This is a genomic window from Parapedobacter brassicae, from assembly GCF_051400755.1.
In the GTDB taxonomy this organism is placed as follows: Bacteria; Bacteroidota; Bacteroidia; order Sphingobacteriales; family Sphingobacteriaceae; genus Parapedobacter.
In genome coordinates, this window is record NZ_JBLFFL010000006.1 from 1 (window position 1) to 57,671 (window position 57,671).

Genomic DNA, 57,671 nt, shown 5'->3' on the forward strand with positions numbered 1-57,671 from the left:
TTAACATGTCACTTGGATATTCGAATTTATTATTTTTTATCCGGTTATCCAGTGACACAGTTTAAGTTACACTCTCAAATCTCCTTAAAGTAATAGTCTTTTTACCCAGTCTTTTGATTTCTCAACCTGCTAAAGCTAAATTTTGCGTTCAATGTATCGGTCATATATTGGTTGAACGTCTTTGCGTGCACAGTGACCGTACCATTAAGAAAGCCATGTACATTTTCAGATATGTTTGTAGGAAAACCGGCACGCATCTGATCGGAAGCTGCAAAGATTTTAAGCATAACCATCAGGTCAAATTCATTCTTCTTAAACGAGGGATCAATTATTTCGATTTGTATATTACTGTTTTCTTGCAAGGCTGTCCTGATACTGGAGTTGATATGTTCGTCGCCAAAAGAGTAACCGACGATGATCAGTTTATCACAGAATATACAATCCCTGTCAAATGCAGCTTGCATTTGCTTAAAAGGAGAGAATATAGCTCTTTGAGTTTTCTGGTAACCGGTGATGAAATTCGTTAAGAAAACCGTCTTGCCTTTTTCGCTTTGAAAAGTTGGAAATTCGTCGGTGTTTTGTTCTAAATAGGCACCACAGGCTAAATAAAACTCTGGCAATTCCAATTGATATTGGTTTAATGCTCTGACACGCCAAAACACGCTGCCATGAAGATTATAATGTGTATGCGAATCTTGATCTTCAAGTATCCGCCTGGCCTGCGGTCTTAACTGATCGGTATAACCAACAACATCCCCACAATCGAATCCTTCAAAAATTTCATACTTGTAGGGCGACTGTGCCAACAATATTTTAAAGTTTCTATCATAGTTAAGCGTGTACATCCGCAACACATCGTTACCGTTGATAAGATTTACCCAATCCTGAAAAAGCTTGTTAATCTCAGCATTCTGTTCGGTAAGCACATTGGTTTTGCTGGCTGTATGGTAAGCATAGTGCTCAATTTCTATGGTAATATCTGTAAGTAAATGGGCAAGAAGTTGTTGCAGAAAGAACTGTTCAGGCGTTTCCTGTCCGTGGTTCATGATTGCCCATTCATCATCTTTTCCAGGTATATGCAGTTTGTATAATTGTTTGGCCTCACCGCCGATAATAGAAAAATTCAAGATCTCGTTTTCGAAGTTAATATTGAAAAATGGTTTCATCAATGCCGGTACTTTCTTACGCAGACCGTGGTTGGCATAGTAGACAATCAACTCTTCAATAACATTTATAATGGTTTCAAAATTTATATCTGCCTCATCATAACCCGGCACTTCGAGAAGCTTTTTATAAATAAAATCTGTAATACGGGTTTTGCTATCCTTGGTATAAAATCCTCGTTCCCTGATAAGTTTAGTCAGGTCTGGTGTTTTTGGACCGCCCCAATCAATCACTGCCCCGGCACCAAATAGGATAACATTTCTCTTTTTATTCATAGGGAAAGTTAACCATTTTTAAATCCATATACAGTTAATCCTGATCTCAGCTTACGATTTATCAGGACTGGCAATATTTCGCAGGCAACTACCACCTCCAACTCTTTGTCCAGCGTGGATCATCCGCCATTTAATTACTTCCGTCATTCCGCGGTCTATTACGTTGCCATCATATCCTACTAATTTCAGTATTAGCATGGAGCTCAGCATGACCAGGCGGTTTGCCAGTATACTAAGTAATTCCTGGTCATTTAAAATCGTATTTTTATTACGGGGTAGGTTGCCATGGAGAAAAAGGTTGCGGCTGTTGATGCATTCCTTTTCTTCCACGTCCAGTATGATGCCCATTTGATCAAATGCCGAAGTTAGTTTACTGGAATTTGGCTTATTATTAATGATGTTAATTTTATTGGTCAACATGGTCAGCTGATCTTTTTTCAGACGATCTGCGTATTTCTTGATCACTTTGTTCAAATCGTAAAGCAGCCCCCTTGAAACCGTTTTATCATCAATAATTTTTTCTGCTGAGTTTTTTTCCTGAATCTTTCTAGTGATTGTCTCAAGAGCTACCGCACCCAATGATGCTTGAGAACAACCTTTTAAGGTACTGGCTTCAATCAGTAGATAGGCCGAACGTAAGTATTCTTTATCATGATACAATAGGTTTACCAATTTATTAAATTGTATACTGGTCAATTGCCTTTGTTCTCTAGGGACATCTGCATAATGGCCAGAGTCCATTATAGGTTTGTCGGAAAGTATGGCGGAATCAAAATTCTCATAATAAAAGGAAATCCTATCTTTATTTTCCACCTTTTTCACGGTAAAATAGTAAATCATGCTACGCATGTAAAAACCATTGAGAAAGCCATAGGCGGTTATCACTGCATCTACAATGGTTTCAAATTGATCGAAATCAATTTGACCATTAGGATTAATAATGAAATAACCATTATCCGCATCAATAGCCTCATGATAAAATAAAAAATCAACCTTCCCAACTTTAAGCGCTACAGCATTAAAAAAGCCATTGTCTTCTTTATGTGTTTTCAAATCAAAAATTAATCCTGACGAGTAAGGATTGAATTTAGCTTTACTATACTTTATATAAGCTTTTTGTCTTGATTGCTTCCAGATACTGTCATCTACGTCACCTCTAAATGACTTAATTTCAATATCAAAATTACATGGAGTGTCCTCTTGAAGACCTCTTGACCCTTTTAGTACGTCAACGTTTTTTATATGGATAATCATCCCGTCTGTAACCAAAGCAAATGGTCTTTGAAAAAAATAATTTAAATCAATACCTTTCTTTTGTTCATCAGGTTGCAGGGTGAAATTGAGTTTGAAATTATTACTATCCTCGATTTGAAACTTTGAATCTATTGCCAACCCCTTTTCAGTGGTGATTAATTTATAGGGTGTTTTGCCGTTTTCGATAATATCGATCATGTTTAGTACGGCTCTGTCTGGTTCCAACATTTTAACTTATCTAGTAGTCATAAAAGTAAATGAAAAATCCCTAGTAGAGTTAATTCATCTTCTCTACTAGGGATAAAATTAATTCAATTAAATGCATGCGGAAAAAACATGCTAGAAGCCAATCTTGTAGCTGGAAGTTGCGGATCAAGCTCCATCATTTTCGCCCTCATATTAGCCAGACGCATCAAATCGTTGATAAATTCCGTCGACATCAGTATGTCCTTCCACCCGAATACTCGAAAGCACTTGCGGTTTTTCCGTAGGTGCTTTATTTGTTGAAACGATTGCCAACTGCTGCCGATTTTACCTAATGGTTAGCCATTTTAGTTATATTCGTCGCTGATGGAAAGTTACCACAAGTATCTGCCAACCAGTAATGCCGATGAAAAATGGGGGTTGACCCTGCTCAATGTAGGATATGGAGCCATACCGGGTGCTTGCGCTTATCCGAATGAGCAGCACCCCACGCCCTACCAATTTAAATGGGAGCAAGGCAGGATCCTACAAGAATACCAGCTGATATACATCTCGGCCGGCAGCGGCATCTTCGAATCGACCAAAGGCGGCGTGATCACCATTGACGAGGGTTCGATCATCTTGCTCTTCCCGGATGAATGGCACCGCTACAAACCACACGGCACCACCGGGTGGATTGAATATTGGGTCGGTTTCAGCGGTAATATTGCGGATAACCTGATCAAACATTCCTTTTTCACGAAAAAGAACCCTGTACTTTTTACGGGCGTGAAGCCGGATATCATCCGGTTATACCAAGACATCATCAGCTATACCCGATGCGAGCTGCCCGGCTACCAACCGCTGGTAAGCGGCTGTGTATTGTATCTGCTGGGGATGATTTATTCGGTATCCAAGCAACAGGCGCTTGCTAAAAACAACGGAGATCACCAACGCCTCGTCCAAAAGGCGACGGCAATGCTGCGTGAAAGCGCCGAAACCGACGTCACCATGGAGGGAATAGCGGATCAGCTAAAAATGAGTTATTCTTTGTTTCGCAAAGTTTTTAAAAAACACACGGGCATCGCCCCGGGTCAATATTTATTGCAGCTGAAAGTAGACCGGGCAAAACACCTCTTGCTGTATACGGATAAACTGGTCAAGGAGATCGCATACGACCTGAACTTCGAATCGGAAGGCTATTTCTCGAAATTTTTTAAGGAGAAAACAGGTGTCTCGCCATTGGCTTACAAAAAGTCCTACTCCTCAGGGGCTTAGCGACATGGTGTGGAAAACACTGTCGAAGCACGTATCAAAATTTGCATGCTAAATGCCAAAAGCTCCATTCCAAACCGGTATGGCCCTGCTTACTTTTGAAAATAGGCTACGTAAAACTAACCAATAGTATAACACTTGCCGACAAGTCCATGTGGGTAATGTACCGCAATGCAGACGTAAAAATCCAAACTATATTATGAAACAGATTAATCCCATCCGAAAACTGCATCGACTCACCTTACTCCTCGCATTGGGGCTAGCTTTTCCATGGATCCCAGCTGGGGCGCAGGTGTCCTTGACAGGCACGGTCATTGACTCGGTGACCGCTACGCCGATCTCGGGTGTATCCGTGTCATTGGGTGATTCGGCAGGGGCCACGTCAACAGACGCGCAGGGCCGGTTCACACTGGATGCCCAACCGGGCGCCACGGTGGTATTTAGACACGTAGGCTATGAAGAGCATACGATCAACGTGAATGAAAATCGAACACTCACGATCCGTCTCCGGCCGCTCGAACAGGCACTGGAGGAGGTGGTCGTGGTGGGCTACGGTTCGCAAAGGCGTGCAGATATCACGTCCGCCATTTCTGTTGTCAACATGGAGCAGGTAGGAGACGTGCCGACCACTAATACTTCCCGACTGCTGCAGGGCCAGGCGGCGGGCGTTCAGGTCAGGCAACGTTCCGGTAGGCCGGGAGAGGAGATGGAGATCACGATCAGGGGGTTAGGCTCCCTAGGGGCCGGAAGTCAACCCTTATTTGTGGTAGATGGCTTCCCGATTGGAACGTCGTTGGGGCAGAACCTTAATCCTGCAGATATCGAAAGCATCACGATACTCAAAGACGCGGCGTCGACGGCCATATATGGTGCCAGGGGATCAAACGGCGTAATTCTCGTTACCACGAAATCCGCCCAATCCGGAAAGGTGGGCATCGATTTCGTCATCAACCAAGGGGTGGCCAATATCCCCGGTTCCAGAAGGACGAAGATGATGAACGGCGTAGAATTCGCCCGGTTCAAAAAAGAAAGTTTCGAAGACAGGATCCGTTATTTTGAGCAGCGCGAACCCACCCTGGAGGAAATCCCCGAGGAGTTCAGGTATCCGGAGCAAACGCAATACAGTACCGATTGGTTTGGCGAGATCATGAACCAGAATGCGATGTTCCAAAACTACAATGCTACGCTTACCGCCGGGAAAGGAGATATCCGATCGCTGGTATCCGTAGGCTACATTAATCAAGAGGGCGCGGTAATCAAGACGGATTTCGACCGATTTAATGCGCGGGCGAATACCGAAGGGAAAGTCACCGATTGGCTTTCGATGGGTTGGAATATCGCGGGCTCCCGTTCCCGCGAAAACTATGCGCCTACGGACGGCAGGGACGCATTGGTGGGCAGGGCATTGTGGGCGGATCCCCGCTATCCCGTTTACAATGAAGACGGCTCGTTTAATGCGTACATCGGGGGAACAAACGGTGTCTTCGGCACGGCTAACGTCGTGCAGGAGATGCATGAGATGGAGCGTATACTTAACACCAATAATATACTTACGAATGGGTATCTGGAATTTTCTTTCCTGAAGGATTTCAAATTCAAAACTTCTGTGAATGCGACATTGATTGAGGTAGAGCAAAAAGAATACAGACCCTCTACCTTGGCAGGGGCGGGTTCCAATCAACCTCCACCAAGGGAGGCAAGCCTGATGCAGCGCGCGGACAAAGTGCTGAATGTAGCAGCAGACCAATTGCTTTCCTATAATAAAACGGTGGCTCAGCACCGCTTCGAGGCGTTGCTCGGCTATACTGCACAGGAAGAAACATTCAAGCGGCTCCAGGGCAATGGCAATGATTTCCCGAATGATGTAAACCGGTACCTGAACTCCGCGGTGCTACAAACCTCCAGCTCGGGGGAGTACTCGTGGAGCCTGCTCGCCTATTTTGTCAGGGCTAACTATTCATTTGATGATAAGTATCTCTTTTCGGCCTCTTTCCGAAGGGAGGGCAGTTCCCGATTCGGATCAAATAGCAAGTGGGGAAATTTCCCGGCGGTATCGGCCGCATGGCGGGTGTCGGAGGAGTCTTTTATGCCTCAGACCGATTGGATCACCGATCTTAAATTGCGTGCCAGTTACGGAATCACGGGCAATAATGCCATCGGCAATTATTCCAGCCTCGCCAATATGGCGATATCGAATTATGTTTTCGGAGGTAATATCGCAGATGGTCAACGGTTATTCAATTTCGCCAATGCCAACTTGGGCTGGGAGCAATCCGAGCAAACAGATATCGGTTTAGATCTGGCGTTGTTCGGCAGTCGATTGATATTCACGGCAGAATATTATAATCGATTGACCAGGGATATGTTGCTTTCGGTAGAGATGCCGATCGTATCCGGATTTGGTTCTTCATTGGACAACGTCGGTAAGGTAAGGAACCGTGGGGTGGAATTGGCCGTGGACTATCGAACCGAGCTCGGTCAACTGAACTTACGGGGCAATTTAAACTTTACATTAAACAGAAATAAAGTGCTGGAAATCAGAGGGGAGAATGACGAGATATGGAACGGTGGTTTGTATAGCACCTACAATGTCTCCAAGATCGGAAGGCCCATGGCCATGCTGTACGGCTTCCGCATGATGGGAATATTCAACACGGAGGACGAAATAGGTGCCTGGCCGGAGCAGGATGGCGCGATACCGGGGACATATAAGTTTTACGATGCGAATGGAGACGGTGTCATCTCGTATGACCAGCAGGATATGATAGAAATCGGGAACCCTCATCCGGACTACGTCATCAATTTGACATTAGGGGGTGACTACAAAAGGGTTGATTTCAATGTTCTGTTTACCGGAGCGTTCAACTACGATGTGTTTCGAAACATCGAAGCCACCACGATGAACATGGATGGCGTATTTAACGTGCTGCAATCTGCTGCAAATCGATGGCGATCTGCTGAGAATCCGGGCGACGGCACCGGCGCTACCACGAATACCTGGAAGTGGCAACGGGAATCCAACTCCAGGTATGTGTATGATGCCAGCCATGTGTGGCTAAGGAACATCAGTTTTGGCTACACGATCCCACAGAATCCGGTCATTCCCAATGCGCGGGTCTTTTTCAGTGCCGAAAACTTGTTTTTGTTTACCGCTTTCCCCGGTTCGAATCCGGAGGTGAATCAACGCGAGGGAATCAATATCGGCGTGGACGATGAGAAGTACCCTGTGCCGCGTACATTTACATTGGGAGCAAGCATCAAATTTTAACGGCTAACCGTAACAATCATGAAAAATACGAGATTATATTCCATTATTGCGGTCATCGGAGTAGCAATGACTTCCTGTGGAGAAGACTTCCTGAATAAGACAGACCCCACGGTGCTGGTGGCGGAGGAATTTTATAAGAATGAAGCGGAAATCCAGCAGGCCCTTACGGGCGTTTACGGCATGCTCAGGGACCATTTTAACCAAGAATGGCAGTTTAATGAATACATATCGGATAACACCACGCTGCATTTTAATGTGGGCAATCGGGGGAATGGACCGTCGTTGGAGGCAATCGAGTTTTGGCAATACAATGCGGCGACACCCAATGTGGCCAACTTGTACAATACCATATACAGCATCATGGTGAACATCAATACGACCATCACCCGGCTGCCCGAGGCCAATGCCTCGGAAGAATTGAAGCGACGCGCAGAAGGCGAAATGCGGATGATACGGGCCTATCTGTATTTTCAGTTGGTGCAGCATTTCGGAGACGTCATCATCGTGACGGAGCCGGTGAAGACGCCGGCGGAGGCTTTTGCGTTGGAGCGTCAACCGGTCGAGACCGTCTATGAATTGATTTTATCGGATTTGGATGTTGCGATAAACGCTTTGCCGGAATCCTATCCCAGCAGTGACGTGGGGCGGGTGACTAAAGGTGCGGCGCTTTCCCTCTTGGGTAAAGTGAGGCTGACGCGGAAGGAATATCCGGAGGCCATTGAAGCGTTAAACCAGGTGTTGGGGATGGGATATCTGTTATTGCCGGATTATGCCGATGTTTTTGAGCCTGCGGATAAAAATCATGCGGAATCCATATGGGATATTCAGTATCAAGGCGAAAATCTCTTTGGCGTACACAGCAGCTTCATTTATACATTTGCCCCCCGGGAATCGAACGGAGCGGTAATCAATTTTCCCGGACAAGAGGGAGCGGGATGGAATACGCCCACCTTGGATATCATCGCGGCGTATGAACCCGGCGACCTGCGGAAAGAACCCTCCCTTCAAGAAGGGTATACCGACTTGCAGGGGCAATGGGTACCCGTCCCGTTTATCAACAAGTATAATCATCCGCACTCCATCAGAAATGTCACGGACGATAACTGGCCCGTGATCCGTTATGCTGATGTACTGTTGATGTTGGCCGAAGCGATCAATGAGGCAAATGGCCCCACCTCCGAGGCCTTCGGCCACTTAAACGCGATCCGGGAAAGAGCGGGTCTGGCCCCATTGAGCGGCTTGGGACAAGCGGCGTTTAGGGAGGCGGTGTTAAAGGAACGCAGGATTGAGCTGGCCTTCGAAAATCATCGGTGGCTGGATTTGAAGCGTACAAAACCGGAAGCTGAGTTGGTACAATTTCTAAATGACTATGGATTGAGGGAAAGGGCAGACCCGACCACTTCTCGAGGGGGAATCCCATTCTCTAACAATGATTTTGTGTTTGAACCCCATGAGATTTTGTTTCCGATACCGGAGGCGCAGATGCGGATCAACCCGTCCATGCGTCAGAACCCCGGTTATTGACGTTCTTTCCGTCGGTTAAAATAATCGGCGAGCTGTGCGACAGAAAAGGTGTTCAGGCAGGTTTCAGCGGTGACGCCGCCCTTGCGGGCAACATATACCCCGTATTGCATGTCGTGGAAGCCGCTGTTGCGGTGGGCATCGGGATTGATGGATAGCATAACGCCATTTTCTATCGCATAGCGGTGCCAGCGCCAGTCGAGATCAAGCCGCAGGGGATTGGCGTTGATTTCGATGACCACGCCGTTGGCGGCGCAGGCATCGATGACACGCTGGTAATCGATGGGATAGCCCGACCGGCTCAGGAGCAAGCGACCCGTAGGGTGGCCCAGGATGGTGGTATAGGGGTTTTCAATGGCACGAACCAGCCGGTTGGTGGCTTTTTCGATGTCCATCTTGAGGTTGGAATGGATGGAGGCCACCACAAAATCAAAGCCGGCAAGGACCTCGTCCGGATAGTCCAGTGATCCATCGCCTAGAATATCAGATTCGATACCCTTGAAAATGCGGAAGGGGGCAAGCCGGGCATTCAGCGCATCGATCTCGGCCCATTGTTCCTGCACGCGTTCCACGGTCAGCCCTTTGGCGTATACGGCAGTCTTGGAGTGATCGCATATCCCCAGGTATTCCAGTCGCAGGTCATCGCGGCAATAAAGGGCCATTTCTTCGAGGGTGTTTACCCCGTCGCTGTAGGTGCTGTGGTTATGCAATGTGCCGCGAAGGTCGGCATAGCGGATCAGGGCAGGCAGGGCGTGGGCCTTAGCCAACGCGATTTCGTTGGTGCCTTCACGCAATTCGGGCTCGATATAGGACAAACCGAGTGCCTGATAGATGGCTTCTTCTGAATCAAACTCGGGCAATTGTTCTTCGGCCAGCAGGTCATCCAATTGCCGCAGGTGTCCATCAGAGCCGGTAGCGATGAGCAGCTGGCGGTAAAAAGAAGCGGAATCGGCTGGCAACAAACGAAACCGGACGCCTAGCTCGTTCTGGGCTTCCAACCGTGTCCGGTCTTCCGTAGCCTGAATGACAATGGTATCGATGCTGGCCGCGGCGGCGGTCAGCTCGCTCCAGGTAGCCTCTACGAGGATGTCTACGGTCTGGAGCACTTCGCATTTGCGGCGGAAATCGCCTGCATAAGTGATCTTACGGCCGCCGGGCAACAGATCCTGCAAGGCCGTCGCCACCTCTTCGGCAAGTTTCTCGACGTTGGCGTACAGCAACCATCCTTGATTGGCGATGGAAAACTCGATGATCCGCTTGATTTCTTCCTGTGTTTTCAATCCGAACCCCTTGGCTTCTACCAAGCGGTTTTCATTGCAGGCGTAATACAGCTCACCTAGGGTTTCGATACCCAATGTCTTCCAGATGATCTGTATCTTTTTGGGACCGAGGCCCTTGATGGACATCATCTCGAGGATGCCTTCTGGAGTGGCGGCTAGGAGCGAGTCCAACTCGGGGAAGGTACCGCTGTGGAGCAAGGTCTCGATTTTACGGGCGGTACTGTTGCCGATACCCGGTACTTCACTGAGTGCGTCGATGGACTGCGGGGTGATGGCAAAGGGCAGCTTATCCAGTTTGAAAGCGGCCGCAGCGATGGCTTTGGTGCGAAAAGGGTTTTCGCCGTGCAGCTCCATGAGCTGGGCGTATCGTTTGACGGTCTTGGCGATGCTTTTATTGTCCATGGCGAAAATTAACGATTTATCGCGAAGACCGCAATATACATTCACCAATCACAATTCTGCGTCATTGAACTCCGCTACGCGCTTGGGGCGCTGGTATTTGTGGATGATCAGCCGTATGCCGGCATTGAAGGTAATGTAGTTGATAGTCCAGTTGATGAAAGTGACCACCCGGTTGCGGAAGCCGACGAGCGACATCAGGTGCACGAACATCCATACCCACCAGGCGAAGAAGCCCTGAAAGCGGATTTTTCCGATATCGACTACGGCCTTGTTGCGACCGATGGTGGCCATGGAACCCTTGTCGAAATAGCGGAATGGTTCAGTGGGCTGTCCGTTGATCATCCGCATGATGTTTTTGGCCAGGAGTTGTCCCTGTTGTTGGGCGACGGGCGCTACGCCCGGATGCCCGCGGGGCAGGTCGTCGGTGACCATCGCGGCCGCATCGCCGATGGCGAATACATCGTTCATGCCGATGACACGGCAGACGTCGTCAATGCGAATCCGGTTTCCGCGCACGACGATATCCGGACTGATGCCTGATGGAAATTGCCCCATGACGCCGGCCGACCAGAGGACTGTTTTGGTTTCAATGCTTTTGCCATCGGCAAAGGTGATCACTTCTCCGTCGTATCCCGTCACCTGCACGTTCAGCATCACCTTTACGCCCAGTTCGTTGAGGTATAGCTCGGCTTTTTCGGATGCTTGCGGCGACAAGTTGGCTAATATTTTGGGGAGTCCTTCGACCAGGTAGACATTCATGTCTTCCTTTTTGAGTTCGGGGTAATCTTTGGCCAGGATGTGGTTTCGGATCTCGGCGATCGCTCCGGAGAGCTCCACGCCGGTAGGACCGCCGCCCACGACCACCACGTTGAGGTAGGGGGCACGTTCCACTGTGGTAGTTTTCAGCAGGGATTCTTCGATGTTTTGGAGCAGGAAACTTCGGATGTTCACGGCCTCCCGAACATTTTTCATCGGCATGGCATAGTATGCCAAGTCTTTATTGCCGAAGAAATTCGTGGTCGCTCCGGTAGCGATGACGAGGTAATCGTAGCTGATGGATCCGATGTCCGTGTCGAGTACTTTGTTTTCGGCGTCGATGTGCTTGACGTCTGCTACGCGGAAGGTGAAGTTTTCTTGCTTCCGGAACATTTTGCGCAGCGGAAAAGCGATGGACGGGGCATCCAACGTACCGGTGGCCACCTGATAGAGTAACGGCTGGAAAGTGTGGTGATTATTGCGGTCGAGCAGGAGCACATCGACCTCCTTGTTTTTGAGTTTCTTGGCCACTTCTATGCCGCCAAACCCGCCACCGATAATGACTACCCTGGGAAATCTCTTGCTGTGTTGCATATTCATGGTCAATGCGTTTTTTTATGATGTTTTTTGATTTTTGATGATCCTTCTCTTTCATAATGAACGGATGGTATGCTCAATTGTTTCCAAACACCCGTATTTTCAGTCCGTCCAATGAAGGTGTCAGCCGGATCTGACAAGCCAACCGGCTTTGGTCGTCGGCGTCCGGCAGGGTGTCGAGCATGTCCAGTTCCGCATCGCTGACCGGATCGAGCTTTTCATGGCCCTCGATCACCTGGATGCGGCAAGTGGCGCACAGGGCCATGCCACCACAGGTGGCCAGGATATCGTATTCGGAAGCCTTGAGCACCTCCATCAGACTCAGGTTGATACCATCGGGGATGGCCAACTGCCGGACATCACCGCTTCCGGTTTCGATCGTGATGTGAATATCTTCGTTCATAGCTGATCAACTTAAAAAGCGTTTATCCCATTCACCGTGGTGTACTTGAAGCTCAACCGTTCTGCCGGATGCACGTACTTAAACGCGCTCTGGGCCATCAATGCCGCCTCGTGGAAGCCGCAAAGGATCAGCTTCAACTTGCCGGGATAGGTGTTGATGTCGCCAATGGCATACACCCGCTCCACTCCGGTGGAATAGTCGACAGTGTCTACGGCGATGGCCGACTTATCAATATTAAGCCCCCAATGGGCGATGGGCCCCAGCTTCGGACTCAACCCGAATAGTGGAATGAGGTGGTCCGTTTCTAGTAACGTTTCCTTTTTCTCCTTGTCCAAGATCCCTACTTGACGCAGCGCGCCATTGCCGTGTACACTGTGCAGGTTGCTTTGCAGCAACAGCCTGATCTTTCCGCTTTCGGCGAGGCTGAAAACCTTTTCGGCAGAATCGGGTGCCCCCCGGAAACTATCGCTCCGATGCACCAGCGTCACTTCTTTGGCAATATCACTCAAAAACACCGTCCAGTCCAGCGCCGAGTCGCCACCTCCGGCGATCACCACCCGTTTGTCGCGGTAAAGCTCGGGATTTTTGACCATATAATTGACCCCTTTGCCCTCAAAATCGGCTAATCGTGGAATCTCCGGCCTACGGGGTTCGAAGGATCCCAGTCCGCCGGCGATGACGACGACCTGGGCGTGGATAGCCGTATCGGCATTGCTGATGACCAAAAAAGATCCATCGGGCTGCCGCTCCAGCGTTTCCACCCGTTCGCCCAGCGTAAACGTGGGGTCGAAAGGCTTGATCTGCTCCAGGAGGTTATCAATCAGCTCCTGCCCATTGACCGCGGGATAGCCGGGTATATCGTATATCGGCTTATGCGGGTAGATTTCGGAGAGTTGCCCGCCTACCTGGGGCAGCGCATCAATGAGGTGGCACCGCATTTTGAGCAATCCTGCCTCAAACACGGCAAACAACCCTACCGGACCGGCACCGATGATGCAGATATCGGTTGTTATTTTGCCGTCAGCCGTGAGCTTTCGGGTGTTCGCGTCACTATTTTTTGAGTCCATCATCTGATTTCCAAATTGTTATATATCGTATCCAATATGCGTTTTAGGTGTCCGAAGTCTGTTTCATCAAGGTTTTTCCATGCCTGCATGCGGATTTCGTTAATATTGGCTGACAGCGCTTCTATTTTGCGATCGCCCTCCGGCGTCAGGTGCACCACGAAACTCCTCCTGTCTGACGGGTGGATCCTGCGCTCCACCAGTTTCTTGCTGACCAACAGGTCGACGATACGGGAGAGGGTCGGCTGGTCTTTGTCACAATAATCGGCCAGCTCCTTTTGAGATAGATCGGCGTGCTGTTTCAGGTTTTTCAAAATGGCCCATTGATCTACGGTAATGCCAAATTCCCGGCAGGTAAACTGGTATTGCGCGTATTGTTTCACTCGCCGGGCAGTGCGCTCCAAGAGGAGGGAGTAGGCGTTGTATTGTTCCATTAGTACAATAATAATTAGTATGACAAATATAAGTATAATAAGTAAAAAAAGCAAGTCAGTAGACTTGCTTTGTAAAACGGGGTGTATTAAAAGGAGATTATGTCGACAATCGGTATGAACCGGCTATTTTTCGGAATGGAGCCTACCTGCTTTTTGCTCCACATGCTGAATATAGGCAGCGGCCGTGATGTCGCCATTGACATTGAGGGTGGTGCGCGACATGTCCAATATCCGGTCGACACCGTAAATAAGGGCGATGGCTTCGCCCGGTACGCCGATGGACACGAGGATCGTAACGATGACGGGTAATGAGCCGCCGGGGACGCCCGCGGTGCCAACGCCGGCCAATATGCAAAGCAGTACCACGGTGATCTGCGATCCCAAGGATAGGTCCACGTTGAAAACCTGGGCCAGGAAAAGCACGGTGACCCCTTCGAATAATGCCGTGCCGTTTTGGTTGCCCGTGCTGCCAATGGTCAGCACGAAGTGGGCGATGGGTTTCGGTATCTTCAGCTTCTCGACGCTGACCCGGATGGCCGTGGGTAGGGTAGCGTTGCTGGAGCTGGTAGAAAACGCAGTAAGGGTCACTTCACCCATGTCTTTCATAAACTGTATCGGATTGCGGTTGGCGAAGTATTTCAGGATAACGGAGTAGACAACAAACTGATGTATTGCCAAAGCACCTAATACAATGAGCACGTACCACAGCAAAGACACCAGGAAGTCCGCACCGACGTTCAATACCATGTTGAAAAGCAGCGCAGCGACACCGTAAGGCGCCAGGGCCATGGCATAGCCGATGACCTTGATCACCACTTCGTACAACCCTTCGAGGAAACGTTTCAACGTGGCGGTCTTTTCCTCGTCTACCGAAGCCATGGCTACGCCGAAAACCAGTGCAAAAACCATGACCGAGAGCAGTCCGCCTCCGGTGTGACCTGAATTAAACGCATTGACCATCTCTTCAAACGGATTTCGGGGAATGATCTGCGCAATAATGTCGCCGACCGTCCGTTCGTCCGCTTCGATGGCCTGGGCCTGCACCTTCGCTTTGGCTGCTTCGGCACCGAATTGATTGATCAGGTATTCGCGGGTATCCGTGGAAATGGTTTTGCCGGGATTGAAGACATTGACCATGGTCACCCCGATCAGCACTGCGACAAAACTGACCACGATGGTATAGAGCAGCAGTCGCCCCCCCATGCGTCCCAATTTCTTCACGTCGCCGATTTCGGCGATACCCAAGATCAACGCCGAAAGGATGAGCGGAATGACCATCATGAAGATGAGGTTCATGAATATTTTTCCGATGGGTTCTACCCATTTTACGATCGTGGAAAGTGTTTCTGATGATAGTCCGAGGTTTTTAACAATCAATCCGGCAACGATGCCGAATAGCATACCAATGAAAATCTTTGTGTGTAACTTCATCTATTATTCGTTGAAAACATGAGTAACTTAAGTATATACAGCGATAAAGGGCTTAGTGTAACGATTCTTCACCAAATAATCTGCCATATACGGTAAATTATCCTACGAGGGCAATTATTAGTGCTTAGTGCAAATGACGTTACATTTACTTCGGTTAGCTATTGCCGGTCCAAAGTTAAAAAAATGTATCAAAAGGCCTTGTTATTTAGTCAATAATTCGCCCCAAAGCCCGTATTTCATCGGAAGCGTTACATTTGGCCAGATTTTCTATCGTTGCAGCGCCTCAATGAGATTAAACGTTTGCGGGATGGCGGTCTTCATCCGCTCAACGGTCGCTGCCGGAATGTTGGACGGATCGAAGGGGACGACTTTGACATATTCTTGTATATCACCCGCGTGGCGGCCGTATTTGTAGTCGTAAGTGAAATGCCCGCCTTGTTCCGTCTTCACACCACTGTTGTCCGTATTGGGGACACTGATGTAAAATTCGCTGTGCGCGATATCGCCCGATGGGTTGAACAGTTTTCGGTCGTTGAGGTAAGCATAAAGCTCATGGGCTACATTCTCCGCCGGATCGATAATAGCAATGTCCGCAGCCATCAGGTGCCGGTAGCGGTGTTGGCCATCTTGCCGGTAATGATACAATTCATGCAGCACTTGTTCGATCTTATCGGTGAGATAAGGATAATGCGTACATCCGAGGAGCAGTGCTTTCAGTGGTTTCGCATCCGGTCGCTGACGCATTTGCTCCAGCAGTGATACCAGGTAATAGCGTACGTAATTTTCCGTATCGTTCAGCTGCATGATGGTGCAATCCAACGCCGATTCGCGATCGCAAAGCATCTTGTTGCCTGAGAAGTCAAACCCATAGGCGCCCAATAAACTTTTATCAATGGCGTAGGAAGCATGGTCCAGTGCAGGACCGCGATAGCTGCTGCGGGGTGTCTGGGCTTTCCGATCAATGAAGTCAGGTTCCTCGTCGACCGCTTCAGCAACGCCATGTCCGCCTTGGCTATACACCTGGATATCACCGGTATGCCCTGATTCGGCCTTTATCCGCATCAGTGTCTTCTCGTATCCCTTGGAGGCAATCGTCCCCACGGTAGCGAACACGCCGATGGAACCGCTTTCATCCTGCCCAAAAACGGCCAATGCGCCGCGTGCGCCCGCATCGATGACACCGATCACGGGAATGGTCATGCCCGAGCGTTCCATGAACCGATCCACCGCTTCCTTGCCATAAGCCGTGGCCGTGTTACAGGCGATAACAATGGCTTTGACCGGCCGTTTGCGTCCCGTCGGTTGTGGCGACTTCGCATGGGGATAGTAACGGTCAGAAAGGAGAAAGTGTACATCTTTGAGCGTATGCTCAACCAACAGATCAGACTTTTGTTCGCTGTGATAATTGCCGTAAGGCATGTTGGCCTGATCCGCCAAGTAGATAAAACCCTCTCCGGAGAAATCAGGCACCTGATCCCCCCCGGGGGTCTGAGTGGCATTGTTGTTTCCGTCATACCTCACCAAGGCATCCAACACGGTCAATCCCCCGGTACCAGAGTCGAATACGCCGATCGGAAGCGCTCCATCATCAGCTGGATAAGCAGCTACGTCAATATGATAGAAGCTTGCCGTGTCATGCAGTATGGCCTCTTCAATGGGTGCGAGGTCAGCAAGGGCATGCGTAGCCTTCTGCTCCGGTTGGCGGCACGATGCGCATGTGCCAAGCCATGCGATTGATATCAGTAGGGTAACCCGTTGATCCATTCCTTTTTCTGTTGGTGCCCATAAAGGTAATTCAATACCTTCAAAAATCCAGCATCAGCGGTACGTTACATCCAAAAAAAGCTGACGTCGATATGGAACGTCAGCCCTTGCATACGGAAGACCGCTTTCGGGCCTACAACTGATAAATGGCTTTTAAGCCGTCTTTTAGCGAAGTCGGTTGTCGTCCGAGTAGGTTCGCTAAGTCGTCGCTTACGATTTCAAACTGATTATTCTTCGTGTCAGTAGCAAAACCTGTTACCAGGAACACCACAAATTCGGGCACCCCGGCTTGTTTCAACTGTGCTGATAATGCGGCAGCATCGACATCCGTATAGGTGACGGTTTTGCCCGACAATTCAGTAAGCACCTTAGCCACATCCGCATATGAATACAAATCGTTACCCGTAATTTCGTAGGTTTTGTTTTCGTGTCCGTTTTGCAACAACACATTGGCAGCTGCTTCACCCATTTCGCTGCGAAGGGCGTACGGCACCTTTCCATTTCCAGCAGGAAGCGCAATTCCTGTTTCAAAGACGTTTTCGCCTACAAACATCGGTATTCCATCGGTATAAAGCGTATTGCGCAAAAACGTATAAGCCAGTCCACTTTCCTTAATGTAGTCTTCTGTTTGAAAATGCGTTTCCATTAACACCTTGATGGCTGATGTATTGACATCCTTGACCGAAACACTGGTATAGGCAAGGTGGCTGACACCTGCTTTTTTAGCTGCATCCACCACATTGCGGTGCTGTTGCAAGCGCTGCGGGTCGGTGCCGGAGATCAACAACACCTTATCGATACCCTGCATGGCTTGATCAAGCGAAGCGGTGTCGTCAAAGCTACCGATGCGAACGTCAATCCCTTTTTGTTTCAGGTCTGTTGCTTTGTTTCCATCGCGCGCGAACGCCGCTAGTTGGTTAGGGTTTGTATTTTTCAGCAAATGCGCGATCGTTGCTGAACCTAGATGTCCGGTTGCTCCTGTTACTAAAATCATAACTTTTTGAATTTTTGAAATGAATGAATTACATTTGTTTCACAAATAAACTAATAATAGTTTTAATATGTAACTTGTTACCTTTGGGTAACGGGCAAAAAGTAGTAACGAAGGGGTAACTAACATGGCTGATTTGCAGGAAAATTTCGAATGTCCGGTCACCGCAATGCTTGAACTCATTGGCGGGAAGTGGAAACCGATCATCTTGTATAATCTCACCTTCGGGACAAGGCGTTTTGGCGAAATCGCCGTGCGGATTCCAAGCATTTCAAGAAAGGTGCTGACCGAGCAACTGAAAGAATTGGAAAAAGATGGATTGATTGTGCGGAAGCAATACAAGGAAATTCCTCCCCGTGTAGAGTATTCGCTGACGGACTTAGGCAAAAGTCTCTCGTCGGTGTTTGACGAAATGGCGGTATGGGGCAAGGAACATGTGTTGGCAAAACGCTAGGTGCCGACCCCGTTAAGCAAAAAGCCTGCAATCACACGATTGCAGGCTTTTGTATGTATCGGTTTCAGGCAACGCCTGGTTCGTCACTACACTTTAGCAGGTTTTGGTACCGTAGGCGTTGGTGAGTCCGTTTGCTTGCTGTCGGATTTGCGTGATTTCGGTTGTAGATCAACCATCAGCGGAGCGGCCAAGAAGATGGAAGAGTACGTCGCGACGATGATACCGATCAAAATGGCGAATGAAAAACCACGGATGACCTCCCCGCCGAAGATGAATAGGATGGCCATGACGAACATGACCGTCAATGAAGTCACGACGGTACGGCTGAGCGTATCGTTGATGGCCATGTTTACCGTTTCGCCGATGTCTTCGTTTTTCCGCTTCGACATGCCGAGGTATTCCCGCAGGCGGTCGAACACGACCACCGTATCGTTTACCGAGTAGCCGACCACCGTCAGGATGGCGGCCACGAAGTGCTGGTCGATATCGAGCGAGAAGGGTACGATACCATCCAGCAGGGAAAACAGGATGATAATGATCGTCGCATCGTGAATGGTCGGGATGGCCGCAGCCAAACTGTATTGCCATTTGCGGAAGCGGATGAAGATGTAGAGGGCGATGACAATGACCGAGAATATACCCGCATAAACCGCCCTGGTCTTGATGTCATTGGCGATGGTTGGTCCCACTTTCTGGGAGCTCAGGATCTCATAGCCATTTCCCTGGATCTTCGAAAGCCCCTCATTCAGTTTAGCCAGCACGTCCTGATCGGCTTCATCGTTGACGTCATCGATCAGGTATGTGGTGGTGACCCGTACTTGGCTCTCGGCACCGTAGATCTTTACCTCGGTAGTGAGGTTGAACGTTTCGTTCAGGTTTTCCCGTATTTGTTCCAGATCGATGGGTTTTTCATACCGCACGGTGTAGGTGCGTCCACCCTGAAAGTCGACGCCGAGGCTGAATCCTTTTGTGAAAATGGAAACGATACCGATGAGGATGAATATCGCGGAGGCTAAATAGACCTTCTTCCGGTTTTTGACAAATGCGTACCGGGCGTTCTTGAGGGTGTTCGCGCTCCAGGGATTCGACACCTTGATCTCCCAACCCTTTTTAAGCATCCACTCGAAAACCAACCGGCTGATGAAGATAGAGGTAAATAACGATGTAACGATACCGATCATCAATGTCGTGGCGAACCCGAGGATCGGACCGCTTCCGAAAAAGAAGAGGATCACCCCCATGAGGAAGGTCGTTATCTGAGAATCGAGGATGGATGGCATGGCATGCTTATATCCATCGGCGATGATCTGCCGGATGGATTTGCCCGTGCCGATCTCTTCCCGTATCCGTTCATAGATCAAGACGTTGGCATCTACAGCGGTACCCAGCGTAAGGGCGATACCGGCGATACCGGGCAGGGTAAGCACAGCGTTGAGCGAAGCCATGACCCCCATCAGGAAGAACACGTTGAAAATCACGGCAATGTTTGCCACCATGCCTGCACGGTTGTAGTAGAAAATCATGAACAGCAGCACGATCAACAACCCGATGACAGAAGAATTAATGCCGGCATCGATGGCCGCTTGGCCGAGGGTAGGGCCTACCACGGCTTCTTCCACGATCTTCGCGGTCGTCGGAAGACGGCCCGCTTTCAGCACATTGGCCAAGTCCTTTGTGTCTTCGATGGTGAAATTGCCGGTGATCTGCGATATCCCGTTGGGGATTTCGCCTTGTACAGTGGGGGCGGAGTACACCACGCCGTCCAGTACGATCGCAATGGATTGTTTGTTATTCGGATCAGCGGCCGCAGCGGCCGTAATCCGGCGCCATTCCCGAGCACCCTCACTGTTCATATACATGGTCACCATCGGATTGTTCGATTGCTGATCGAAATCGTCCTTGGCATCAGTGATCACATTGCCGCTTAATACCGGACCAGCATCTGCACCGGTCGGCCTGACGGCATAAAGTTCCAATTGCTCCGGTGCTTGGGGATTGGGTTTTACGCCCCACAGCAGCTTCACGTTGCCGGGGATAACCTGTTTAACGACCGGGTTTTCGAGGTAACGGTTTACCTTAGCGGTATCCCGGAGCTGCGCATACCCGACAATGGGTCCCGGCGCTAATACCGGTTGGTTATTTGGCCCCATCGCGGTAGCGGGCCGCAATACGTTGAAAAGCGGGTTTTGCGCCAACAATTGGCTGTCAGCAGAATCAGCAGCCACGGAGTCCTGATTTGCGCCAAGGGTAGCCAGCAGGCCAGCACCGGTACTATCCGCGCTGGCGGTATCCGCATCGATTACCTGCTCTTTTTCGGCACTTTTCAGCGTAGACGCCAACGTGGCATTCACGTTTTCCAACATCGGATAGATCTCCATGTTGTCATACGTTTCCCAGAACTCCAATTTTGCTGAGCCCTGCAATAGTTTACGCACGCGTTGCTGATCATTCACACCGGGCAGCTCAATCAGAATGCGGTTGGTTCCTTGCTGTAATTGGATATTGGGCGACGTCACGCCGAATTTATCGATACGGGTGCGCAACACCTTAAACGAATTGTCGATGGCGTTAGTGGCCTCGCGTTGAAGGAAGCTTTGTACCTGCGCGTCGGTGCTATTGGGACTGATGAGTGCGGTGTTGTCTTTGGTAGCAAAGAAACTCGCTAATGAGGTGTTTGGACTAAGCTTTTTGAACTCCTCCGCAAATAGGTTTACATAGCCGCTTTGGCTATTTCTGCTCCGCATCTCGGCATTGTCCAACGCCTTGTTAAACGATTCGTCTTTGGGGTTATTAGCCAGGTTGCGGACCAATTCCTTCAACGATACTTCCATCGTCACATTCATACCGCCCTTCAGGTCCAGCCCCAACGCGATTTCATTTCCCTTGGCCTCCCGGTAGGTATACTTGGCAATCCCCAAGTTATACACGACCTCGCCGGCCATCGAATCCAGATATGCTTTCTCTTTCGCCATATCCCCCTTCGCATATGCCGCAGCTTCCCGTTCCACCTTGCGGGTTATAAACGTGAACGACAGGGAATAGAGACACGCGATCGTGATCGTTATCACCAAAAATTGAATCAGCCCTTTACCTTGCATTTTCCTTCTGTTAGCTTGATATAAATCTTCTCTTTCTATAAATTTACCTCAATAAAATAAGCGCTTAACGGTAGCAAGTCGACTTAATTTCATTAAGAACGGCAAAGGTATAAAATTTTTGTATAAAGGAAGCGTATTTTTACAGTTTATTGACGGTCGATTATGACGGTTATTAACTGGCTGACTGTTTGATTTTTGTGGTCAAAACAATGATCAAAATGCCCATGGAGGCAATCACCGTATAAGCCGCACGGAGGCCTGTGAATTCGGCGATGAAACCGATAAGGGGCGGTCCCACCAAAAAGCCACAAAAACCGATAGTAGAGACCGCAGCAAGTGCGGTGCCGGGCGATAGCCGACCCGATCGTCCGGCTAGGCTATACACCAGCGGGATAATGGCGGAAGAGCCGATACCCACCAGCAGAAACGCGAAGATGACCACCCCGAAGTGCGGATAGGCAACCGCCAGCAGCAGTCCGGCTGAGCTCAATGCCCCGCTCAAGATAAGCGTTGTCTTGGTACCGAAACGCTTCACCGTCCAATCCGACAGAAACCTGCCAGCGGCCATGCTGAAGAGAAATGCGCTCAACCCATATCCGATCAAGTGCTTTTCTGTACGGACGACCTGTTCCATATAAACGCCACTCCAGTCGTAAAGTGTCCCTTCGCCGATCATGGCGCAAAAGGCGATGGCGCCCAACACGGCCAACGGCTTGTCCGGTAGGGCAAACAGGGGCTCCTTTTTACGCTGCGTTGCCGGGTCATCACCGATCAGGTAGGCAGCAAGACCGATGATGGTCAGTGTCGCCGCAGCGGAGATGATCATGAAGTGGTGCAGGGGTATGATTTGGTGGTTGATCATCAGCGCCCCGATGCCCGCCCCCGCGAAGCCGGCGATGCTCCACATGCCGTGAAAAGCACCCATAATGGGTTTTTCGTAGTGCTTGCTCAAGGCTACCGCCTGTGTGTTGACCGAGATGTTGAGCAGGTTGCCTGCGGCTCCGAAACACACAAGGTTGATCATCAGGCTATACATTTGATTCCAATACCCGATGCCAGCGAGTGATAATGCATACAGGACCGCCGAGGCGAGCACGACGCGTTTGCTGCCCTGCCGGCCGATAATCCAGCCGGAAATAGGCAGCGAGCAAAGTGTGCCGATGGGTAAGGCAAATAACACAATGCCCAATTGCCCCTCTGAAAGTTCAAGCATGTTTTTGATATCGGGAATGCGGGATGCCCAGGAAGCGAAACATAGGCCGTAAATAAAAAAAGCCAACCCGATAGCCAGGCGGTGGAGGCGTGTAGCGTGATTCAGCGCGGGGCGATCCATAGGGCAAGTGTTTGAAATCTGGGCAAAGATACGATCGAGCAACAGGAAAATGAAGTGATTTCTGGTTTGCAGTTTGGCAAACTATTTGCTTCATCAACCGATAAAGCGGTTTTCCGAAAAAACCGTTCATACATTTACAGGTCACAAATACCATAACAAGATGAAAAAAGTATTTTTACCCCTATTAGTTGCTTCAATCGTAGTGTTGGGCATACAAGACACCTATGCGCAGAGCCGTTACAGAACCGCCCTGGGTTTGGGAGTCGATTTGGGAGATGGTCCGACATTGGTTGGGCCACAGATCAAGCATTTTTTTGACGGCACCAACGCGGGGAACGCACAAGTGCTATTTGGCGACGACGTCACCGTATTGGGTGTTGATTATTCGTACAACAAACCCATCGGTGGAACGAACGGTCTGAGTTGGTACGTGGGTGTTGGCCCACAGCTGGCCTTTATCGATGGCGGCGGTCCCTGGTTCGGTGACGACGACTGGGATGGCAACGAAACATTTTTCGCGCTCCGTCCTGCGGCGGGTTTGGAATTCAAGATCCCATCGGCGCCCTTTGCTTTTCACTTCGATTGGAAACCCTGGTGGAACCTGAGCAATAACAGCTTTTTCGAACCCGCACGTTTCACCTTAGGGTTTAAGTTCACCTTTAACTAAGCTAATCGTCGGTTAGCAGATCAACATGGTCCTTTCACTTGGTGTCGCTAAGCGAAGGGACCATTTTGATTTTCTTTTTACTTGTAAAAGACACAAAAAATCAGTACCTTTGCCCGGCAAATAGTAATCCCAACACATATTTGCCATGCATTTAGATCCTGAAAAATTCGTAGCTGAGGGCCTCACCTACGACGATGTGCTTTTAATTCCTGCTTACTCCGAAGTGCTGCCCCGAGATGTGGATACAACAACGCATTTGACCAAAGATATTCGTTTGAACATTCCCTTGGTATCGGCTGCGATGGATACGGTCACCGGTGCTGATTTGGCCATTGCACTGGCGCAGGCCGGTGGGTTGGGTATGTTGCATAAGAACATGAGCATCGCCGATCAGGCGGCCGAGGTGCGTAAAGTGAAACGCTCGGAAAGCGGTATGATACAAGACCCGGTGACGCTGCGCGAAGATGCTACGGTCAGCGATGCCTTCCAGATCATGCGAGAGCATAAGATCGGCGGCATCCCGATCATTGACAGTACCAATAGGTTGCTGGGTATCGTGACCAACCGCGACCTCCGCTTCCAAAAGGACATGAAGCGCCCCATTACCGAAATGATGACCAAGGAGGGGCTGGTCGTCGCACCGGTCGGTACCGACCTGCTCAAGGCGGAAGCCATCCTCCAGAACCATAAGATTGAAAAACTGCCTGTTGTAGACGATAACCATGTACTCGTGGGACTCATTACGTTCAAGGACATACAGAAGTACCGGCACTTTCCCAATGCGGCCAAGGACAGCCATGGCCGGTTGCTCGTCGGGGCAGCCGTTGGGGTGACCGCCGACACGATGGAACGGGTGGAAGCCCTGGTAAAAGCCGGGGTTGATGTCGTGACGATTGATACCGCGCATGGCCATTCCAAAGGTGTTATTGACAAACTGAAGGAGGTCAAAGCCGCATACCCTCGTCTCCAGGTCATTGTAGGCAACGTGGCTACGGCGGCAGCGGCCATTGACCTGGCCGATGCCGGCGCCGATGCGGTAAAAGTAGGGATCGGACCGGGTTCTATCTGTACTACCCGTATCATTGCAGGGGTGGGGGTACCGCAACTATATGCGGTATACGAGGTGGCCAAGGCGCTACGCGAACGGGGTGTTCCGGTGATTGCGGATGGCGGGATCAAACAGACGGGCGACATTGCCAAGGCCATTGCGGCAGGGGCGGATACGGTTATGGCCGGTTCCCTGTTTGCTGGTGTGGAGGAAGCTCCCGGTGAGACGATCATCTACGAGGGCCGCAAATTCAAATCATACCGCGGCATGGGCTCGGTAGAAGCGATGGAACAAGGCTCGAAAGACCGTTATTTTCAGGATGTGGAAGACGATATCAAGAAGCTGGTACCCGAGGGTATTGTCGGGCGTGTCCCCTATAAAGGTACCCTGACCGAAGTCGTATACCAGTATGTGGGCGGCCTGCGTGCCAGTATGGGTTATTGCGGAGCACCGAATATCAAAGCACTGCAAAATGCGCGTTTTGTGAAAATTACCGGCGCAGGTTTACGCGAAAGCCACCCGCATAACATCACCATCACGAAAGAAGCGCCCAACTATAGCCGGTCTTAATGAGCGTCATGCCAAGGCCGACAATACACGGTCGGCAACGGTTATCCCGCGGTCAATGGCTTCCTGCGGCATGATCAGTGCGGGCCTGAACCGGATAGCGCGGTCGCCGCATCCGAGAAACAGCACGCCCTGCTGCATGGATGCTTTCAAAAACGCGTCCCGGAGGGTTTTGTTCGGTAGGTCAAACGCGCAGAAAAGCCCTTTCCCCCTCACGTTGGATACCTGGGGGTGCCGGACAGCCAGGTCGAGCAGTTGCCGTTGCAGGTGACCGCCGTTGCGCTCGACCTGCTGCAAGAGTTGGTCTTCCTCGATGATTTCCAGTATCTTGGTGGCGCGCACCATATCCACTAAACTGCCACCCCATGTGGAGTTGATCCGTGACGGCACACGGAAAACATTCGTTTCGATCTCATCCAGCCGAGGGCCTGCGAGTATGCCACATACCTGCATTTTCTTGCCGAAAGCGAGGATATCCGGACGGGCATTCGCCCCGAAATGCTCATGGCCCCAGAACTTACCCGTCAACCCCACGCCGGTCTGTACCTCGTCGTAGATCAATAGGGCTTCGTTTTCATCAGCAAGTACCCGTAGCTGCTCCATAAACTCCATGCGGAAGTGGTTGTCGCCACCCTCGGCTTGTATGGGTTCGATGATGATAGCACAGATATCGTCCTGATGGTCCAAGAACGCCTGCTTGATCTGGTCGATGGACCGTGTTTCCCGCTGCTGCACATCGTCGAGGTTTTGCGCCGTCAGGGGAAAGGTCAGTGTTGGGTTGCTCACCCGCGGCCAATCAAATTTAGCAAACCACTTGGTTTTATCAGGGTGGGTGTTGGTAAGGCTCAGGGTATAACCCGACCGACCGTGGAATGCCTGCTCGAAGTGAAGGACCTTCGTGCCTTTTTCACGCGGATAGCCTTTCCTGAAATTCTGCTGCACCTTCCAGTCCATCGCGGCTTTCAACGCATTTTCGATGGCGAGCGCCCCACCCGAAACAAAAAATGCGTGGGGGAGGTAAGCGGGGACAGCCACCCGTCCGAATGTCTCTACAAAGTGTGCATATTCAACGGTGTATACATCAGAATTTGAGGGGTTTGTCAACGCAGCGCGAAGCAGGCTTTGGACAAACGCATCGTCACCGGTCATCTTCGGGTGGTTGTACCCCAACGGTACAGAGGCAAAGCAGGTGAAAAAATCCAGCAGTTCTCGCTGATGCTTCGCATCGTAGATGGTGACCCCCTGGCTGCGTTCCATATCGAAGGTCATATCATAGCCATCGGCCAAAATGTGTTTCGCTAATGTCTGATGTACTTCGTCAGGTTTTACGGCTATTTTATACATGGTGTACCATGGATTGGTTATCCCCAAATGTACACCTTTAGTGGGTGAGTGGCAAATATATCAGCGGATATTTGTCCTCATCCAAACCGCTCGTACATGCCCAGGATGCCTGTTAGTCCGCCGGTGTGGAGGACAAGTATCCGATCTCCGGCATTGAAATAATCGCGTTGCGCCAGATCAAAGAGGCCATAGAACACCTTGCCGGTATACACCGGCTCAAGGAGGATACCGGTATTTGCACTGAATTGCTTGATGAATGCCAGCAATTCGGGTGTCGTCTTGGCATATCCACCAAAATGATAGTCCGTGTGCAATATCACGTCTGGCGGGGCATCATCCGGATACAATCCGGCAATGGCGGCTGAAAGGAATTCCCCACCGGCCAATATAGGAACGCCATGGATCTTCGTGCTTCCGCCCCGTTGCCGGCTGCCTGCCGCCAATCCCGCCAGTGTCGTGCCCGTACCGCAGGCACAGAAGAGGTGGTCGTAAGGTTGGTCCAGATCTTCGAAGATTTCTGCGCAACCGTTGGCGCCCTCCACGCTGTATCCGCCCTCATCGACGAAATAGGCGTCCTGTGCTCCTCCGAAGGATTGCTCGAATAGCGCCGGTTTATCCCGATAAGCCCTCCGGTCCGCATACCGCAGCTCCATGCCGAAGACCTTGCATAAGGTGAGCAGTGGATTGGAAACGGCTTCTCCCCGTACGAAAGCGGTGGTCTTGAACCCGAATCTGGCTCCAGCGCAGGCGGTAGCCAATAGGTGATTGGACCACGGTCCGCCGAAGGTAATCAAATGCTTCTTGCCATCGTCGTAGGCCTTTTGAAGGATATACTTCAGCTTGCGCCACTTGTTGCCCGAAATGAATGGATGGATCATGTCGTCCCGTTTGATGTGCACGGTGATCGACTTTTCCCTGAATAATGGGAAATCGAGGGGTTCTATAGGGCTATGGAAATCGAATGGAAGCATGCTGTTTCCGCAAACTTAAGTAAAATGCATGGCATAGCTTAAACGTCAGCTGGACTTATCCCAAATTTAGTGTGTCCTTGGATCCTGTCAAAGCGACTCCGGCTGGACTGCTTCCTTGCAACTCATTGCCGCAGGCTTCCGCCTCAAGCCGGCGGAGGGCTCCCACTTGGACGCACCCAAGTGGGCAAGGCGCTTCGGCTGCCTGCTCTGTTGCATCCGTTGTCGCATGCCCGGCAACGAACCGAAGCCACCCCACCGGATTGCCTTACGTTCGTCAGTTCGCTGTCTTTCGTAAGCTTCGCGGTGATAGCATATCCAGGGCATGCCGGGCTGCCGGTTGCTGTCTACGCAGGCTATGCCGGTCCGGTGCCACCCGATACCGTCACTGCCTTGGCATGCCGACAGGGGTACCCCTCCCAACTCCCGCAGGAGCCAAAAGCGGGAAGGCATTGAAGCCGGAGGAAGCGCTGAGCAGCAAAGCCATGGCAGCCCCAACCATGCTGGCAGCAGACCAAGTGTATGGAGGAAGTGCAGCGAAGCGGAACGGCTTCAATGCACGCCATATATAGGCTTTGCAAACAAGCGCAATAGCGGCTTCCGGCCTGACCGCTTGGCTCCAAGCATCCCCGCTTGACTCCAAGCATCCCCGCTTGGCTCCAAGTGTTTTTACAGCGCGAATATCGAATTTACCGCGTATTTAGCTAAGTTTGCGCCATGGCAGACGAGTTGGAATTGCAGGAGTCAGACGAGCAGGATTTGTTTGAACACCTGCGTATCACGGTAGATAAGGGACAGGCCTTATTACGCATCGATAAGTTCTTGATGAACAGGATCGAGAATGCTTCGCGCAACCGTATCCAGAACGCCATCGCAGCCGAAACCGTACTAGTCAACGGTCAGCCGATCAAGGCCAGCTACAAGGTGAAACCCCTGGATGTGATCTCGGTGGTGCTGCCCCATCCGCCGCGCGATACCGAAGTCTATCCGGAAAACATACCGTTGGACATCCCATATGAAGACGATGACCTCTTGATCGTCAATAAGCCTGCCGGGATGGTGGTGCACCCGGGATACAACAACTATACGGGTACCCTGGTCAATGCGTTAGTATATCATTTTTCAACCATGCCCCAGCTGCCCGGAAACGAGGGCCGGCCCGGACTGGTACACCGCATCGACAAGGACACCAGCGGACTGTTGGTCATTGGTAAAAATGAATGGGCGTTAACGTATTTGGCCAAACAGTTTTTCGATCATAGTATATCGCGCAAGTATATCGCCCTCGTATGGGGCGATCTGGAAGAAGGCGGCACGGTCAGCGGGTATATCGGCCGCAGCGTGCGGGACCGGAAGGTGATGGCGGTGTATGACGATCCGGATAAGGGGAAATGGTCGGTCACCCATTATCGCGTGTTGGAGCGCTTGGGCTATGTGACCTTGATCGAATGTCAACTGGAGACCGGCCGTACGCACCAGATCCGCGCGCACATGCAATCCATCGGCCGGCCGCTATTCAACGACGCAGTGTATGGAGGCGATCGCATCGTGAAGGGCACGGTATTCAGCAAATACAAGCAATTCGTCGAAAATTGCTTCGCCCTGTTGCCCAGGCAGGCGCTTCATGCGGAGCGTCTTGGATTCGTACACCCCACGACCAAAATACAAATGGAATTCAGCACACCATTGCCCGAGGATTTTCGTTTATGTTTAGAAAAATGGAGAGGGTACGTCGCTCAGCAGGAGAAGGGGTAGGGGCAAGGTGGCACGAGCAAAGGTGAAAAGAATAAGGATTAGGGAATTCAAATTAACGATTCATGCCAGTACATTATATCGATTTTAATCATACACTAGTGCCTGAGAAAGAGGCCATTTTTACCGGGGATAACCGGGGTTTCCGGTATGGCGACGGCGTTTTTGAGACGATGCGATGGATGGATGGGGATATCCGTTTTCTGCGTCTTCACGTGGAGCGGCTTCATCGGGGGATGAATATGTTGCAGTTGGAGCGGGCTGCCGACTTTGATGAGCAATTTATCCGTTCGCGTGCAGCCATGCTGATCCGCAAAAATGGGTTAGAAGGTCAGCATGTGCGGGTACGGCTTCAGGTTTACCGGAATGGCAATGGACTGTATAGTCCCCTGCAGAATGATGCAGCTTACGTGATGAATGTATCGAGGCTCGACTCGGATGACGTGAAGCATCAAAAGCTCGGCCTGATCGTCGACGTGTATACGGAATATCGCAAGCCTTACAGCGAACTGTCGAAATTGAAATCTGCCAATGCCCTGGTGTATGTAATGGCCGGACTATACCGTAAAAAGAAAGGGCTGGACGACGTGCTGATCCTGAACCAAGAGGGGTTTCTCTGCGAATCGCTTAGTTCGAACGTATTCGTATGGTATGACAAGAAGCTGTACACGCCGGCCATCAGCGAGGGCTGTATCGACGGCGTGATGCGCAAGGTGATCATCGAAATCGCCCTGGAAAACGGACTGGAGGTCATCGAAGCCCAGATCAGTCCCGACATCCTGAATGAAGCCGATGAAATATTCCACACGAATGCCATCCATGGCGTACAATGGGTGATGGGGTATAAGCAGAAGCGCTACTTCAATCGGATTTCGCGCATGTTGCAGGAAAAGCTGTTGGCGGTTGGCGACCGGCAGGTGACCGGTGATCAGTGATCGGTGGCTATTACGGTATATCCGACCAATTCATCCCAGGTCGTTCCCTGGCGGCGGTTGTAGATCAGGATCTGATAGGTATTGTCTGTTTCGAAGTGGCTGCCACTGGAAAAGGATAGATCGGCTGCTCCCGAGGCGTCGACATGGACGTATTCATAGTCGTACAACCCCTGTTTGAGCAGGAGGGTGCATACCCATCTCTTCTGCTGCGCATCGTACACCATCTTGTTCGATTCGTCTCGGGTGTAGCCGTTAAATCCACCTACGACATACACCGATCCCGTCGTGACGGCATCGTCATCGAGGGTAAAGGTGACCCAGACGTAATCAGATTCCGTATCGGCATCAGTTCGGTCCTGATTGCGGATGAAGAAAGCGCCGTTTTCATCAAATGTGGAGGCGTAGGCCGTTCCGGCATCCTGTTGATCGGGTACGAGCGTGGCCCGCACCGCGCTGTCTATCTCGAGGTTGGCCACCCGTTCGGATGCCAGGCGGGTACTGCGGAGGTCAATGTATCGAAACTCGTTGCCTCCCGCAAAATCCAGCGTCCTGTTGTCGTTGTAGGTGAGCTCCTTGTTGTTGACAAATAGGGGAGTGGTGAGCCATTGCTGGATATCGGGCCGCTGGTTTTGCATGACCAAGATCTTGACATCCTGGTAGGGATTATTGATGGTCAGTCCCCCGGTGTTGACCTTAAGGTTCAGTTTTTGGTTATTCCTCCGTTTGGCCACATCCATCGAAGGGACCAACTCCGGGGATACCGTCATCAACGGCGCCAATACGTAGAAGCGTCTGCTGATGATCAACCGGGTTTTATCGGCATCTTCATATACTTTGAGCAGGTAGTTGCCCGCCAACTTCGGTTTGACATTGTTGGTCGGGAACTCAACGCGATAGTGCGTATACGGCTGAAGCGTATTGACGGACGGTTGATATGTCAGGATACGCTCCTCGTTAAAGCCTTCGGCATATTCCAGCGGGGATAATCTACTGGCCTTCCAATCGGCATCGCAATGCTCGATGCTGAAGTAATAATTGCGGACATCCCCCCGCAGATCATCAAAAGACAGGGTCAATTGATCGTCGCTGTGCAGCTCCATGACCGGCAACGTATACTCTTCATCCAGCGGGTGGAATTGGACCGTCTTGATCGCCGGGAGGTAATTGATGTTGTCATAGACCAACTCTTGTTGCGGACTGCGCTCGCGTGATGCACGCTTTTTCGCTTTCTGCGCCATCGCACACAGCGCCACCTGTGCAAGTATTACCAGTATAACAAATTTCTTCACCATCATATACCAAACTCCCAATCACCAACCGCTAACCCTCCAGTGTCATGATTTCTTCCGCCAGCCTTTCCCATTGCCCCTGGAGTGCCGTCAACTCTTTTTTGAGTGCATGGTATCGATCCGATACGGCACTTAATGTTTCACTATCTGCATAGGTGCTTTCCTGGGCCATCACCGATTCGGCGTCTTTAATGTCCTTTTCAACATCCGTAATGCGTTGTTCAAGTTCTTCCAGTGTTTTATGCAACTTTTTCGTTTGCCGGTCCTTGTCTTCGCTTTTCTGCGGTTTATCCTTTTTGGGCTCCGGTTTCTCGGTTTTGGATTCCTTCTTGGCTTCGACAGCAACTGGCCCTCGCCTGGCCATCCAATCTTCGTATTCCTGATACGTGCCCGGATATTCCTTGATTTTGCGGTCTTCGATGTACCAAATTTTGTTCGCGACGTTATCCAACAGATATCGATCGTGAGAAACGACGATAAAGGTACCTTCAAATTGTTTAAGGGCCTGGATGAGAATATTGACAGACTGGATATCCAAGTGGTTGGTCGGCTCATCCAGCACCAGGAAATTGGCATCGGCGGTGAGCGCTTTGGCCAGGGCTACCCGCGATTTTTCACCCCCTGAAAGCACGCGAACTTTTTTGAACACGTCGTCTCCGGTAAAAAGGAAACAGCCTAAGATCGAGCGCAGTTCGGTCTCGGTATGTTTAGGGGCAAACGTCTGCAGTTCACGCAGGATCTCATTGTCGAGATGCAAGGCTTCCAGCTGGTGCTGTGCGAAGAACGTCTGCGTGACGTTATGCCCGGTCTCGCACGTTCCATTGAAATCCTTGTCGGCATTGGCTACGATGCGCAATAGGGTCGATTTACCCTTGCCATTGGCGCCGATGAGCGCGATTTTATCGCCCTTCTCGATGATCGCGTCTGCGTGTTCGAGGATGGGGATACCGGGATACGATTTGCTGATGTTTTCCAGGCGTACGACGTGCCGTCCGGATTGTTTGCTGAACTTGAAACGGAAGTTGACGGAGGGATTGTAGTCATCCACATCTTCTACCTTTTCCATGCGTTCCAATGCCTTGATACGGGATTGCACCATCTTCGCTTTGCTGGCCTTAGCGCGGAACCGTTCGATCAGCCGCTCTTCCTGTTTGATTTTAGCCTGCTGGTTTTTATACTGGTTGCCCTGTATTTCTTCGCGCAGCGTCCTTTCCTCCAGGTAGAAGCTGTAGTTGCCGGCGTATTGGACGAGCTTGCCCCGTTTTGACTCAACAATGATGTCGACCACGCGGTCAAGGAAATAGCGGTCATGCGACACGATGACGATTGCGCCCTCGAAGGCCTGCAAGTAATTTTCCAGCCATTTGATAGAAGGCAGGTCGAGGTGGTTGGTCGGCTCGTCGAGCAACAGGATGTCGGGCGTTTGGAGCAATATCCTCGCCAGCATTACCCGCATCCGCCAGCCCCCTGAAAATTCGGCTAGCCGCCGCTTTTGGTCGTTGTCACTGAAGCCCAAGCCCGCCAGGATTTCATGGGCGCGGTACTCGATGTTATAGCCATCCAACGCTTCAAATTCGGTCTGTTTGTCACTGAGTTTCTGGATGATATCATCCGAATAGTCGGTTTCCAGTTTCTCAAGCAACCGTTCGATTTCCGTATGCAGCTGGTTTTGGCGTTCGAAGGCCTCCATGGCGACATGCAAAATACTTTTGTCAGATTGGTAGGACAGCAGATCCTGGTTGAGGTAACCGATCTTGATGTCCTTCGCCATCGATATCGTGCCTTCCGTAGGCTTGTATTCGCCGACGATCAGTTTCAGCAGGGTCGTTTTGCCCGTTCCGTTTGCGCCGATCAGGCCCGTTTTATCTCCCGGTTTAATATGCCAGTTGGCCTCGTCGTACAGTGCCCGGGCACCTATTTCAAATGTGAGATTATTTATCGATATCATTGCGGATGCAAAGGTAGTAAAAAGTCGTAAGTCGCGAGCGATCGGTTGTCAGCCATAAACCCTAAATCTAAAATCCTAAATCTAAAATCGTAAATCAATCCCTACCTTTGCGGCATGTATAAACTGATCAAGCCTTTGCTTTTTTCGCTCGACCCCGAGTCTGCACATCATACCGTTTCCAGCGGCCTGCGCACATTTTGCAAGCTGTGGGGAAGTAAGCGCCTGCTTGAGGCGATCTATGGCTATGACCATCCTAAACTGGCACGTGAAGTATTCGGGTTGAAATTCAAGAATCCCATCGGCCTCGCCGCTGGCTTTGATAAAAACGCCGAGTGTGTGGCGGAGATGGCGGCACTGGGGTTCGGGTTTATCGAGATCGGTACGGTAACACCCCGCCCGCAGCCGGGTAATGATAAACCCCGTTTATTCCGGTTGGTATCTGATGAGGCCCTCATCAACCGGATGGGATTCAACAACCAAGGAGTAGATGTAGCCGCGGCCCGGCTCCGCCAGCTGAAACACCGCCAGCACCTGATCATTGGCGGAAACATCGGCAAGAATAAAACGACGCCCAATGAAGATGCGGTAAGCGATTACATCAGTTGCTTCGATGCCTTATTCGACGTGGTCGATTATTTCGTGGTCAACGTCAGTTCACCAAACACCCCGGGCTTGCGCGCACTCCAGGAAAAGGAACCCCTGACGCATATCCTGAACACCCTGCAACAACGAAACCGAAAGAACGACCTATCGAAGCCGATTTTGCTTAAAATAGCGCCAGACCTGACCGATAGCCAATTGGATGATATCGTGGATATTGTTCGGGAAACGGGAATCGCTGGTGTCATTGCCACCAATACGACCATCGGGCGTGAAGGCTTGAACAGCGGGCAGCGCCAGACCTCGGAAGCGGGTGGACTGAGCGGTAGGCCCTTGGCTCGCCGTTCGACGGAAGTCATCCGATACCTGACCGCCAAATCCAATGGCGCATTTCCGATCATCGGCGTGGGGGGGATACACCAGCCGGAAGATGCCCTGGAAAAGCTGGAAGCCGGCGCTGCATTGATACAGCTGTACACCGGATTCATCTATGAAGGACCCGGTCTGATCAAGCGGATATGCAAAAAAATAGCCCATGGAAACTAATCCATGGGCTGCTTTATCCTGTTGACCCGAAGCTATTGCAACGCATCTATGCGCGCCTGCAACTCATCGATTTTGGGTTTATCTTCCTTGATCTCGTAATACTTCTTCAGGTTGGCCAATGCCAAATAGGATTTGCCATCCACTTCGACGGCCTTTTCCAGATAGGGGAGTGCCGAATCAAACATGGCGTAAGCCTTTTTGATCTCTACATCGTATTCCGCTTGGGGGAGACTGGCGTTGTTCGTTTTGTTAAACAGGTCAATACCATTATTTAAGATCAAGCCTCCAAGGTTGATGTTCGCCTCGAGGTAATTCGGGTCGATCTCCAACGCTTTTTTATAAGCCGCCTCTGCCTTTGTCATGTCACCTGTTTCGCTGTATGCAATGCCCAGGTAATAGTGCAGGTTTTTATTGTCCGGTGCCTGGCTTATTTGTTCGTTGATTGTATTGATGATCTTCTCTTCATTACCCGCCATCAGGTTCAACTCGATGTTTTGCGTAGCTATTTCGTTGTCTTGCGGATATTTGGTGGCTCCCAATTCGGCATACTTGATGGCATTGGTGGTATCACCCTGCATCAAATACAAACGCGATACATCCAGGATGATCTGTTTGTTATTGGAAAAGCTATCGATTGGCACAAGCGCCACATATTTTTCCAACGCATTATCGTAATTCTTCGTATTCACCGCTGCCAGTCCCGAATAATACAACAGCGTCGTATCACCGGGAAGGTACTTCAATCCGCCGTCAAATGCTTTGTATGCGTTTTCAAAATCCTGGCTATCCCAGGCTTTCACCCCTTGGTTCAATTGATACTGTGCCAAGATCGAGTTGAGTATATTCAAGTTGGCCTCGTTTTCCTTTTCCGTGTCGAGGCTTACGGCCTTTTCGCGGGCAGCCATGGCCTTCTGGATCGTACTGTCGGCTCCTCCGGTAGAGTCCAGCAGGGCCAAGTCTGCATTTACCAATGCATAATACGTCCACGTTTCGGCCAATCCGCTTGTTTTTTCGTGTGCTATCGCCTTTTCCAATGCTTCTTTGGCGGTATTCAAGTCAGCCACTCCCAACGTGGGATTTCCGATGGCCTTCACTTCATTGTACTTATCATAGCTCGCTTTTGCCTTTCTGACGTTGCTGGTTTGCGAAAAGGCAGCGGACGTTGCAAGTACCAACGCGCCTAATAAAATGGATTTCACTTTCATGATCTTAGTTTATTGTGAGTTGATTTAATATATTATTTACTCGTTCCAATTGGATGATATCTCCCGACTGATCGTAAAGGACTGCCAGGGATTTCAATGTATTCACCTCGGAAGGCCTGATTTGATTTGCTTTCAACAAATATTCCTGTGCTTTGTTTTGCTTATCTTGATTTTCAGGACTGGCAATGTACTCCCTTAAGTACAATAGACCAAGTTCCAGATTGCCGTCAAAGTTGTTTGCATCGAGGCTGATGACTTTTTCATAAAATTTCTTGGCAGCGTCTGTATTGCCTTCCATTTCATTGGCATAGCCTGCGATGTAATTCAGGTTTACATTCTCCGGCTCATGCCCGATCGCTTCGTTTGCTAAGGGTACGATTGCGCCATACGATTCGTTAGCGAGGTGCGTGTTGATCAGGGAAAACAAAATCTCCTTGCTTTCCGGAAATTGCTCCCTGCCGGTGAGCAGCGTGTTGAGCACAGCACCGCCATCGCCCTTTTTCCGGTACAGCTCCGCCAACTCCAGAATGTAAACAGGGGAAGAGGTTTCCCGCTGGCCGATAAATCCTTGATAGCGTTTGATAGCATCATCATCTCCGCCGGTTTTGGTGCTCAATACCGCCAAATTGTGCTTCACGTCGATCGCTGATCCGCTGATGGAATCCACCTTGCGATATTGTTGGAGGGCATCCTGATAATTCGCATTTGCGACTGCACGGTTCGCTTTGATGAGGTAAGCATTGGCCAGTGATCGCTTGATGTAGTCGATCTCCGGACCATGTTCGTAGCTCAGCTGCTTATTGGTCATTCGCTTAAGCGTAGCCAACGCGACGTCTGTCGGGTCAAGCGTATACTTTTGCGTGCGGTTGGAATCGACCACCGCTAAGGTGCTGTAAACCAAACCACGCAATAAGTTATTTCTGAAACTACTCGTATCGCGTCTGGTTTTATACGCTTCGTCGGCAAATTTACGCGCGGCTTCCAAATATTTGAATTCCTTCGATTTGGTATAGAGTGCGAAATTATTGTTGCCTTCCTTAAGGTTGGATTGCGCAAAAACAGGCAATGAAGCGACTGCAAATGCAGCAGCAATAAAAACTGCTTTTATTTTCATTTTATTCCGCTGATGGATTCGATTCGTTTGTTGTACCGTTGTTTTCATCGGTATGTTCAGTACCTCCCTGGTTTTCTTCGTTCGTTACCTCATCTTCGTGTACCACCTTGGTCACGGAAGCGATTTCATCGTCGCCTTTGAGGCTGATCAGGCGCACACCCTGTGTAGCCCTGCCCATCACCCGCAATTCGCTGACCGCTATCCGGATGACGATACCCGATTTGTTGATGATCATCAGGTCGTCGTTGTCGGTTACGTCTTTGATGGCCACCAATTTACCTGTTTTTTCGGTAACGTTGATGGTTTTGACGCCTTTACCGCCTCGGTTGGTCACCCGATAATCCTCGATGTCGGTCCGTTTTCCGTAGCCCTTTTCGGACACGACCAACACCGTCGTTTCAGGATTATTAACACTAATCATGCCAACAACCTCGTCATCGGCACCAGCTAGCGTGACTCCGCGTACGCCCGTGGCCGTGCGTCCCATGGGGCGAACGGTAGATTCGTTGAATCGGATAGCCCTTCCTGAGCGGAGCGCCATCACAATTTCGCTGCTGCCGTCGGTCAAGCAAGCTTCCAACAATTGGTCGCCCTCGTTGATGTTGATGGCGTTGATGCCGTTGGCGCGCGGACGTGAATAGGCCTCCAAGGACGTCTTTTTGATGGTGCCCCGTTTGGTACACATAATGATGAAATTATGCTCAAGATATTCTTGATCCTTGAGATTTTTCACCCGGATGTAGGCCTTGATTTTTTCCTCCTTGGGGATATTGATGATGTTTTGGATGGCACGGCCCCGCGATGTACGGTTGCCCTCTGGAATTTCAAAGGCACGCAGCCAGAAGCATCGTCCTGCTTCGGTGAAAAACAGGATGTAGTTATGCGCCGACGCGGTAATGATGTGCTCGGTAAAATCCTCCTCGCGGGTATTGCTGCCCAACGACCCTTTCCCGCCGCGGCCCTGCCTGCGGTAGTCACTCAGTGGTGTACGCTTGACATAGCTTTCGTGCGAGATGGTGATAACGATCTCCTCATCTTCGATGAAGTCTTCCATGCGCATGTCCTCTGCCGAGTGCACGACGACGGAGCGGCGCTCATCGCCATATTTTTCCTTCACCTCCTGCAGCTCGTCCTTAATGATATTCATCCGCAGGCCTTCATCATCCAATACAGACTTCAGGTAATCGATGGTTTTCATCAGTTCGGCATATTCATCCTTGATCTTGTCGCGTTCGAGTCCGGTCAGGCGGCGCAGCGTCATGTCCAGAATGGCCCTGGCCTGTATGTCTGAAAGACCGAATTTCTCCATCAAACCCACCCGGGCGTCCTCCGGTGTGTCCGAAGAGCGGATGAGCTGGATGACCTCATCGAGGTGATCAAGCGCAATGAGCAAGCCTTCCAAGATATGCGCTCTTTTTTCGGCTTCCGCCAATTCGAACCGCGTGCGGCGGATCACGACCTCATGGCGGTGTTCCACGAAGTGGAAGATCATGTCCTTGAGGTTGAGCATCATGGGGCGCCCATGAACCAAGGCAATGTTGTTGACGCTGAAGGAGGTCTGTAATGCAGTATGCTTATATAGATTGTTCAATACGATGGATGCATTGGCATCCCGCTTGATGTCATATACGATGCGCATTCCCTGCCGGTCAGACTCATCCCGGATCTCGGATATGCCCTCGAGTTTTTTCTCGTTGACCAGATCCGCGGTACGTTTGATCATGTCCGATTTATTGACCTGATAGGGGATTTCGGTGACGATGATCTGCTCACGGCCGGTCTTGGTCGTTTCGATCTCCGCTTTTGCGCGCATGACAATACGGCCCCGGCCGGTAAGAAAGGCTTCCTGTACCCCGGCGTAACCGTAGATGATGCCGCCCGTCGGAAAATCGGGCGCTTTGACATGCTGCATCAGCTCGGGGATTTCGATATCACGGTTGTCAATATAAGCGATGATGCCGTCAACTACTTCCGACAGGTTGTGCGGGGCCATATTGGTGGCCATCCCTACGGCGATGCCGGACGCGCCGTTGACCAAGAGGTTGGGGATGCGTGAGGGCAATACCGTTGGCTCTTCGAGTGAATCGTCGAAATTGAGCTGATAATCAATGGTGTCCTTATTAATGTCCGAGAGCAGTTCTTCGGCAATCTTTTTCAGGCGTGCTTCTGTATAGCGCATGGCCGCTGGCGGGTCGCCGTCCACGGAGCCATAGTTTCCCTGCCCGTCTACCAGCGGATAGCGCAAGCTCCACTCTTGCGCCATGCGCACCATGGTGTCGTACACCGATGAGTCGCCATGGGGATGGTATTTACCCAGCACGTCGCCCACGATACGGGCAGATTTCTTATAGGGTTTGCCGCTGGTGACACCCAAATCAAGCATGCCGTACAATACGCGGCGATGTACAGGCTTCAATCCGTCCCGCACGTCGGGTAGCGCACGGGATACGATGACAGACATTGAATAATCAATGTATGCCGATTTCATTTGGTCTTCAATATTGATGGGGATGATCCGGTCGTTCGCCGGAAGTAGGTTGTTGTCGTTTTCTGTTTCTTCAGCCATTATATAGTTCCAGTTCTTGAATCATTAAGCACAACAAGGATTATAGTAGGGCCAGCTTATTGCGCATGCGAAATTAAGAATTTTTTGGGTGTAATCCATAATGTTTTTTGGCGCGAACAGCGCCCTAGCGGCCGCTTGCATCGTCGATGACCCGCATGACTTCATCCACCATTGACTTGGCTACATCGCGCATCTTGGGGTTTGCATTGAAGTCTACATCGAGGGTGATCTCCTTGCTTTTCTCCTTGTAATTGTACTGTAGGTAAAAACGGGCATCCTGCTTGCCTGTGGTATCTTGGGTGGTCATGTCTTCCGGCAGGTTCCAGAAACCCAGCTGGGTGGCTTTGCCATGCAGGTATTGCAGGTCATCCTTGCGGAGCCGCACCGTATCGACCACTAGGGAATCGCGCACATTGAGGTACTGGTATCGGCCAGTGCTGGAATCGAATTGATTGATCAGCTCATCGCCTTCGCCATATTTCAGCACGATGGACTCAAAGTCTGAAAACCGGAACGGCGCATTCTTAAACATCTGGCCGTAGTAGTAAAAACAATACAGCAAAAAAGGGACAATGATACAAATGGCTAGGAAGATTCTCTTGGTGCGTTCGTTCATGATGTGTTTTTACAAATATGCCGCAAAAGTAAGGAAAAATCCCCAACGAGTTGTTTAGAAAACAAATACGGAGCAATATGGGCTGCTAAAGCCCGGACAAAATCAACATTGTTGAGGTTTCAGCATTTTTTGGCATTCGAATTGCTGTAGGTTGTATAGGTTTAGGTTGATAGCCCCTAACCCCATTGGGGCGGCCGTCCCGATTCACATCGGGACGGTTTTTTTTGTTTTATCCTCAACCCTTGTATCGAAACCATTTAACCAACTCTTTATAGCTGGCCTTTTTTCCATACATCAAGATGCCCACCCGGTAAATGCGGGCGGCCACCCACGTCGTCAACACGAATCCGCCCACCAGCAACACCAATGATAGCGCGATCTGCCAACCCGGTACGCCGAAGGGGATCCGGACCAGCATCGCAATGGGCGACGTGAAAGGGATCATGCTCAACCAAAACGACAGGGGTCCATGGGGGTCATTGATCAACACACCGAAGGAGAGGATATAGGTGAATAACAGTGGTATCGTTATCGGAAACATGAATTGCTGGGTTTCCGTTTCGCTGTCTACCGCAGACCCCACGGCAGCAAACAGTGCGCTGTAAAGCAAATAACCACCCAGGAAGTAAAGCAGAAAGGTGATGATGATCGTCGGGAAATCGACCTTGTCCAGTTCCTGCTTGACCTGGCCGAAGATGCCCCCTTGGGACGTTGCCGCTTCTTGCACCTCGTCGCCACCTGCGCCCTGTTGGTTTTCAAGCTGTGCCTTGATTTCCCGTCCGTCCATCATCCCAACGCTGGCCACGCCCATTAAGGACGATGACAGCACGATCCAGAGGATAAATTGGGTGAGCCCGACCAATCCGATGCCGATGATCTTGCCCATCATCAGCTGAAAGGGTTTGACGGATGAGATGATGATCTCGACGATGCGGCTGTTTTTCTCTTCAATAATGCCACGCATGACTTGCGCGCCGTAGAGGAACAGGCAGATGTAAACCAATATCGAAAGCGACATGGCGATGCCCATCGCCGCCCCGGCACTGCTATCCTTTTCGCCTTCGTCGGTGATTTCTTTCGCCGCAAGGGTTACCTCCGGACTGATGCTTTCGACGGTCGACCGGTCGATGCCGGCCTTGGCAAAGGCAATGTCGCGCAGCACATTTTCCAGCTCACGGGTAATGTCGTTCTGAATGCCAAAACTCGCCGTTTCCCTGGCGAGCAATTCCGCCTGCGACGACGTGGTGATGTCGGCGGGAATAATCAGGAGAAACGTCTTTTCCGTACCGCTTGTCATCCGCGTCTTTTCCGACTCGATATCATCAGATACTGGCAGGAAAGTGAGGTTTTTGGTGTTGGCGATCTTATCCGCAAAGAGCCCGCTTTGATCGACCACATACACGGTGGCCTGGCTGCTTTCAAAACTTTTTGCCGTGAGGTATATCGTCAGCGCATAAATCCCGATCAAGAAAAGCGGCACTAAAAACGTGACCAGCAGAAAGGATTTTTTCTTTACCCGGCTCAGGTATTCGCGCTTGATGATGAGTAATATCTTATTCATTCGTGTGTTTCGATTAAGGTTTTCGACCCCTGTGTGGTTACTTGCTGTACAAAAATATCGTGTATACTGGGGATGATCTCTTTGAGTTCATGGATCTGTACCATCGGGATCAGGTAACTCAACACATCGTTGATGGTTTTCCCCTCGGCTATCCGGATGATCAGCGTTGTATTTTCTCCGCCGTCCAGGGTGTTTTCTACGGCGAACAAGCCGTCCACCGTGGTGACGGGTTCGGGGTGGGGAAGGTGCTCCAGCCGATAAGTATTGGTCCGGTAGGCTTTTTTTATCTCTTTTACCTGGCCATCGAGTATTTTCTTAGCCTTGTGGATCAATACGATGCTGTCGCATAGCTCCTCAACCGATTCCATGCGGTGCGTGGAGAAGATAATGGTGGCGCCATTGCGGTTCAACGCCAGGATTTCATCTTTGATGATCGTTGCATTGACCGGATCAAAGCCCGAGAATGGCTCATCCAAGATGATCAGATCGGGCTGATGCACCACCGTGGCCACAAATTGGACCTTCTGCTGCATGCCTTTGCTCAGATCTTCCACCTTTTTGTTCCACCAGCTCTGCATTTCCATTTTTTCAAACCAGTGCTTGATCCGTTCGGTGGCATCCGCACGAGAAAGACCCTTCAGTTGCGCCAGGTATAGCATCTGCTCGCCGATTTCCATTTTTTTGTACAGGCCCCGTTCCTCCGGTAGGTAGCCGATACGGCCGATATGATTAGGGTTAAGCCGCTCGCCGTCGATGTATACTTCGCCGCTATCGGGAGCCGTGATCTGATTGATGATGCGAATCAATGACGTTTTTCCCGCCCCATTGGGACCAAGGAGTCCAAAAATACTTCCTTTGGCAACATGGGTGGAAACATCATCCAATGCGCGATGGTTGGCATACTGTTTTACAATGTTCCTGACTTCCAGCATCGTGTGTGTTTTGTGGTTTGTGTATAACCATTAGACACCTCGACGCCGGATTTGTTACAAACGATATCCGATCAATTCAATAGCTCGTCAAAGGTGATGGATACGTAATACATTCCGCCGACGGAAGGATTTCCCCAGCCGGTGGTGTAAAGCCGGTTGCCAATATTGGTGCCGCCTAATTTCACGATGGACCGGATGCGGGGGATCTTTTTGCTTACCTGCGCATCAAACGTGGAGAAGGAGGGGATAACCGTATACCCACCTAGGTTGGCGGCCGGGGTACCGATGCTGCTGTGCCAGATCATTTCGGTTTGGTGGCGGAAGGTGAGCCCGAACCCCCAACCGGAGCGGCCGACGTCGCGATTGGAAAACCCCACGTTGAAGCGATATTTGGGTGAGTTGAAGAAGGTGACAAACGTCGGATCGCTTTCCTTCAATTCATCCTCGTTGAGCAATACATTCTGGGTGACGTTGCCGGTGAGGGTAAAGCCATTGGCGATGACGTAATCCAGTCCGACTCCCCATCCCGAATTTTTAAGCACCTGCGGGGCATTCACCGGCATGCTGTAGACATTGCGGCGGGTAGGGTCTGCCAGATCGCTCATCGGACCGTTAGGGTCGCGCTTTTGTATCAACACGGCCGTACCCTCAAACGTCAGGAAGCGGTTATAGTAATAGAACAGGTCCACGAAAAGTCGGTTATCGATCGTGCTCTTGTAGCCAATCTCATAGGTTTCGACCTTTTCAGGTTCCCATTCTTCAAAAGCATAAGGCGTGAGGTTACCACTTTGGACATCGGCAAGCGCATATACCGGATTATTGATCATATCGTACCGCTCGCGGAACAAGGGCAATCCGCCGACCAGCCGCGCTTGGGGGGTCAACAGGTCGATGTATTGGTTTTGGGTGGTCGGGATGCGGAATCCACGCTGAAACGAGGCCCTGAAATGATGGTCGTCGGCTACTGTCAGCACTCCCGATACACGTGGACTGAATTGTCCCTTGAAGTTTTCGTTCTTGTCATAGCGAAGCGACGCCGTAAGTTTGAACACCTCGTTGAAATTGCGCCCGGCCTGGATGTAGGCGCCATATTCACGGATGTTGAATTCTTCACCGTCATCCTGTAAGGCAAAGAGCGTACCTTCCGAATTGAGTTCATACACCCGGTAGTTCGCACCGGCAATGATTTCGACGATCTCGGGATCAATCTGCCTTTTGAAATTGTACATGGCTTCTGCGTGATACAGGTTCGACCGGTCGAGGAAATTGGCCCCTGCGGGAATTGCCCGTGTTTTGATGTCGGCCATGGTCGCCTCGAAATCCGTTCCGCCGGGGAGAAACATGCCGTCCGCAGCTGCTAGGGCGGGCGCCATCGCGTCGCCCATCCATTGTTCGCGGTTTGCCCCAGCATAGGTGTTTGCCGTACTTTGGGCGGCCTGCAAAGCGGTATTGTGGTCGGCCCCACCCTGCATGGCTTGCTGATAAGCCATCAGGAATGCCCCGGCATACTGCGTATAAGCGTTTTGCACAAAAGCAGGAGCACCGGCACCGATGGCGGTCTGTAAGTAGCGCTGGCTCATCAGGCTTCCTAGTACCCCCAGGGCATGCGCGTCACCCGAATTTTCCCGGGTCGTGTAGCCGCGCACAAAGAAGTTATCGCCGCGCAGTTCGGCTTTGTATTGCCCCATCGTGAAATTCTGGATATTGTAGCGGTCCGCCGCCGTATACACCGTAGAGCCTTTGCCCCAGTTAGCTTGCAGGATGGCCTCCATGTCGTCATTGATCCGGTAGTGCAGGGATGCATTCAGCTTGCGGCTTCGCGTGGGGTAATCCGTCAACTGTTGCTCGGCGTACCCTGGAGCAGGCTGATAGTACTGGGGGACCATGTTTTCAAAGATCGCCCGGGATACGCCGATTTGCTGTGCTGGGTCGCCGCCGGCAATGAACGCGGGCAGGGTCTGGCCCCCGATCTGCTCGATCGGTGTGGTAAATATCGCCCCCAGTGCGGCCGATGTCCCCCCGGAACCATCCCCCGGCATTCCATTCCCGTACAGGATATCGTACAGGTTAGCCCCCACGTCGCCGTACCAATTCACGCCATCATACGTCGGGTTGCCCTGCACGTTGCCCACGTTATTTTCCAGGTTGGTGCCGTTGGTCAGGCTTTGATCACGGTAATCCGTGGCCTGCCAATCCCTGGCGGTCAGGTAAGCGAAATTGGCCTTCACGGCAAAGCGGTCGTTGAAAACCTTGGCCACACGCACGGCCACATCATAGAAGGCCGTATGCTGTTGCGTACGGTTGGATGCGCTCATCATCCCGGTCTTGATAGATGCGCTTACCCCCGGATAATCAAAGGGCGACTTGCTATTCATCAACAGCAAGCCGTTGATGGCATTTGGGCCATACAGCGCAGATGCCGCGCCCGGCAGGAGTTCCACACTTTCCACGTCGAGCTCCGACATGCCCACCACGTTGCCCACCGGGAAATTGAGTCCCGGCGCCTGATTGTCCATGCCGTCCATGAGCTGCACCAGCCGCGTATTGCCGTTTGCGCTGAATCCACGGGTGTTTACCGAGCGGAACGTCAACGATTGGGTGCTCATTTCGACGCCTTTGAGGTTCTGCAAGGCATCGTAGAAGGTCGGCTGCGGACTTTCGCGGATGGCGAGGATGTTCAGCCGCTCAATGGAAACCGGCGACCTGGCGACACGCTCCTCCACGCGGGAAGCCGAGACGACCACTTCCGAGGCCATAATGGCCTGTTCCGCCAGTTCGATTTCGAGCGTAGCGGTCGATTGGTCCACGACAATTTCCTGCATACCGAACCCGACGGACGAAACCACTAATGTCAGTGGGGGTTGATCATTGATGTTCAAGGCAAACTTTCCTTCGCTATCGGTGGTCGTACCCAATACCTTGCCTTTGACATGGATGCTCACCCCGACCAAAGGAGCGGAAGAAGCCGCATTTGTCACCGTTCCCGAAACGGACGTCTGGGCGAAAACATGATGGATGGACAAAAAAGATAGCGACAGTAGCAGGACCCATGCGCCATTCTGAGGAGTGATAGCGGTTTTCATAATCCGGAGGTGTTTAATTGGTGTTAGCACAATAATACAAAATATTTTCAGGATATCCCAATGGGGGTTTTAACATTTTTTAACAAGCCCGCCGTTAAACTTTTGCACTCGGATTCCCTCTTAGCATTAAACGACGGGTTTATGTTGAACAAGAAAAAAGAGGGATACATCATGAGAAATACAGCATTGATCACACTTTTATTATCGGCCACCACGTTTGGCGCCCTTGCGCAGGAGCAGACGCCCCGGCAACCGAAAACCGCTGAGGAAATCGCGAAGAAGCGAACCGACCAGCTGACTGAAAAACTTGGCCTCACGGCCGAACAACAGGAAAAAGTATACGCCCTGAACATGGAACGGGCCGAAAAAATGAAGGCTACCCATGAGGAGCGCGTGGCCAAGATGGCGGAGATGCGCAAGGCACGGGAAGCTAAAATGGATAAGCTGCGGACGGAAATGAAAGCCGATCAAGAGCGGTTGGCCGCCATCCTCACCGAAGAGCAACGCGAAGTACTCGAGCAGCAACGCGCCGAACGCATGGAAAAGATGAAAACCATGCGGGAAGCACGCAAAGAAGGCCAATTCAAAAGGCACAGAAAATAGTTAATAGTCTATAGTTTTTGGTTAAGTTTGATGATGAGCACCCATTCCGCCTGTTGGCGGATGGGTGTTTTTTTTATATTTGCCAAAGTCAAATTAGGACTGGCGGATAAAATCCTTAAAACGGTTGACCCCGGATCTTATCAAAAAAGGCTTTGGAATTAGCGTTGAAGACCATAAATAACCTAAACAATAAAAGAGAGCAATCACTGAAGCAATTGAGTCCGGAAAACCGAAATGAAGGTGATCTAATGAAAAGCTGTCAAGTAAAATAAAAGTGAAATTATTTGCAATGATACAAATAATCGTACCTTTGTAGGCAACAGTACCTGCCAAGCCTCTTTACAATGCTCAAATAGGCAGGTCTTCGTTTTTTATAGACCGATCACTCATACTTTACCTTATCAACCTTATGAAATACGGAAAATCTCCTATATCGTTTCATGATCAGGTAGAACGGCTTGAGAAAAGAGGGCTTATCATTGTTGATAAAGAACAAGCCGAGCGATTGGGATTTCCAGCTAATTGGCAACAAGAAGAATTTTGGAAGTAATGAAGTTACAATTTAAAGAACAAGATTCAGTTTCAAGCAGTAAAGGCCATTGCGGATTGTTTTGAGGGATAACGGATAAAATTAAACGGATGAAACCAATAGCTAATATCAGCGTCATCGGGTCAGGCACCATGGGCAATGGAATCGCCCATGCGTTTGCACAATTCGGCCATGAAGTTTCCTTGATAGACGTCAACCCGGCTGCATTGGAAAAAGCGGTAGCCACCATCGGCACTAATCTCGATCGCCAGATCAACAAAGCACTCATCACCGAAGAAGATAAGCAACGCACACTCGGGCGCATCCGTACTTTTACCGACCTGGCCGATGGCGTGGCGCATGCCGACCTCGTGGTGGAAGCCGCGACGGAAAATGAACGGATCAAGCTGGACCTATTCCAGGCGTTGGACAATCAGTGTCCCGAACAGACCATACTGGCCAGCAATACCTCATCCATTTCCATCACCAAAATCGCTTCGGTCACCAAACGGGCACACTTGGTCATCGGGATGCATTTCATGAACCCGGTGCCGGTGATGAAATTAGTGGAAGTGATCCGGGGATACGACACGTCAACCGACACACTGGACACCATTATGGCGCTGGCAGCGCAATTGGATAAAGTACCCGTCGCGGTAAACGATTATCCCGGGTTTGTAGCCAATCGCATATTGATGCCCATGATCAATGAAGCCATATACGCATTATATGAGGGTGTGGCGGATGCCGAGGCGATCGATACGGTGATGAAGCTGGGGATGGCCCATCCGATGGGCCCGTTGCAGCTGGCCGATTTTATCGGACTGGACGTTTGCCTGGCCATCCTTCGGGTACTGCATGACGGGTTTGGCCACCCGAAATATGCCCCATGCCCCTTATTGGTGAACATGGTGACGGCAGGTAAGCTGGGTAAGAAATCCGGACGAGGGTTTTATACGTACTGATAAGCTTCTCTTCGACAGGCGAACCTCCAACAAATCCAAAAAAGAGTAAGCTATATGCATTGTTATGTGCCGTATTTTTTAATTTTCATCCGTTATTTTTGCAATTTTTCCTTTGACCAAATAGTGCAACAACTTTGTTTCTTGCTCCAAATAGGCTGTTAATCCATTTAGGTCCACTTGCGAAAAATAGTTTTCCAATTTTAGTAATGTCTATTTTGTCTGTTTCGTCTAAAAACGAACTTTGGTAACTATCAACATAGTCAAACAAATTGTCGTCCGTTTTTAATGTTGAATTGTCTGGTATTTTAGATTTCGTTACCATTAGCGGTTCGTTGTTTTGAAAGATATTTATGCCTTTTCAATCATTTGTCGGTGGATTTCATGTCTGTTCACGCCCTTATCGTCTTGAAAAAGTACTGGTGCAGCTTTTACACTTGCAATGTTACCCTGTTAAGTGAACTAGCCAATTTAAGTTTTTCAGAATTTTTGGCTAACCGCAAATTGGCTGCGTTGTATCCATCTTACTTTGCAAAAAAGTAACGATGAAAACAGCTATTATTGGAAGCCGCACGTTTACGGACTACGAATTTTTAAAGGAAAAACTTCAACACATCGAAGGTATAACGCAAATCATTTCAGGGGGCGCTATGGGAGCTGATCGTCTTGCCGAACGTTATGCTTCCGAATATGGTATCGATATTGTCCTGATTAAGCCCGATTGGAAGACCTATGGAAAGGCCGCTGGGCTACGAAGAAATGAGGTGCTGATTGAGAAATCTGAAATGGTTATTATCTTTTGGGATGGAAAATCGCCCGGAACCAAATACTCGCTTGATCTGGCGAAGAAGGCAAAAAAGCGGATCAAGTTATATAAGTTTTGATCACCATGAAGAGCTCGCGGACCATCGACGTTTGCTTGACTTAATTTTTTTCCGTAAGCTTGTGAAAGAAACTAATAAGCAATAAAATCAATTTATGCCTACCAATTTAGACGCCTTGCTTCGGTATCATACCATTGACCGCTGCCTGCAAAATCGCTTTCGGAAATGGACCTGGGAAGACCTTTCTGAAGCATGTTTTGAAGCCTTAGACGAAATCCGTTACCGCGACAGCAAAGTTGGGGTCAGCAAGCGTACCATCGAAAACGATATCCGCATCATGCGCAGCGATATCCTCGGGTACAACGCTCCCATTGTCTGCGAGAAGGGTCAATACCGATACTCCGATCCCGAGTATTCCATCAAGAACGCCAGCCTCAAAACGGCAGACGTGTTCAACATCAGTATTGCCGCAAAGATCCTTGGGCATTATAAGGGATTCAATTTACACGATGACCTTTCCGAGATCGTTACGCGGGTAGAGACGAAGCTACAGGTGGCGGAGTATGACGATGCGCAGCGTGTCATTCAGTTTGAGGGGATTCCGCCCAGCAAAGGTCAAGAATTCCTAAAACCCTTTGCCGATGCAATCACGCAACGCACTGTGCTCAAGCTGCATTATCAACGGTTTGACAAGCCCGGCCCATGGGAGCATGTCTTGCATCCCTATTTGTTGAAAGAATACCGCAACCGGTGGTACCTGCTGGGCTTCAATCCAAAGGTCGATAAGATCACCACCTACGCGTTAGACCGAATTGTCGGCTACGAGCCGCTTCCGGAAGTGAAGTATATCACTAACATAGCCCTCAATCCGGATGAGTATTTTCGCCATACCATCGGTATTACCTACACCGGCGAACCACCCATCCGTATCCGCCTGTTTGTTAAGCAAGACTTCATACCATATTTAGAGACCCAACCGCTTCATGCCAGCCAGCGTAGGGTGGGGGAGCGTACAGATGGCGCGGTGTATGAGCTCGAGGTTGTCAATAATCCGGAATTACAGACCCTGTTGCTCGGATTCGCGGATATCATCACCGTGGAAGAACCCGCGGTGCTTCGCAATCAGCTTGGCCAACGGCTGCAAGCGGCCTCGTCGGCCTATGGAGAGATAGTCAATAAGGAAGATCATCAGCCGAATCTATGATGAAACGATTGATTTCTTTTCTGGTAACGGCGTTCAGGTTCTTGATTGATTCGAATGTGATCCCGAGCTCGTCTACTACTGAAAGCAGTTGCTTGACGTTGGTGTCGGAAACAGAACGAAGGTCCTCGAATTTTGTAAATAGCGTATCGCCCTCGGCAAAGAGCTCATCGATTTCTTTCCATTCGCCATTCATAGCAAGGTTAAAAATGATGAGGTTCAAACCGTCAACGGTCTCTTCGAGTTCCACTAAGGCTTCTAAAATGAATTTCCGGTATTTGTGTTGATGATCAGTAACCATGTTATCAATATAATGTTGAAACAAATATCCCTTCGGCCTACGCAGCCAATTTGCGTTTGTAGAAAAGCGAATGCAGGTAGGTCACGTTATCCTGGGTGAATTTTGCAGCGATGAAATGATTCAAAAAAAATAATATAGATAAATTGACATGCAAATAAAAAACAAGAAAGCAACGTACGACAAATTTGACGAATTCGTCGAAGCCTTTTTGGTAGGGAAACGATACCTGTCGAGGCCGGGTACCGAGGAGCAGGCGACCGTCATCACCCTGGACAACTTAAACAAATGCATAGAGACATTCGTCAAGAACGCTATTACAGGCAAGGGTGACGACAATGAGCTCAATTTTGAAAGTAAGGCAAAACAGCAATTTGAAGTTGTTCACCAAGAAGTGAAGGACCTTTTTGCGCATTGCCTTTGGCTGTGGTGTTTTGCCGTTCTAGACATGACGGATAAAGGTAAGGCTACGGCTGTAAACCTCCTGTCTGATGGCCTCGTTGACGAAACCGATTTTCGCAATTTGGGGTTTGCCAACGGAGGTACATATCATAAGCAAAACAAACCTAATGAAATCGCATTTATCCTATTGCTCCTCAAAGATCTCGTCGAACGTCATCCAGGTGATGCAAAAACACTTGAAGAAAAAAGCATTAAACAAAACATCATTAAAGAAAACATCATCAAGTTCATAAAACCTGCGCCCGATGCCGCTCATGATACGCAACAGACGGAAGATCCCGCTTACAGCGGCATTCGGAACAGGCAGAACGCCATAGGCAATATCCTACTTCATTTATGCCAATCGGAAAATTATGAAGCTATCGTATCCAATAGCCACAAGACGCAGTTGGCAGAGACGTTCAAAGGCTTGCTGGTCACGGATCAAAAGAAATGGGAAGAATGGGATATCGACGACAAACTTTCCGATATCCGGAAGCTAATCACTGAATATAAAAAAGGTAAGGAAGACTTTTCGTTTTACGACCATGATGTTCGCTCGCTTTGGAATCCCATGGAATCGGAGCTGGACACTTATCTCACTTATAAAAAGGCTGTGGTTCTATACGGCCCGCCGGGAACCTCCAAAACGTACACGGCAAACAAGCTCGCGCAAAATCTTATTGTCAAGGAGTTTCTTCGAAAGCATCGATCAGAAGGTATGGTCACGTTATTAAGCGAAGAAAATAGAGCGACGCTTTTTGCCGATCATACCCATCACTTTCAATTGCACGCAAGCCTAACCTATGAAGACTTTATCGTTGGCTATCAATTGAGGAATGGGGTCACGGAAGTACAACCGGGAAAACTCTTACGGGTGATCAATGAGATCAGGGAGAAAGGCGACGGCTTGCCGCATGTGATTATTCTAGATGAGATCAACCGCGTTGATCTTTCCAGGCTGTTCGGTGAGTTGTTCAGTGCCATGGAGTCCCGCGGAAAAGAAATCGTTTTGCCGATTAGCGGTACGTTTACACTATGTGTTCCGGAAAATGTTTACTTCATTGGTACTATGAACGAAATTGACTTTTCCCTGGAGCGGGTTGATTTTGCATTACGTCGGCGCTTTCTATGGCAGTTTATGGGATTTAGCGAAGAGTCGTTACGCGAGATGATTGAGAGCTCGCTACAAAATTTACGCATAAATGGAGAATTTATCGATGGCTTTATAACCAATTGTAAAGCAGTCAACAGCGAAATAAACAAAGATCCGGATTTTGGAGCGCAGTATCAAATTGGCCATGCAATTTTTGCAGAAATCAATGGCGTTGTTAAAACGTTCCGGGATACCGGGAAGCATTCAAAAAACCTGAAAGAGGTCACAAATATCCTTTGGAAAATCAGTATCCGGCCACTTTTGGAAGCATATTATGGGAATGCCGATGCGGCAACCCGCGAAACCAGACTAAAAACCTATGAGCAAATCTTCACGGAAAAGTAGGGCAGGGGCCATTCTCTTGCGCGCCAAGGATTGTACGCCCTTTCTAGATGAGGATCAAGAGGCCGTAGGCGAGGTTGCTGCCTTTTTGTTGAAACAAGCGGGAGCAGCCGCGAACCGTTTCAGCCTTGCGCACAAAGCAGAGCGAAAGACGGATGAAGAAAGTCCATTGATCGAGTTCGATTATCCTACAAAAAGGTGGTGCGCGGGCCGGTTTGTCGGCAGTATGGAGTTCGAATACAACAAAAAGCGATACGAGTTGGTTATTGAGCCACGCTTCGGGTCTTATTCGCTCTTCCGGATGATTGGTATGGTTTTCAATGTACGCACGTTACCGGCATTCACCGACATTGTGAAAGACCAATCTCCGGCCGATTTTTTCAGGCGATTCATCGCCTATCTTTGGGTCCATAGGCTAGCTGACTGCAATAGGTATGGCGTGCCGACACATCGGTACGAACATACCAGCGTGGGAACAGCCCTTAAAGGGAAATTGTTAATAAGGCCCACGATGTTCTCGCTCCATCGAAGGGAAGAATTGGTTTGCAGTCAGCTTGAAAGGGGAACAGATCCGATAGTGGCCCGTATCATTTGGCAAGCTTATCGCCGTTTGGCCAAAGAGTATCAATTCGATAACCGTCTGTTTCCCGATTCGGCCAACGATGCCCTTCAGCGTTTCGGCATGGCAGGCAATCTAAACCAGGCAATTACTGAGCCGGAGTATCGCGGGATTAAGTTGCGTGTTATCTACCAGCCCTGGAAGTCCCTGATTGATTTATCATGGGAGATTTTGAAAAACCGGACAGCACATCAGCAACGCATTTCTACCCCTTCGGGACATGCACTGTTTTTTGACATGGCAGAGATTTGGGAAGCCTATCTGGGGCGGTTAATGGAAACCGAATTTGCAGCAGACGGCTGGGTCCGTACCACCAATAGGTTTTTTTCTTATGCCGATAATTTTTTCAACCGCGAGCTCATTCCGGACATCGTCCTAGAGAAGGGGGATAAAGCACTTGTTTTCGATGCCAAGTATAAACGGATGGACTGGATTGGAAAAGATGTGGACCGTAGCGATTTTTTCCAATTGCACACCTATATTCATTATATGCAGCAGAATAAGCAAGTTATAGGTTCCGGGCTGCTCTATCCGGTTTCAGCGGGGCTGGGCATACCGGCCGGCGCCGTTTCAAAAAGCTTGTATGGACTAGGTAAAATACCAACGCGTTTGTTTATAGACGGGGTAGAATTTCCGTCAGAATCGGCGGGTAGTAAACCTGATGAGCTGACAGCAATTTACGCTAAAAACGAGCGTGCTTTCGTAGCGCGCATGAAAGACCATTATGAAACTCACGAAGTCTGATTTTTTACTTTACCTCGCGTGCAAAGAAAGCCTTTGGCTTAAAAAACATAAGCCAGCACAGTTTCCCCAAACTGAAGTGACCGAGTTTGAAAGAAAACTGTCTGGTGATGGTTATGCCGTAGAGGAAATTGCCCAAGGGCTTTTTCCAGGCGCACAGCACGATAAAAGTCAAAATGAAATTGTCCGAGACCCTGCGCAATTTTTTTTCCAAGCCTCCTTCACCGATGGCGAAGTGATGGCAAGAACCGATATTTTAGAGCGCCTAGATGCCGATAGTTGGGCCATAGTCGAAGTTAAATCATCGACCCGTGTAAAAAAAGACCACCTCTATGATCTTGCGTTTCAGCAGACCGTCTTAGCACGTTGCGGATTTCCGGTAAAGGAGGTCTTTGTGATGCATTGCAACAAGAATTATGTTCGTAACGGCCCCTTGGTCGCTGAGGCATTTCTCGTGTGGGAAAACGTTACTGAGCAGGTTATCAAGTTGTTGCCAGAAGTAAAACGAACGATCCGGCAAGCGTTGGATTATTTGGCTCTCCCCAGTATTGATGAATCGCGATGTGGCTGCCTCTACAAGACTAAAGGCAGTCATTGTACCACCTTCGGATACTTCAACCAACAGGTGCCCGAATACAGTATTTATACCTTGTCCAATATCCGTGAAAAGCAAATACAAAGCTATCTGACACAACAGATTTTAGATTTGAGTGATGTAGATGAGGAAAAACTGACCGGAAGGCAGAAATTGGAAGTGATGTCATACAAGCAGCGGACGCCTATCATCCGGGGTGAAACCATCCGCCACATGTTAGATGCATTGGTCTTTCCCCTTTATTTTTACGATTATGAAACGTATGGGGAGCCCATCCCGTTTTTTGATGGAATGTCGCCCCATCAGCATCTGGTGTTTCAGGTTTCTGTACATAAGCTCGACGCAACGGGTACGCTTACCCATTTTGAATATCTTAGTGATAAGCTCGAATATCCGCTGCCGCTGTTGGATGCAATGCGCAATTTTACTGGTCAGGATGGCACGTTTGTTTCATGGAACAGTTCCTTTGAGAACAGCCGAAATAAGGAAATGGCTGCTCGATTGCCGACCATGCGACCATACCTCGACTATATAACGGCCCATTCGTTCGATTTAATGGATGTCTTTAAGCAAGATTATGTGGATTATCGCTCCAAAGGATCTATTTCCATAAAGAAAATCCTGCCCATCCTTTGTCCCCATCTCAGCTATACCACGCTCGAAATACAAGGAGGGACGGCAGCGCAGGAGGGATGGCGAAAGTTAGTTTTCGAAGGTTTACCGGATATGGAAAAAGAAACCCTTGAGCGAAACTTATTGGCTTATTGCGAACTTGATACGAGGGCCATGGTCGAGATATATCAGCAGTTAAAGAAGACAAGCTAATCATGTATGAAACAAAATAATGCATCCAAATATTTTGACAGGGAACCAAATCAGTGGGGCCTGCGAGGCGATCCACTCTTATGGAAGGAGCTTAAAACGGCATTTCAAGAAGTCAACGTCCCTACTTCAGCTCTTGAACTGGAACATCTGCTTCATAAGCATTTCAAAGAATTGACTGGTAAGTCACCCAAACGCGGCACTCATTTTTTCTTAAAAAAATATGATAAAGGAGGCATGTCAAGCGGAATGGTGTCGTCGGACTTTTGGCTTGAAACGGGCTTTGCCACAATTATCCAGCGGTATGTGGAATTGGAAATGAGGTGATATAGTGAATTGTACAATCCCTATACAACTTTAAATACAACTTGCTGTATGTCATCGTAATAAAAATCTCGATACCTGCAAACAGTCGTTTTTGATACACCATAAAACAAAAAATCCCTTTCTTCAACGGTGTCCAAGTTCGTTTGAATATCAAAAAAATTCCAATTTCAAGGCGATTACGTACCTTTGTTGCCATGAACACCCTCGAGGGCCACATGCCGAAACTGCCGCAATTTGCTGATATGATCATCCATGAAGATGACAACCTCATTGTCATCAACAAGCCGCCATTTTTGGCGTCATTGGACGAGCGGGAGGGAGGGGAGGCCAGTGTGCTCCGGCTCGCAAAGCGATATCATACTGATGCTCAGGTATGCCACCGCTTAGATAAAGACACATCAGGGCTTTTGCTGATTGCCAAGAATCCGGAAACCTACCGATTGGTGTCCATTGAATTTGAACGACGGCGCGTCTCCAAAACCTATCACGCCATTATCGGGGGAACACATGTTTTCGAAGACCTGCTGGTGGATCTGCCGATCCTCAACCTTGGCAATAAAAACGTCACGATCGACCGGGCGAATGGTAAGCGGGCGGAGACGTACTTCAAATCATTGCGCTATTTCAAGCATTATACATTGGTGGAATGCAGGCCTGTGACCGGACGTATGCATCAGATCCGCATCCATTTGGCTACCCAGCACGCGGCGATCGTGGGCGATGCGCTCTACCGCGGCAAACCCGCTTACCTCTCGCAGATCAAGAAGCGGGGCTATACGCTGAGCAAAGGGCATGAAGAGCAGCCTATCATGAGGCGGTTTGCCCTTCATGCACGCGAGCTCCGCTTTGCCCTGGATGGTCAGGAATACCACTTCGAGGCTCCGTATCCCAAAGATTTCGCCACGTTGCTCCGGCAATTGGAGAAATTTGACGATTAATGAAGGATCTGACTGCCAGCGTGCTTGTTTTTCTGTCAAATTTTGATGACCAAGTGGAAGTAAAAAAAGCAATTTGTACATTTGGGATGTGAAGGTATTGCGTTGCATACTCCTATGGTACGTCACGGTGCTGGCGTGTTGGCCCTGCGCCGATACGCATATGGAGCATGACCATGGGACGGAGGCTTCTGTCACTTCCGTTGCCGACGCACATGCTCATAACCACGGGCTGTGCAGTCCATTCTGCGCGTGCGGCTGTTGCGGGGTCGTATTGGCCTTGGATCATGCCTTCATCTCGGTGTCCAAGCCCTTTGATTTTCCGGTTGCGGGAAATAGCGTGGCCCATACCTTTACCGTACCCAGTTCGATCAGAAATGCCATCTGGCAACCCCCTCAGTTGATCGGTTAATCTTTCCGGGCCTTTTCCCGGATATCCTGCGAATATCGCTATGGCTGCGCATCAGATGCAATGCCAGTCGATTGACGATGAATTAACCGACAGTAACTATGCTAGAAAAGATTATCAAATTCAGCATCGCCAACAAAATCATCATTGGTATGCTGACCCTGGCACTGGTCATTTGGGGGGCTTGGAGTGCATCCAGGCTTCCGATTGATGCGGTGCCGGACATTACCAATAACCAGGTGCAGATTATCACCATTTGCCCCACATTAGCCGGACAGGAGGTGGAGCAGCTGGTCACCTTTCCGATCGAGCAGGGCATTGCCAATGTGCCCGATCTGGAGGAGATCCGGAGTATTTCCCGGTTCGGACTGTCTGTGATTACCGCGGTTTTTGAAGAGGACGTAGATATTTATTTTGCCCGCCAGCTCATCAATGAACGCCTGCAGGAAGCCACCGAGCAAATCCCCGAGGGGATCGGTAAACCAGAGCTTGCGCCAGTGAGCACGGGTTTGGGCGAAGTTTACCAATATATTCTCCACCCTAAAGAAGGCAGTGAGGGTAAGTATTCGGCTACCGACCTGCGGACCATGCAGGACTGGATCGTTGCGCGTCAACTGCGCGGCACGCCGGGCATTGCGGAAATCAATAGTTTCGGCGGATTGCTCAAGCAATATGAAGTGGCCGTTGACCCCGATCGGCTGAATGCCATGGGTGTCAGTATCCCCGACATTTTCACCGCATTAGCAACGAATAATCAAAATACGGGCGGTGCCTACATCGACAAAAAGCCGAATGCCTATTTTATCCGGGGTATCGGCCTCGTCGGGTCGTTGACCGATATCGGCAATATCGTCGTCAAGCGTTCGTCCGATGGCGTTCCGGTTTTCGTGAAAGACGTGGCAGACGTCCGGTTCGGAAATGCCATCCGGTACGGAGCGCTTACCTATAATGGCGAGGTGGATGCCGTGGGCGGCGTGGTGATGATGCTGAAAGGCGAGAATAGCAACGAAATCGTAAACCGGATCAAGGAAAAGATCCCCACCATCCAGCAGTCACTACCCGAGGATATCATCATTGAACCTTATCTGGACCGCACGGAACTGGTCGGACGAGCCATGGCAACCGTCGAGAAGAATCTGATCGAAGGCGCGCTCATTGTCATTTTCGTGCTGGTGCTGT

At 49.9% G+C, this 57,671-nt stretch carries 47 protein-coding genes (1 of these 47 running past the window's edge); 21 read left to right on the forward strand and 26 right to left on the reverse strand.

Annotated features, from left to right (window positions below; translation table 11 throughout):
* Positions 1-101 precede the first annotated feature (101 nt).
* Positions 102-1,439, reverse strand: a complete 1,338-nt coding sequence (locus ACMGDE_RS15375; RefSeq protein ID WP_436833707.1) for a hypothetical protein — start codon at positions 1,437-1,439, stop codon at positions 102-104.
* A 51-nt stretch (positions 1,440-1,490) separates the two neighbouring features.
* Positions 1,491-2,891, reverse strand: coding sequence for a hypothetical protein (locus ACMGDE_RS15380; protein ID WP_436833708.1), 1,401 nt, complete (start codon positions 2,889-2,891; stop codon positions 1,491-1,493).
* Between the two features lie 372 nt (positions 2,892-3,263).
* Between ACMGDE_RS15380 and ACMGDE_RS15385 the strand changes: the two genes are divergently transcribed.
* From ACMGDE_RS15385 to ACMGDE_RS15395, 3 genes are all read left to right on the forward strand, one after another.
* A complete protein-coding gene (locus ACMGDE_RS15385; RefSeq protein WP_436833709.1) occupies positions 3,264-4,154 on the forward strand; it encodes an AraC family transcriptional regulator in 891 nt (296 codons plus the stop codon).
* Between the two features lie 196 nt (positions 4,155-4,350).
* A complete protein-coding gene (locus ACMGDE_RS15390) occupies positions 4,351-7,419 on the forward strand; it encodes a SusC/RagA family TonB-linked outer membrane protein (RefSeq protein ID WP_436833710.1) in 3,069 nt (1,022 codons plus the stop codon).
* Positions 7,420-7,437: 18 nt separating this feature from the next.
* A complete protein-coding gene (locus ACMGDE_RS15395) occupies positions 7,438-8,943 on the forward strand; it encodes a RagB/SusD family nutrient uptake outer membrane protein (RefSeq protein ID WP_436833711.1) in 1,506 nt (501 codons plus the stop codon).
* Here the strand turns inward: ACMGDE_RS15395 and ACMGDE_RS15400 are convergent.
* The 8 genes from ACMGDE_RS15400 to ACMGDE_RS15435 all read right to left on the reverse strand — a co-directional run bounded on the left by ACMGDE_RS15400 (position 8,937) and on the right by ACMGDE_RS15435 (position 18,065).
* Positions 8,937-10,622, reverse strand: coding sequence for a DNA polymerase/3'-5' exonuclease PolX (locus ACMGDE_RS15400; RefSeq protein ID WP_436833712.1), 1,686 nt, complete (start codon positions 10,620-10,622; stop codon positions 8,937-8,939). The genes ACMGDE_RS15395 and ACMGDE_RS15400 overlap by 7 nt on opposite strands.
* 48 nt (positions 10,623-10,670) lie before the next feature.
* Positions 10,671-11,978: an NAD(P)/FAD-dependent oxidoreductase gene (locus ACMGDE_RS15405; RefSeq protein WP_436833713.1), complete on the reverse strand. Its 1,308-nt coding sequence runs from the start codon at positions 11,976-11,978 to the stop codon at positions 10,671-10,673.
* A gap of 73 nt (positions 11,979-12,051) precedes the next feature.
* Positions 12,052-12,378: a 2Fe-2S iron-sulfur cluster-binding protein gene (locus tag ACMGDE_RS15410; RefSeq protein WP_436833714.1), complete on the reverse strand. Its 327-nt coding sequence runs from the start codon at positions 12,376-12,378 to the stop codon at positions 12,052-12,054.
* Positions 12,379-12,389: 11 nt separating this feature from the next.
* Complete coding sequence (locus ACMGDE_RS15415; RefSeq protein ID WP_436833715.1) at positions 12,390-13,445, reverse strand: NAD(P)/FAD-dependent oxidoreductase; 1,056 nt, start codon at positions 13,443-13,445, stop codon at positions 12,390-12,392.
* Positions 13,445-13,876, reverse strand: a complete 432-nt coding sequence (locus ACMGDE_RS15420) for a MarR family winged helix-turn-helix transcriptional regulator (protein WP_436833716.1) — start codon at positions 13,874-13,876, stop codon at positions 13,445-13,447. The genes ACMGDE_RS15415 and ACMGDE_RS15420 overlap by 1 nt, the downstream gene beginning before the upstream one ends.
* A gap of 123 nt (positions 13,877-13,999) precedes the next feature.
* Positions 14,000-15,307 (reverse strand): dicarboxylate/amino acid:cation symporter, encoded by a 1,308-nt coding sequence (locus tag ACMGDE_RS15425; RefSeq protein ID WP_436833717.1) that lies wholly within the window; start codon positions 15,305-15,307, stop codon positions 14,000-14,002.
* A 267-nt stretch (positions 15,308-15,574) separates the two neighbouring features.
* On the reverse strand, positions 15,575-17,071 hold the full coding sequence (locus ACMGDE_RS15430; RefSeq protein ID WP_436833718.1) for a glutamate racemase: 1,497 nt from the start codon (positions 17,069-17,071) through the stop codon (positions 15,575-15,577).
* Positions 17,072-17,204: 133 nt separating this feature from the next.
* A complete protein-coding gene (locus ACMGDE_RS15435) occupies positions 17,205-18,065 on the reverse strand; it encodes an SDR family oxidoreductase (RefSeq protein ID WP_436833719.1) in 861 nt (286 codons plus the stop codon).
* A gap of 124 nt (positions 18,066-18,189) precedes the next feature.
* On the opposite strand from ACMGDE_RS15435, the gene ACMGDE_RS15440 reads away from it, so the two are divergent.
* On the forward strand, positions 18,190-18,516 hold the full coding sequence (locus tag ACMGDE_RS15440) for a winged helix-turn-helix transcriptional regulator (RefSeq protein ID WP_436833720.1): 327 nt from the start codon (positions 18,190-18,192) through the stop codon (positions 18,514-18,516).
* 86 nt (positions 18,517-18,602) lie between these two features.
* Here the strand turns inward: ACMGDE_RS15440 and secDF are convergent, their stop codons facing one another.
* Positions 18,603-21,614, reverse strand: a complete 3,012-nt coding sequence (secDF, locus tag ACMGDE_RS15445; protein WP_436833721.1) for a protein translocase subunit SecDF — start codon at positions 21,612-21,614, stop codon at positions 18,603-18,605.
* Between the two features lie 172 nt (positions 21,615-21,786).
* Positions 21,787-22,947: an MFS transporter gene (locus tag ACMGDE_RS15450; RefSeq protein ID WP_436833722.1), complete on the reverse strand. Its 1,161-nt coding sequence runs from the start codon at positions 22,945-22,947 to the stop codon at positions 21,787-21,789.
* Positions 22,948-23,107: 160 nt separating this feature from the next.
* Between ACMGDE_RS15450 and ACMGDE_RS15455 the strand changes: the two genes are divergently transcribed.
* Together ACMGDE_RS15455 and guaB are read left to right on the forward strand one after the other, a co-directional pair.
* Positions 23,108-23,614 (forward strand): hypothetical protein, encoded by a 507-nt coding sequence (locus ACMGDE_RS15455; protein ID WP_436833723.1) that lies wholly within the window; start codon positions 23,108-23,110, stop codon positions 23,612-23,614.
* Positions 23,615-23,759: 145 nt separating this feature from the next.
* On the forward strand, positions 23,760-25,232 hold the full coding sequence (gene guaB / locus ACMGDE_RS15460; RefSeq protein ID WP_436833724.1) for an IMP dehydrogenase: 1,473 nt from the start codon (positions 23,760-23,762) through the stop codon (positions 25,230-25,232).
* Positions 25,233-25,238: 6 nt separating this feature from the next.
* Here guaB and lat read toward each other — a convergent pair whose 3' ends face one another.
* The 3 genes from lat to ACMGDE_RS15475 form a co-directional block, all read right to left on the reverse strand.
* Positions 25,239-26,573 carry an L-lysine 6-transaminase gene (gene lat / locus ACMGDE_RS15465; RefSeq protein ID WP_436833725.1) on the reverse strand — a complete coding sequence of 445 codons (1,335 nt, stop codon included), beginning with the start codon at positions 26,571-26,573 and terminating at the stop codon, positions 25,239-25,241.
* 77 nt (positions 26,574-26,650) lie between these two features.
* Positions 26,651-27,544, reverse strand: coding sequence for a 1-aminocyclopropane-1-carboxylate deaminase/D-cysteine desulfhydrase (locus ACMGDE_RS15470; protein ID WP_436833726.1), 894 nt, complete (start codon positions 27,542-27,544; stop codon positions 26,651-26,653).
* A gap of 87 nt (positions 27,545-27,631) precedes the next feature.
* Complete coding sequence (locus ACMGDE_RS15475) at positions 27,632-27,994, reverse strand: hypothetical protein (protein WP_436833727.1); 363 nt, start codon at positions 27,992-27,994, stop codon at positions 27,632-27,634.
* A gap of 264 nt (positions 27,995-28,258) precedes the next feature.
* Here ACMGDE_RS15475 and ACMGDE_RS15480 point away from each other — a divergent pair, with 264 nt between their 5' ends.
* Entirely contained in the window at positions 28,259-29,296 is a 1,038-nt protein-coding gene (locus ACMGDE_RS15480) for an RluA family pseudouridine synthase (RefSeq protein WP_436833728.1), read from the forward strand.
* Positions 29,297-29,358: 62 nt separating this feature from the next.
* Complete coding sequence (locus ACMGDE_RS15485; RefSeq protein WP_436833729.1) at positions 29,359-30,228, forward strand: aminotransferase class IV; 870 nt, start codon at positions 29,359-29,361, stop codon at positions 30,226-30,228.
* On the opposite strand, the gene ACMGDE_RS15490 is transcribed toward ACMGDE_RS15485, so the two are convergent.
* Positions 30,222-31,520: a type IX secretion system plug protein gene (locus ACMGDE_RS15490; protein ID WP_436833730.1), complete on the reverse strand. Its 1,299-nt coding sequence runs from the start codon at positions 31,518-31,520 to the stop codon at positions 30,222-30,224. The two genes, ACMGDE_RS15485 and ACMGDE_RS15490, sit on opposite strands and share 7 nt — an antisense overlap.
* 28 nt (positions 31,521-31,548) lie before the next feature.
* Positions 31,549-33,465 carry an ABC-F family ATP-binding cassette domain-containing protein gene (locus tag ACMGDE_RS15495; protein WP_436833731.1) on the reverse strand — a complete coding sequence of 639 codons (1,917 nt, stop codon included), beginning with the start codon at positions 33,463-33,465 and terminating at the stop codon, positions 31,549-31,551.
* 114 nt (positions 33,466-33,579) lie between these two features.
* On the opposite strand from ACMGDE_RS15495, the gene ACMGDE_RS15500 reads away from it, so the two are divergent.
* Positions 33,580-34,611, forward strand: coding sequence for a quinone-dependent dihydroorotate dehydrogenase (locus tag ACMGDE_RS15500; RefSeq protein ID WP_436833732.1), 1,032 nt, complete (start codon positions 33,580-33,582; stop codon positions 34,609-34,611).
* Between the two features lie 32 nt (positions 34,612-34,643).
* Here ACMGDE_RS15500 and ACMGDE_RS15505 read toward each other — a convergent pair whose 3' ends face one another.
* The 7 genes from ACMGDE_RS15505 to ACMGDE_RS15535 form a co-directional block, all read right to left on the reverse strand.
* Positions 34,644-35,816 carry a tetratricopeptide repeat protein gene (locus ACMGDE_RS15505; protein WP_436833733.1) on the reverse strand — a complete coding sequence of 391 codons (1,173 nt, stop codon included), beginning with the start codon at positions 35,814-35,816 and terminating at the stop codon, positions 34,644-34,646.
* 4 nt (positions 35,817-35,820) lie between these two features.
* Positions 35,821-36,930, reverse strand: a complete 1,110-nt coding sequence (locus tag ACMGDE_RS15510; RefSeq protein ID WP_436833734.1) for a tetratricopeptide repeat protein — start codon at positions 36,928-36,930, stop codon at positions 35,821-35,823.
* A gap of 1 nt (position 36,931) precedes the next feature.
* Positions 36,932-39,496 (reverse strand): DNA gyrase subunit A, encoded by a 2,565-nt coding sequence (gene gyrA, locus ACMGDE_RS15515; RefSeq protein ID WP_436833735.1) that lies wholly within the window; start codon positions 39,494-39,496, stop codon positions 36,932-36,934.
* Between the two features lie 124 nt (positions 39,497-39,620).
* Positions 39,621-40,112, reverse strand: a complete 492-nt coding sequence (locus ACMGDE_RS15520; RefSeq protein WP_436833736.1) for a hypothetical protein — start codon at positions 40,110-40,112, stop codon at positions 39,621-39,623.
* 235 nt (positions 40,113-40,347) lie between these two features.
* Entirely contained in the window at positions 40,348-41,673 is a 1,326-nt protein-coding gene (locus ACMGDE_RS15525; protein ID WP_436833737.1) for an ABC transporter permease, read from the reverse strand.
* Positions 41,670-42,605, reverse strand: a complete 936-nt coding sequence (locus tag ACMGDE_RS15530; protein WP_436833738.1) for an ABC transporter ATP-binding protein — start codon at positions 42,603-42,605, stop codon at positions 41,670-41,672. Before ACMGDE_RS15530 ends, ACMGDE_RS15525 begins: the two co-directional genes overlap by 4 nt.
* Positions 42,606-42,676: 71 nt before the next feature.
* The gene (locus ACMGDE_RS15535; RefSeq protein ID WP_436833739.1) at positions 42,677-45,688 is read right to left on the reverse strand and encodes a TonB-dependent receptor domain-containing protein; all 3,012 of its coding nucleotides are present in this window, start codon (positions 45,686-45,688) and stop codon (positions 42,677-42,679) included.
* Positions 45,689-45,859: 171 nt separating this feature from the next.
* Between ACMGDE_RS15535 and ACMGDE_RS15540 the strand changes: the two genes are divergently transcribed.
* The 3 genes from ACMGDE_RS15540 (at position 45,860) to ACMGDE_RS15550 (ending at position 47,785) form a co-directional block, all read left to right on the forward strand.
* The gene (locus ACMGDE_RS15540; protein WP_436833740.1) at positions 45,860-46,291 is read left to right on the forward strand and encodes a DUF4890 domain-containing protein; all 432 of its coding nucleotides are present in this window, start codon (positions 45,860-45,862) and stop codon (positions 46,289-46,291) included.
* Between the two features lie 409 nt (positions 46,292-46,700).
* Positions 46,701-46,841 carry a hypothetical protein gene (locus tag ACMGDE_RS15545; RefSeq protein WP_436833741.1) on the forward strand — a complete coding sequence of 47 codons (141 nt, stop codon included), beginning with the start codon at positions 46,701-46,703 and terminating at the stop codon, positions 46,839-46,841.
* A gap of 89 nt (positions 46,842-46,930) precedes the next feature.
* Positions 46,931-47,785 (forward strand): 3-hydroxyacyl-CoA dehydrogenase family protein, encoded by an 855-nt coding sequence (locus ACMGDE_RS15550; RefSeq protein WP_436833742.1) that lies wholly within the window; start codon positions 46,931-46,933, stop codon positions 47,783-47,785.
* A gap of 85 nt (positions 47,786-47,870) precedes the next feature.
* Here ACMGDE_RS15550 and ACMGDE_RS15555 read toward each other — a convergent pair whose 3' ends face one another.
* Positions 47,871-48,107: a DUF2867 domain-containing protein gene (locus tag ACMGDE_RS15555; RefSeq protein WP_436833743.1), complete on the reverse strand. Its 237-nt coding sequence runs from the start codon at positions 48,105-48,107 to the stop codon at positions 47,871-47,873.
* 220 nt (positions 48,108-48,327) lie between these two features.
* On the opposite strand from ACMGDE_RS15555, the gene ACMGDE_RS15560 reads away from it, so the two are divergent.
* Both ACMGDE_RS15560 and ACMGDE_RS15565 read left to right on the forward strand, forming a co-directional pair.
* A complete protein-coding gene (locus ACMGDE_RS15560; RefSeq protein WP_436833744.1) occupies positions 48,328-48,666 on the forward strand; it encodes a DUF2493 domain-containing protein in 339 nt (112 codons plus the stop codon).
* Between the two features lie 94 nt (positions 48,667-48,760).
* Positions 48,761-49,810, forward strand: coding sequence for a helix-turn-helix transcriptional regulator (locus ACMGDE_RS15565; RefSeq protein WP_436833745.1), 1,050 nt, complete (start codon positions 48,761-48,763; stop codon positions 49,808-49,810).
* On the opposite strand, the gene ACMGDE_RS15570 is transcribed toward ACMGDE_RS15565, so the two are convergent.
* Complete coding sequence (locus ACMGDE_RS15570; RefSeq protein WP_436833746.1) at positions 49,779-50,108, reverse strand: hypothetical protein; 330 nt, start codon at positions 50,106-50,108, stop codon at positions 49,779-49,781. The genes ACMGDE_RS15565 and ACMGDE_RS15570 overlap by 32 nt on opposite strands.
* Before the next feature lie 148 nt (positions 50,109-50,256).
* On the opposite strand from ACMGDE_RS15570, the gene ACMGDE_RS15575 reads away from it, so the two are divergent.
* The 7 genes from ACMGDE_RS15575 to ACMGDE_RS15605 all read left to right on the forward strand — a co-directional run.
* Positions 50,257-52,047, forward strand: coding sequence for an McrB family protein (locus ACMGDE_RS15575; RefSeq protein WP_436833747.1), 1,791 nt, complete (start codon positions 50,257-50,259; stop codon positions 52,045-52,047).
* Positions 52,022-53,407, forward strand: a complete 1,386-nt coding sequence (locus tag ACMGDE_RS15580; protein WP_436833748.1) for a 5-methylcytosine restriction system specificity protein McrC — start codon at positions 52,022-52,024, stop codon at positions 53,405-53,407. Before ACMGDE_RS15575 ends, ACMGDE_RS15580 begins: the two co-directional genes overlap by 26 nt.
* Positions 53,388-54,824, forward strand: coding sequence for a DUF2779 domain-containing protein (locus ACMGDE_RS15585; RefSeq protein ID WP_436833749.1), 1,437 nt, complete (start codon positions 53,388-53,390; stop codon positions 54,822-54,824). Before ACMGDE_RS15580 ends, ACMGDE_RS15585 begins: the two co-directional genes overlap by 20 nt.
* A gap of 6 nt (positions 54,825-54,830) precedes the next feature.
* A complete protein-coding gene (locus ACMGDE_RS15590; RefSeq protein ID WP_436833750.1) occupies positions 54,831-55,148 on the forward strand; it encodes a hypothetical protein in 318 nt (105 codons plus the stop codon).
* A gap of 194 nt (positions 55,149-55,342) precedes the next feature.
* The gene (locus tag ACMGDE_RS15595) at positions 55,343-56,086 is read left to right on the forward strand and encodes an RluA family pseudouridine synthase (protein WP_436833751.1); all 744 of its coding nucleotides are present in this window, start codon (positions 55,343-55,345) and stop codon (positions 56,084-56,086) included.
* 88 nt (positions 56,087-56,174) lie between these two features.
* Positions 56,175-56,495 carry a DUF6660 family protein gene (locus tag ACMGDE_RS15600; protein WP_436833752.1) on the forward strand — a complete coding sequence of 107 codons (321 nt, stop codon included), beginning with the start codon at positions 56,175-56,177 and terminating at the stop codon, positions 56,493-56,495.
* Positions 56,496-56,593: 98 nt separating this feature from the next.
* Positions 56,594-57,671: the 5' end (the start) of a CusA/CzcA family heavy metal efflux RND transporter gene (locus ACMGDE_RS15605; RefSeq protein ID WP_436833753.1), read on the forward strand. Its footprint extends 3,296 nt past the window's final position; only the first 1,078 of its 4,374 coding nucleotides appear in the window; its start codon is at positions 56,594-56,596; its stop codon lies off the right edge, out of view.

What these genes read in the sequence shown, in the direction of transcription:
- ACMGDE_RS15375 (WP_436833707.1), bottom strand. Translation starts at nt 1,439, where the DNA reads ATGAATAAAAAGAGAAATGTTATCCTATTTGGTGCCGGGGCAGTGATT.
- ACMGDE_RS15380 (WP_436833708.1), bottom strand. Translation starts at nt 2,891, where the DNA reads ATGATCGATATTATCGAAAACGGCAAAACACCCTATAAATTAATCACC.
- ACMGDE_RS15385 (WP_436833709.1), top strand. Translation starts at nt 3,264, where the DNA reads ATGGAAAGTTACCACAAGTATCTGCCAACCAGTAATGCCGATGAAAAA.
- ACMGDE_RS15390 (WP_436833710.1), top strand. Translation starts at nt 4,351, where the DNA reads ATGAAACAGATTAATCCCATCCGAAAACTGCATCGACTCACCTTACTC.
- ACMGDE_RS15395 (WP_436833711.1), top strand. Translation starts at nt 7,438, where the DNA reads ATGAAAAATACGAGATTATATTCCATTATTGCGGTCATCGGAGTAGCA.
- ACMGDE_RS15400 (WP_436833712.1), bottom strand. Translation starts at nt 10,622, where the DNA reads ATGGACAATAAAAGCATCGCCAAGACCGTCAAACGATACGCCCAGCTC.
- ACMGDE_RS15405 (WP_436833713.1), bottom strand. Translation starts at nt 11,978, where the DNA reads ATGAATATGCAACACAGCAAGAGATTTCCCAGGGTAGTCATTATCGGT.
- ACMGDE_RS15410 (WP_436833714.1), bottom strand. Translation starts at nt 12,378, where the DNA reads ATGAACGAAGATATTCACATCACGATCGAAACCGGAAGCGGTGATGTC.
- ACMGDE_RS15415 (WP_436833715.1), bottom strand. Translation starts at nt 13,445, where the DNA reads ATGGACTCAAAAAATAGTGACGCGAACACCCGAAAGCTCACGGCTGAC.
- ACMGDE_RS15420 (WP_436833716.1), bottom strand. Translation starts at nt 13,876, where the DNA reads ATGGAACAATACAACGCCTACTCCCTCCTCTTGGAGCGCACTGCCCGG.
- ACMGDE_RS15425 (WP_436833717.1), bottom strand. Translation starts at nt 15,307, where the DNA reads ATGAAGTTACACACAAAGATTTTCATTGGTATGCTATTCGGCATCGTT.
- ACMGDE_RS15430 (WP_436833718.1), bottom strand. Translation starts at nt 17,071, where the DNA reads ATGGATCAACGGGTTACCCTACTGATATCAATCGCATGGCTTGGCACA.
- ACMGDE_RS15435 (WP_436833719.1), bottom strand. Translation starts at nt 18,065, where the DNA reads ATGATTTTAGTAACAGGAGCAACCGGACATCTAGGTTCAGCAACGATC.
- ACMGDE_RS15440 (WP_436833720.1), top strand. Translation starts at nt 18,190, where the DNA reads ATGGCTGATTTGCAGGAAAATTTCGAATGTCCGGTCACCGCAATGCTT.
- secDF (WP_436833721.1), bottom strand. Translation starts at nt 21,614, where the DNA reads ATGCAAGGTAAAGGGCTGATTCAATTTTTGGTGATAACGATCACGATC.
- ACMGDE_RS15450 (WP_436833722.1), bottom strand. Translation starts at nt 22,947, where the DNA reads ATGGATCGCCCCGCGCTGAATCACGCTACACGCCTCCACCGCCTGGCT.
- ACMGDE_RS15455 (WP_436833723.1), top strand. Translation starts at nt 23,108, where the DNA reads ATGAAAAAAGTATTTTTACCCCTATTAGTTGCTTCAATCGTAGTGTTG.
- guaB (WP_436833724.1), top strand. Translation starts at nt 23,760, where the DNA reads ATGCATTTAGATCCTGAAAAATTCGTAGCTGAGGGCCTCACCTACGAC.
- lat (WP_436833725.1), bottom strand. Translation starts at nt 26,573, where the DNA reads ATGTATAAAATAGCCGTAAAACCTGACGAAGTACATCAGACATTAGCG.
- ACMGDE_RS15470 (WP_436833726.1), bottom strand. Translation starts at nt 27,544, where the DNA reads ATGCTTCCATTCGATTTCCATAGCCCTATAGAACCCCTCGATTTCCCA.
- ACMGDE_RS15475 (WP_436833727.1), bottom strand. Translation starts at nt 27,994, where the DNA reads ATGCCTTCCCGCTTTTGGCTCCTGCGGGAGTTGGGAGGGGTACCCCTG.
- ACMGDE_RS15480 (WP_436833728.1), top strand. Translation starts at nt 28,259, where the DNA reads ATGGCAGACGAGTTGGAATTGCAGGAGTCAGACGAGCAGGATTTGTTT.
- ACMGDE_RS15485 (WP_436833729.1), top strand. Translation starts at nt 29,359, where the DNA reads ATGCCAGTACATTATATCGATTTTAATCATACACTAGTGCCTGAGAAA.
- ACMGDE_RS15490 (WP_436833730.1), bottom strand. Translation starts at nt 31,520, where the DNA reads ATGGTGAAGAAATTTGTTATACTGGTAATACTTGCACAGGTGGCGCTG.
- ACMGDE_RS15495 (WP_436833731.1), bottom strand. Translation starts at nt 33,465, where the DNA reads ATGATATCGATAAATAATCTCACATTTGAAATAGGTGCCCGGGCACTG.
- ACMGDE_RS15500 (WP_436833732.1), top strand. Translation starts at nt 33,580, where the DNA reads ATGTATAAACTGATCAAGCCTTTGCTTTTTTCGCTCGACCCCGAGTCT.
- ACMGDE_RS15505 (WP_436833733.1), bottom strand. Translation starts at nt 35,816, where the DNA reads ATGAAAGTGAAATCCATTTTATTAGGCGCGTTGGTACTTGCAACGTCC.
- ACMGDE_RS15510 (WP_436833734.1), bottom strand. Translation starts at nt 36,930, where the DNA reads ATGAAAATAAAAGCAGTTTTTATTGCTGCTGCATTTGCAGTCGCTTCA.
- gyrA (WP_436833735.1), bottom strand. Translation starts at nt 39,496, where the DNA reads ATGGCTGAAGAAACAGAAAACGACAACAACCTACTTCCGGCGAACGAC.
- ACMGDE_RS15520 (WP_436833736.1), bottom strand. Translation starts at nt 40,112, where the DNA reads ATGAACGAACGCACCAAGAGAATCTTCCTAGCCATTTGTATCATTGTC.
- ACMGDE_RS15525 (WP_436833737.1), bottom strand. Translation starts at nt 41,673, where the DNA reads ATGAATAAGATATTACTCATCATCAAGCGCGAATACCTGAGCCGGGTA.
- ACMGDE_RS15530 (WP_436833738.1), bottom strand. Translation starts at nt 42,605, where the DNA reads ATGCTGGAAGTCAGGAACATTGTAAAACAGTATGCCAACCATCGCGCA.
- ACMGDE_RS15535 (WP_436833739.1), bottom strand. Translation starts at nt 45,688, where the DNA reads ATGAAAACCGCTATCACTCCTCAGAATGGCGCATGGGTCCTGCTACTG.
- ACMGDE_RS15540 (WP_436833740.1), top strand. Translation starts at nt 45,860, where the DNA reads ATGAGAAATACAGCATTGATCACACTTTTATTATCGGCCACCACGTTT.
- ACMGDE_RS15545 (WP_436833741.1), top strand. Translation starts at nt 46,701, where the DNA reads ATGAAATACGGAAAATCTCCTATATCGTTTCATGATCAGGTAGAACGG.
- ACMGDE_RS15550 (WP_436833742.1), top strand. Translation starts at nt 46,931, where the DNA reads ATGAAACCAATAGCTAATATCAGCGTCATCGGGTCAGGCACCATGGGC.
- ACMGDE_RS15555 (WP_436833743.1), bottom strand. Translation starts at nt 48,107, where the DNA reads ATGGTAACGAAATCTAAAATACCAGACAATTCAACATTAAAAACGGAC.
- ACMGDE_RS15560 (WP_436833744.1), top strand. Translation starts at nt 48,328, where the DNA reads ATGAAAACAGCTATTATTGGAAGCCGCACGTTTACGGACTACGAATTT.
- ACMGDE_RS15565 (WP_436833745.1), top strand. Translation starts at nt 48,761, where the DNA reads ATGCCTACCAATTTAGACGCCTTGCTTCGGTATCATACCATTGACCGC.
- ACMGDE_RS15570 (WP_436833746.1), bottom strand. Translation starts at nt 50,108, where the DNA reads ATGGTTACTGATCATCAACACAAATACCGGAAATTCATTTTAGAAGCC.
- ACMGDE_RS15575 (WP_436833747.1), top strand. Translation starts at nt 50,257, where the DNA reads ATGCAAATAAAAAACAAGAAAGCAACGTACGACAAATTTGACGAATTC.
- ACMGDE_RS15580 (WP_436833748.1), top strand. Translation starts at nt 52,022, where the DNA reads ATGAGCAAATCTTCACGGAAAAGTAGGGCAGGGGCCATTCTCTTGCGC.
- ACMGDE_RS15585 (WP_436833749.1), top strand. Translation starts at nt 53,388, where the DNA reads ATGAAACTCACGAAGTCTGATTTTTTACTTTACCTCGCGTGCAAAGAA.
- ACMGDE_RS15590 (WP_436833750.1), top strand. Translation starts at nt 54,831, where the DNA reads ATGAAACAAAATAATGCATCCAAATATTTTGACAGGGAACCAAATCAG.
- ACMGDE_RS15595 (WP_436833751.1), top strand. Translation starts at nt 55,343, where the DNA reads ATGAACACCCTCGAGGGCCACATGCCGAAACTGCCGCAATTTGCTGAT.